Here is a 57,671-nt window from a genome sequence, read left to right on the forward strand (position 1 = left end):
TGGAGCGCAACAGGCGCTTGCAGGACAACAGCAGCTTCTGACTGGATATAAGGGTGTTGGTACTAACCTAGGTACTATTCTTGCAAGCTATGGGGGAATTAGCGATAATCTAAAAAAACTTTCAGAAGACTTAAATGAAGTAAATGATAATACATTTACAGAACTTGAAGACCAATATAAAGATATTACCAAGAATTCTAACTATAGTAAGATTAGAACTGCAGTTAAACAGGCACAGAATACAGTTCCGGGTTTATTAAGTGGAATAACTGAAATAAATGGTCACTTATCAGAACTGCAAAAAGGAGTAAATACTACTAACAGTAAGTTTGAAAAAGCCATCAATGGTCAGGCAGGTATAACAACGGGCCTAGAACAGATAATCGCAGCAATTGAAAAACAACAAGCCGGCTTAAACCAACTGGCTGACGGCCAAGGCCAAATCGTCAACAATATGCCGAAGCTCGTAGGTGGTCTAATAAGCATTAATGACGGACAAAAGCAGCTGCTTGATGGATTTGGGGATATTAATGGGCAGCTTGGTGATTTGACTAAAGGCTTGAATCAAAGTGCTGATGGGCTTGACCAAGTGTCAGATGGCTTGAATTCAGCAACAGATTATCTGTCAGGATTATCAAAAAATGACCAAAATCAATTTTATTTGCCGCAGGAAGTGCTAGAAAGTGATGACTTCAAAGGGGCATTGGATACTTACTTATCTAAAGATAATAAAATTATGACAATGGACGTAGTCTTTTCAGCAAATCCTTATTCCAATGAAGCAATTGACCAAGTTGACGACATCAAGGATACAGTGGAAAAGGCAACAGCAGGAACAAAATTAGAAAACGCGGAAGTAGCAGTTGGCGGCATTACGAGCACAAATGCGGACTTACGTGCAATGTCTAATGAGGATTATTCAAAAACGGTGTTGTGGATGCTTGTCGGTATCGGAATTGTCCTTATCTTCTTATTCCGTTCCATCATCATGCCAGCATATATTATCGGTTCTCTTATTCTTACATTCTATACAGCAATGGGAATCAATGAAGCCATCTATGTAAATCTGTTAGGATATACGGGTATCAGCTGGGCTGTTCCGTTCTTCGGATTTGTTATTCTTGTCGCGCTTGGAGTAGATTACAGCATCTTTTTGATGGATCGTTTTAATGAATACAGAGATTTATCTATCGGGGAAGCGATGCTTGAAGCGATGAAGAAAATGGGAACTGTTATCATTTCAGCAGCAGTCATTTTAGGAGGAACATTTGCGGCGATGATGCCATCAGGTATGCTTTCACTGCTGCAAATAGCAAGCATTGTATTAGTTGGCTTGTTCCTTTATGCATTAATTATTCTCCCGCTATTCATCCCAGTAATGGTTAAGAATTTCGGTGAAGCAAACTGGTGGCCATTTAAAAGGCCTAATAAAGAATAAAAAGAAAACGGGAATCATTTGATTCCCGTTCTTTTTTATTAAGAAGCTGCTTTATTATTTTGATTAAGCTTACTGTTTCTATAACCGTATGTGATGTAAATAACTAAACCGATTGTCAGCCATACAGCAAAACCTTTCCATGTAAATGCGCTTAATTGAAGCATTAAGTATACACAGAAAATAACAGCTAAGCCTGGAATAATCGGAACCAATGGTGTTCTGAAGCCCCTCTTTAAATCAGGCTGTTTAACTCTTAATACGATAACACCTAATGATACTGCAGAAAATGCAAATAATGTCCCGATATTTGTCAGCTCTGCTAGTTGATTAAGCGGGACAAGCCCTGCGAAAATAGCAACTAATGCAGAGGTAACCCATGTACTGACAATTGGTACTTGGCTCTTTGGGCTTACCTTTTGCAAAGGTTTCGGTAAAAGGCCGTCTTTGCTGATTGCATAGAACAGACGAGTTTGACCGAACATCATCACCATTAAAACAGTTGTTATCCCAATGATTGCACCAAGTGAGATAAGACCAGCAGCCCAGTTTTGGTTAATAAAGCTTAAAGCAAATGCTACTGGGTCTTTAACATCAAGTTGTGCGTAAGGCACGATTCCAGTCAAAATTAACGATACGATAATATAAAGAATTGTACAAATACCTAATGCAGTGATAATACCGATTGGCAAGTTACGCTGCGGATTCTTTACCTCTTCAGCAGCTGTGGAAACAGCATCGAAGCCGAAGTATGCGAACACAACGACTGCTGCACCAGTTGCAACACCCTGGAAGCCGTATGGTGTAAATGGTGTCCAGTTTTCCGGTTTTACGTACCAAATACCAACAGCAATAAACAATAGAACAACTGCGAGTTTGATAATAACCATAATGATGTTCATCTTGGATGATTCTTTAATGTCTCTAGTTAAAACAAGTGTAATGATAAAAACAATCACAATGGCAGGAATATCGATATAAGTACCTGCTGAAGGGTTATAAGCGCTTGTCATAAAGGTCGGCAGATGTATGCCAAAACGCCTTGGAAGTAACCTGACCAACCGCTGGCAACGGCGGCAGATGCGAGTCCGTATTCCAGCACTAAGTCCCAGCCGAGTATCCAAGCAATTACTTCTCCAAAAGCTACATAACTGTATGTGTAAGCACTTCCTGATTCAGGTATCATGGATGCGAACTCGGAATAGCATAGTGCTGCAAATGTACAAGCAAGTCCGGCGATGATAAATGAAAGAATAAGTGCAGGTCCAGCATATTTTGCTGCTGCAACACCTGTCAGAACAAATATGCCTGTCCCGACAATTGCTCCGACACCAAGCATTGTTAAATCGAAAGCGCCTAAGACTCGATTTAATGAAGTGACCGAGCTAGTGGCGACAGCTTTTTTACGAAAGATATTCATTGAAACCTCCTGATGTCGAAATATATCGAATTTTGTCTAAAGGTGAAACTTTTGTCCAGTTTACTAAGAATTTAAAAAACTGTAAAGAGGAAATTTTCTAAAAATAAAAAAATACTTCTCGAAAAGGCGATTATGCCGCCATTGCAGAAAAATAAATCCATAATTTACTAGTTAGTAGGAAGAAAGGACAAATGTTGAATAAGGGTAATCCTGTTTTTGGTGATAACAATCCTTCAATCAAAATTAAAATAAACTTGTTATTTTGCTCAACTAAATTGATAATAAAGATAATAGGGTTATTATGAAAAAAAATTCGGGGATGGTATGGAAGAAATTACATTTCTTTGGAAATCATAGCAACCTTCGTTAGATCGTTTAATTTATTGGTGTCAGGAGTCCTTTTTATGGGTGAGTACAAAAATATTTTTGCTAACAAGGATGTAAAAAGATTTTTTATTCTTGTTTTGTTTGCAGCCGTTCTTTATGCAGTAAGCAGCATGATTAATTTAATTTTATTTACATTCATCTTTGCTTTTTTGATGGATCGGATTGTGCAAGTATTCTCCAAAAGACTTCCGATTAAGCGGAGCATCATTGTCATCGCCTTATATATTATTGTTATAGGAGCGCTTGTTTATGGAATTTCTGCTTACTTGCCTGTCTTTATTTATGAGATACAACAATTAGTGCGTAATATTATCCGTTTTTATATGAGGCCGAATGATAATCCGGTTATCAGTTATATAATGGATACAATTAGCCGATATCAGGTATTCAGCTATTTAGAGCAAGGCTTTTCCTTCGTACTTGGTTATTTTAAAAACATAGGAAAGCTTGGTCTGCAGGTCTTTTTGGCAATTATTTTAAGCCTTTTCTACCTATTAGAAAAGGACCGGCTTAAGAATTTCTCTCATAGGTTCAGTGAAAGTAAGATTGCCCCGCTCTATTTAGAATTGCAATACTTTGGACGGAAGTTTGCGGGCACTTTCGGTAAGGTAATTGAGGCACAGTTTATCATTGCTTTAGTAAACTGCGGCTTAACGACAATCTCTTTATACTTTTTAGGTTTTCCACAGCTATTTGGAATTGCGATGATGATTTTTCTTTTAGGCTTGATTCCTGTTGCAGGTGTCATCATTTCGTTGATTCCATTATGTATCATTGCTTTTTCAATTGGTGGTATTGCGAAGGTAGTTACAGTCATCATTATCGTTATGGTAGTGCATGCTATCGAGGCGTATATACTTAATCCGAAGCTTATGTCATCTAAAACAGACTTGCCAGTATTCTTTACATTTATTGTGTTGATTTTCTCAGAGCATTTTTTTGGTGTATGGGGACTGATTGTCGGAATTCCAATTTTTATTTTCCTATTGGATATTTTAGAGGTAGGGGATAAAAAGCAAAAGTAAGAAAAGGACAGGTGTGATTTTTGCACTTGTTTTTTTTTATTTGTTCATACCTGTCATCTTTCGCTGGTACGCGACAAGATATGAATCAAGTATCTGGCTGATCCTAATTGTATTGGGACTTGAGAATCCCTCATTTGATGCTGTTTTTACCAATTCGCTTCTTAAATGGTCTATCATTCGCAGCAATTCCTTGATATCTTCGTTTTCCCTTGAAAGGTTTGGCATTTTGGCAGGCTCCTTGGATTTGAACTTACTTTTTGCATGTTACCAAAATAAGGGGGAAATAAAAAGTATTTTTCTGCCTGTATGTCGTGAAATGAAGGAAATTAGTTCTTTTATACTGATTAGAGGTATTTGTTCAAAAAAAAAGAAAGCTTAATAGCTTTCTTTTTAAAAGAATACAATAATGATAATAACTGCAACTACTATACGATAAATGGCGAATGGCACCAATTTAATTCTGTTTATTAATTGCAGGAAGAACTTGATTGAAATCAGTGCAAATATAAAAGCAGCGATAAAGCCTGCGATAAAAAACGGCAAGGCATCTGTAGTAATGTATTCCCAGTTTTTCAATAATGATAAGAAGCTTGCTCCTGCCATGATTGGCACTGCCATAATGAAGGTAAAGTCAGCTGCAGCACGATGGCTTAATCCCAGCAGCACTCCGCCTGAAATCGTTGAGCCAGAACGGGAAAAACCAGGCCATAATGCGATACATTGGAACAGGCCAATTAAAAAGGCTTGTTTATTAGTAATTTGGTCGACTGTTTCAACAGTCGGCTTTTTTCTTTTTTGGGTGAAATCTGCGATTATCATTAAGATTGCTCCAGCAATAAGTGCATAAACGACTGTCTCAATTCCAAAAAGCTTTGAATCAATATAATCTTCGAAAAGAAAACCAAGAATAGCTGCAGGTAATAAACCAATAATAACCTGTACAAGGCTTAATTTTGGTCCAACAATTTTCTTACCGTTAATATCCTTTTTAAGGCCTAGCAAATTCATAAAACGGTCCCAGAAAAGAATAACAACAGCCAAGATTGAACCTAATTGGATGACAACCTTAAAGGTATTGGCTACCGCAGGGTTAAACAATTCCTCTGATTTAAGCAGCAAATCATCCACGATAATCATATGGCCAGTGGAGGAAACAGGCGCAAATTCTGTAAGCCCTTCTACAATCCCCAAGATGATGGCAACTACTATTTCCCATAAAACGTCCAAACTATCCACTCCTAATGCTATATATGTATTTTAGTTTCTTTGGTTTCGTGTGCATGTCCTAAACTATCATAACAAATTTACCAGAAAAGAAACACTCCCATTTATTTGGGTAGCTATCCCTTTTTTTATAGGATTTAGGAACTATTGTAACGCACCAATATAATGACGAGAAAAAACCTAAAAGGGTTTCACTTTAACTCCTTTTTACAATAAAATAAGAAGATATGAACAGATTAGAGGTAATGATGATGACATTGGAACATCAAGGCGCAATATCTGTCGGAGATGCATTTATAGACTATCTATCGATTGATGAGAATAACGATAAATATGATAAACGGCTTGGAGGAGCATCTGTGAATGCAGCTGTACATTTAAGCAGGTATAAAATGGAAAGCTATTATGTCACAAAGCTAGGATACGGCCAAGACAGTCAGTTTGTGAAAGAAGAATTAAAGAAGGAGTCTGTTAAGCTTGATTATAGTGTACATACGCAAGCAAAAAAGCTTCCTTGTGTTTATATCCATTTAGATCGAAATGGCGACAGGACTTTTCATGCATACGTGAATGAAACACCTGATGATGTGCTTACCATCGAGGATATCCAAAAGGATGCTTTTGTGAACAGGCAGCTGTTTTACTTTGGATCAGGAACCTTGTTTCATGAAAAAGCTAGGGAGGCAACTGTCAAAGCTCTAAAAGCAGCTGAAAAACACGGTTCTTTCATTAGCTTTGATGCGAATATCCGTTTGAAAAGATGGGAAAGTGAAGAGGATTGCAGAAGCACGATTATGTCTTTGTTGCTTAATGCTGATATTATCAAGCTTTCTGAAGAAGAGCTACTTTTCTTAATGGAAGAAACCAGTCTTGAAGCTGCGCTTGAAAAGGCAACCAAAATTCCCGTTCCCCTTATTTATGTGACAGTAGGCAAAGAAGGAGCATATGTTATTTTTCAAGGACAAATAGAATTTATTAGAGGCAAAGTAGTAGACGCAATCGACACAACAGGCGCCGGTGACGCTTATATGGCTGCAGTCCTGTATTGTATCCATACGTATGGCTTTCCTGCAACCGTTAAAGAAGCAGTTGGTTATGGTTATAACGGGAATATAATGGGGGCATTAGTTGCAACAAAAGCAGGTTCACTTCCTGATATCGGCAACTATTGTCATATTGTAGACGAGTTATTTATAAAGCCAGACAAAATGAAAACAGTGAAATCCAGCTTTAAATAAAGCTGGATTTTTCTTATGTGACGTTTTATATCATCGAATGTTAAATATACTGGATTATTAGTCAGAAAATTCAGTATAATAAAGGTGGCATAGATTTAATTGGAGGGGATAAAGTTGACGAACATTTTATTATCTTTAAGTGATGGCTTTATAGAGGAAAAAAGAAAGCTGGAAAAGGAATTAATAAATCTTGGGGCAACAGTCAAAAGTATTACGACAAAGAAGGAGAGCATATCTGGTTATCTTCATGATGCCGAAATAATTGTGACAGGTGTGGAAAATATGGATAGAAAGACGATTGAAGCTGCACCAAATCTTAAATATATTTCTAAATTCGGTACTGGGATTGATAATATTGATATAGATGCAGCAGCAGAAAGCGGCATTATTGTGACGAATACTCCTGGTCAAAATGCATCGTCTGTTGCAGATTTGACCATTGGCTTAATGTTGTCCATTGCCAGAAATTTACCCAATTCCAATGACCTTGTTAAAAACGGAGGATGGAAGCTTCATATAGGTAATGAAATAGAAGGAAAGCGGCTAGGAATTATTGGATTTGGAGAAATTGGGAAAAAAGTAGCGAAGAGGGCGACTGATTTTGATATGGATATTGTCGCATTTGCAAATTATAAGGATGAAGCGGAAGCACAAAGGCTAGGGGTGCAATTTTTCAGTCTTGAAGAGCTGTTAAGCACAGCGGACTATATTGTGATTAGCACAAATCTCAAAAAAGCAACCTACCATTTGATAAACGAAGAACGGCTTGCTTTAATGAAGAATTCTGCGTATTTAATCAATATTTCAAGAGGAGATTTAATAGATGAAAAGGCACTTATCCGCAGTTTAAAAGCGGAGCAGATCAAAGGAGCAGCATTAGATGTGTTTAGCAGTGAGCCTCCAGACCTAGAATTGGCTCAGCTTAACAATGTTGTCTGCACTAGTCATATCGGCGGAGCAACAGAGGAATGCTCGAAAAGAATCGGGAATGCTATTTTGCATAACATTAGAAATTACTTACAAAGTGAGGAATTACAACATATAGTTACAAAAAATGACTAAAATGAATATTTTTTATAGATAATTTATTCAGAAAAATTTATTTTTTTGCTATAATGAAACTAGGTATTTTGATTTATAAGAATATTTTTATAAATAGACCAAAAGGAGTAGTTTTAATGAAAAGCAAAATAAGTAAATTTTTCAAAAGGAAAGAAGGTGGAAGTAAAAAAGCAGATCCTAAGAGAAAATGGACGATGAAGGCTAAAAAAGTACAACCAAATAGAAAGAAAAAGAAGTTTATTTCTATTCGAAAAAAACTTATATTATCCTTCCTTACTATTCTTCTGATTCCAAGCTTAATCATTTCCGTCGTGTCTTATATGATAGCAAAAGAAAAAATTGAGCAAAACTTGATTATCTCCTCACATGAAAGTGTCAAGTTTATCCACAATGAGATTGCTACCATAACAACAAAAAAAGAGCAGGATGCTACTTTCTTGGCAAATGCAATCAGTGGATCGATGCTTAATGGTGATAGGGATGAAATAAGAAGAATATTCACCCAGTACTTAGGGCAAAACCAAGATGTTCTTAATGTTTATTACGTGAGGGAAGACGGCGAAGTATACAGAAACGCAAACCAAGAAGTGCCTGCTGGGATGGATGCCTTAAATCAAAGCTGGTATAAGGAAGCCCTTGATTCATATGGAAATGTCGTAATGCTTCAGCCGCGAGAGGATGAGCAGACTAGAAATTCTATTGTTACATTTTCAAAGGTTACATATGACAAAAAAGGCGTTATTGCCATTGATTTGAAGATTAGTTCATTAACAGATATGGTTAGAGGCTCAAAGATTGGCGAACAGGGTTATATGATTCTTCTTGATGCCCAAGGAAACTATATCTATAAGCCTAACTCAAAAGCTAATTCAAAATCGGATGACAACGCCAAATGGATCCAGGATTTATATAAAGATAATTCAGGAGAAGTAGCTTATACCCAGGATGGAGAGGAAAAGCTTGCTATCTATGAGTCTGATTCGAAAACAGGCTGGAAAATAGCTGGAATCATGAATCAATCTGAAATTAGCAATGCATCTTCTACTATATTTTCCACGACAGGCATTGTGCTGATTGCTGCACTTGTTATTGGCGGAGCACTTATCTTCTATATTATTCGCTCGATAATTATGCCATTAAGACTATTAGCTAAGAGTGCTGAACGGATTTCGGATGGTGATTTGACAGAGGATATTACAATGGAAGCAAGTGATGAGATTGGTTTGCTTGCAAAGAGCTTTGCTAGTATGCAGCATACTTTACGCGAGGTTGTGACAAATCTAACCAATTCTATGGAGCAGATAACAGCTTCATCTGAACAGTTAGTAGCAAGTGCCGGACAAACGACAGCTGCTTCTAATCAGGTAACAACATCTGTTCAGCAAATTGCTAATGATGCTGAAAACATAACAACAAGTATTGGTCAAACGTCTACTTCCATTGAGGATGTGCTTCAGGGAGTGATTAAAATAGCAGATAAGTCGACAGCTGTTGCTGCCCTTTCGAAGGATACACATCATTTGGCAGAAGAAGGCGGAGCTTTTGTAGAGAAGAACTTAAAGCAAATGAAGTTTATCCATCATTCTATTAGTCAATCAAATGAGGTCATTGGAGCATTAAACAACCGTTCTAAGGAAATAGGCAAAATCATTCAAGTAATTGGGTCTATTGCAGATCAAACTAATTTGCTGGCATTGAATGCTGCGATAGAATCAGCAAGAGCTGGAGAGCATGGCAAAGGATTTTCTGTTGTAGCAAATGAGGTGCGTAAGCTTGCCGAACAATCCCAAGAATCTGCAAAGCTTATCTCGTCTCTGATTGCAGACATCCAAAAAGATACAGATCAATCTGTCGTGATAATGGGCGAGGTATCCAAAAATGCGGAAGAAGGGCTATCTATTTCAGAAGCAACCTCAGATAAGTTTGCCCAAATTATTAATAGCACTAGTGACATGGGCCCGCAGATGGAGGATGTATCAGGGGCTGCACAGCAAATGTCTGCAGGCTTACAAGAGGTATCTTCAGCTGCCAGTGATATTGCCACAATTGCTGTCGGCAATGCGGCAGGTGCAGAAGAGGTGGCAGCAGCTTCAGAAGAGCAGCTTGCCAGCATGGAAGAAATTAATGCTTCAGCAAAAGCATTAACCTTAATGGCCGAAGAACTGCTTGTGATTGTGAATAAATTTAAAGTGTAAAACAAGCAACCCGCCTAACCGGCGGGTTATTTTTTTGACAAACGAAAATATTCTTCCATATAATTAGGTAGCCTACCTAATTATTAAAGGAGGGAATAGTTTGGAAGAGCTGCCACATAGATTGCTGCATGCAATCAGACAATTTCAAAAGTTAAGCCATACAGGTCATACAATGCATGGATTAAAACGAAGCGAAATTATGATGCTTATGGCCATAAAAAAAGGGAATCAAGGGAAGGAAAAGCATATTACCGTAACCGATTTAAGTACCGCCTTAAAGATTACTTCACCATCTGTCACACAAGTTATCAATGTATTAGAAAATACCGGCTATGTTGAAAGGGTTAATGATCAACAGGACAGGCGAATTATGAGAATTGTATTAACAGATAAAGGAAACGATATTACTGCGCAGATTTATCAAAAGGTGGAAGAAAAGTATAGTAATTTAGTTGATTTCTTAGGGGAAGAGAAAAGCAACAGTCTAATTGAATTATTAGATGAGGTTTACAGTTTCTTTTCAAAGGAAGCAAACAAAAAAGAGTAAATTTATCTAGCGAAGAATAAACTGGAGGATAATTGATGAAGAAGCTGCTGCTAGGATTAAAACCATATAAGATAGGGGTTGCCATCATATTGTTTTTGACGTTGTTCCGTGTTTTGGCGGAACTGTATTTGCCGACACTCATGGCAGATATAGTCGATTACGGAATCGTCCAGAATGATATTCAATACATGCTTGAGATAGGCGGATGGATGATTGGTGTCGCAGCGTTTGGGACAATATGTGCTTGCATTTCAAGCTTCTATTCCTCAAAGGTAGGATCATCTTTTGCAAAAGACTTAAGACAAAAGATGTTTTACAAAGTAGAAAGCTTTGGCGTAGAGGAGGCAAATCGAGTTGGCATTTCCTCTTTAATTAACAGAACAACGAATGACATCAACCAAGTACAGCAAGTGACGATGATGATATTAAGAATGGTCGTGCTTGCACCGATGATGTGCATTGGTGGAATTGTCATGGCTGTATCAAAAAATGCGAAATTATCCTTAATATTTGTAGTTGCCATTCCAGTGCTTGCACTAATTATTTATCTTGTCATTAAAAAAGGTATTCCTTTGTTTAAGGTAATGCAAGGAAAGCTTGATAACTTGAATGGAGTACTTCGAGAGAATTTAACTGGTGTTCGTGTTATCCGCTCCTTCAATAAGGAAGAATTTGAAAAGGAGCGTTTTCTTCGAGCGAACGAGGATTTGACTTCCACAGCATTAAGGGTAAACAAAATAATGGCAGTTACGATGCCGATTATGATGATTGTTCTTAACCTATCGACTGTCGCTATCATTTGGTTTGGCGGCATTCAAGTGGACCAAGGCAATATGCAAGTTGGCGATATTATGGCATTTGTACAATATGGAATGCAAATAATGTTTTCCCTTATGATGGTCAGCATGATTTTTGTGATGATGCCAAGAGCATCCGCTTCAGCAGACCGTATTAATGAGATACTCGATATTTCACCAACAATGACGGACAAGGTGTCTGACGATGAAATGCTTAAAAAAGGGGAAATTGAGTTCCGCAATGTAAGCTTTTCTTATCCTTTAGCAGAAAAGCCGGTGCTCGAAGGACTCTCGTTTCGCTTGCAGCCTGGAAAAACAACGGCAATCATTGGCGGGACAGGTTCAGGAAAATCTACTGTTCTCCATTTAATAACAAGATTTTATGATGTTAATAATGGTGAAATCCTTGTTGATGGAAAAAACATAACAGAATATGCTCAAAGTGGTCTTCGTCATGCGATTGGCTATGTACCACAAAAAGCAGTTTTGTTTTCAGGTACTATTGCAGATAACATCCGTTATGGGAAGGAAGATGCTACAGAGAGTGAGATTCTTGAGGCATTAGAAACATCCCAATCGAAGGAATTCGTCGATCAGCTTGAATTGGGGATTGAATCGCAAATCTCACAAGGTGGTACAAATTTGTCTGGAGGGCAAAAGCAACGTTTGTCCATCGCAAGAGCTCTTGTAAGAAAGCCGCGAATTTACTTGTTTGATGATAGTTTTTCCGCACTTGATTATCGAACAGATGCAAATTTACGGAAAGCATTAAAAGAAGACATTACGGATGCCAATGTCATTATCGTTGCCCAAAGAGTCAGCACTATTAAAGATGCAGATACAATAATCGTGTTGGATGAAGGGCAAATTGCGGGCATTGGTACACATGAGCAATTGCTCATCAGTTGCAGCGTATACCAAGAAATTGTGAAGTCACAGGGCGTTGTGGAGGAGACAGTATGAGTGGACAACATCAAAGCAAAAATTCACCGATACCTTCGAGGGGCCACGGGGGACCGAGCCATATGCCTGTCCAAAAAGCAAAGGATGCAAAAGGCACACTGAAGCGTCTTGCCAAATACCTTGGTGCATATAAGCTGCAGCTATTATTTGTTATTATAGCAGCGATTCTTAGCACTGTCTTTTCTATATTTAGTCCGAAGATTTTAGCCAAGGCAATTGATAATATCTTTAACGGGCTGATGGCTAAAATGAACGGTGTACCAGGTGCTGTCATTGACTTTGGAGCAATTGGGCAAATCTTATTATGGCTTATTGTTCTTTACATTGTTAGCTCCTTATTTATGTATATACAGCAGATTATTATGGTCAATATTTCGCAAAAGACAATATTTCAGCTGCGCCAAGAGGTACATGAAAAGCTGGAAAGATTGCCGCTCAAATATTTTGACAGAACACCACATGGTGAAACATTAAGTAGAGCTATTAATGATATTGATAATATCAACAATACGATGCAACAAAGTGTCACGCAATTAATTACATCTGTGATTACATTTGTCGGAGTTATCATTATGATGCTTACTATTAGTCCTGTTCTTGCATTAGTATGCTTTTTGACCATTCCTTTGAGCATCTTTGCAACAGTGAAAATTGCCAAACGCTCACAGGTTCAGTTCAGAAGTCAGCAGGCAACATTAGGAGCATTAAATGGCCATATTGAGGAAATGTTCACAGGTCATCAAATCGTAAAAGCATTTGGTCACGAAAAGAAAGCAATTGAAAAATTTGACGGCATTAATGATAAATTATTTGAATCAAGCTGGAAATCTCAGTTCATATCAGGTCTGATCATGCCATTGATGCAATTTATCAATAATATCGGCTATGTTTTTGTAGTAGTGATAGGGGCAATTTATGCTTCAGCAGGAAGAATTACTGTCGGAGACGTCCAAGCCTTCATCCAATATGCAAGACAATTCTCGCAGCCAATTCAACAGCTATCCAATATCTCTAATGTCATCCAATCAACCATTGCCTCTGCTGAGAGGGTGTTTGATCTATTGGATGAAGAGGAGGAAGCGGAAAATTCGGATGAGAAGCATGTCATTGACCATCCCTCTGGTGCCGTTCAATTCGATTCTGTCTATTTCAGCTATAAAGAGGATGAGGAGCTTATTAAAGACTTAAACATTCAAATTAACCCAGGACAGAAAGTAGCAATTGTGGGACCAACTGGCGCCGGAAAAACAACCTTAATCAACTTATTAATGCGGTTCTATGATCTAAATCGAGGCTCTATTAAAATTGACGATGTTGATATTTCCACAATGGAGAGAGGGCGTTTACGCAGTATGTTTGGTATGGTGCTTCAGGATACTTGGTTATTTAAAGGAACAATTCGAGAAAATATAGCTTATGGCAAGCAGGGTGCAACAGATGAGGAAGTGAGCAAAGCAGCTGCGCTTGCAAATGCCGAACACTTTATCCGAACATTGCCTGATGGCTATGAAACAGTTATTAACGAAGATGGTTCCAATATTTCACAAGGCCAAAAGCAATTGCTTACTATTGCCAGAGCGCTATTAGCAGATCCTGCTTTGCTAATTCTTGATGAGGCAACAAGCAGTGTCGACACAAGGACAGAGGCACAAATACAAGAGGCAATGGCAGAGCTTATGAAAAATCGCACCAGCTTTGTTATCGCACATAGACTTTCCACCATTAAAGATGCAGATGTCATCCTAGTTATGAAAAACGGTCAAGTTATCGAACAAGGAAACCATGAAGAGCTGCTGCAACAAAATGGATTTTACGCAGACTTATATAACAGCCAATTTTCAGAAGCAACAGCTTAAAATTTGGCAAGAAAAAACCGAGCTATGATTAGCAATTCTCTGTAAAGGAGAATTGCGACATAACTCGTTTTTTTCTTTTTTACTATTAGTAATTTAGCTATGAGGCTGGGACATAAGTATGTGAACGAGCGTAGAGACCGGACTACTTAATCAACTGTTGATTAAATGGTTCGTTTTTTTGAGGCCACTCGACTACTAAGGGAAATAGAGGAGGCTGAAGCTTTCCCCGCGGAAAGCGAGTGGGGAAAGCGCAATGAAATGAACTAATTTTAACTCCCTATTCTATTTAGACACAACCTTCATTTTTTAAATTTAGTTGTAATTTTACTATTCGTGTTTAGAAAGGTTATCTTTTGTTTTGTCCTAACCTCATGGAAACAACTAACTTTAAAGTCATACTCAAAATGAAAAATCATGTGTCCAATATTTCATAGTAAGTTCTAAGCCTATAGTCTGAGAAAAGATAATCCTAAAGTTTGTTCACGAAAACGGCAAACGTCTATATGATGAAAAGAGGGAAAAGCTTCTTTTACTGAAATTTACCCTTATACAGTAATCACTAATGTGAATGGACTATTTTTTTCATAAATGGAAACCTTTTGCATTATTAAATCGTTATACAATAAAATGTATTTTTGGTGGAGGGTAAGAATGGATGAGCAGACTGTTTATTTAATACTAAGTGATACTGGCACCTGGTTCACAAGATGCATTAAGCTTTTTACAAAAAAACCGCATAACCATGCCTCTATTTCTTTTGACTCCCAGTTAGTGGAAGTTTACAGCTTTGGACGAAAGAAGCCGAAAAATCCGTTTATTGGCGGATTTGTTAAAGAAAATATTAGAGATGAATTCTTCAAAAACGCATGCTGTGCCATCTATAGCATACGTGTTACGAAAGAGCAGCATGACAAGATGAAGGACATTATTAATCAGATTGAAAAAGAAAAGCATTGCTATCGCTATAACTTAATTGGTTTGTTTTTTATCATATTTAATATACCTTTTCCCCGCAAAAATGCTTTTTTCTGTTCACAATTTGTCGCGTCTGTTTTACATGAAAGCGGGGCTTTATATGGGAATAAGCATCCATCTTTAGTGACACCGTATGATTTGCTGGATGATTACAAAATGGAACATATATATGAAGGGAAACTGCAGCATTATTATTTAAAATCAGCATCTTCCTTTTAAATACATTAATAGCACTTATATCTATATTATTCCTAACCATCCATTGATGGTTTTTTTTATTTTTTTAAAAAAGATGGTTATCAGAAAAGCTTTTGGTGAAAATATAAAAAGAAAGTAAATAACTTTTGACAAATAACTTCTCGATATAATATGATAACCTTTGTCTTACAAGACATATCGGAATTAGGAGGATTTTTCGCATGAAGAAATTCAGTTTACTGCTATGCTTATTATTAAGTTTAACAATAGCATTGGCTGCTTGTGGCAGCAATGCAGATAAAGACGATTCAAGTTCAAATGCTGATAAAGGCAGTGAGGATTTGCTCGAAAAAATTAAAAGTGATGGAAAAATTGTTGTTGGTACAGAAGGTACATATGCTCCATTCACTTTTCATGATGAAAAAACAGGTGATTTAACAGGGTTTGACGTTGAAATTGCCCAAGAAGTAGGCAAGCGTCTTGGTGTCGATGTAGAATTTAAAGAAACACAATGGGATGCAATCTTTGCAGGTCTTGATGCAAAACGTTTTGACATGATCGCAAACCAAGTAGGTATCAACGATGAGAGAAAAGAGAAATATCTATTTTCTGATCCATATATTTCCTCTACAGCAGTTTTAGTAACAAAGTCTGATTCAGACATTAAAAGCTTTGAGGACCTTAAAGGCAAGAAATCAGCTCAGTCACTAACAAGCAACTATGCGAAAACAGCAGAGTCTTACGGTGCTGAACTTGTCGGTATTGATGGCTTTAACCAAGCTGTTGAATTGCTGAACTCTGGACGTGTTGATGCAACAGTCAATGATAAATTGTCCTTCTTAGATTATAAAAAGCAAAAGCCTGACGCAGATATCGTTATTTCAGATACAGCAGATGATGTGGCACAAAGTGGTTTAATGTTTAGAAAAGACAGTGAATCATTAGTAACTGAGGTTAATAAAGCACTTACAGATATGATCGATGATGGCACATACAAAAAAATATCTGAGAAATGGTTCGGGGAAGATGTTCTTAAATAATATCTTTACAGATCCTGAGCAGCTTCAACGTTATACGGATATAGCAACAAGTTCCCTTCTGCCTTTGCTGAAGGGGGCCTTTTTGTATTCGTTGCCTTTAGCCATTGTGTCATTCATCATCGGTCTTGTGCTCGCGGTGCTAACCGCCCTTGCGCGTTTATCTAGCGTAAAGATTTTTCAAATCATTGCTCGTGTATATGTTTCCATTATTAGAGGTACACCGTTATTAGTACAACTCTTTATTATCTTTTATGGTCTTCCTAATTTAAGTGAGAATCTCACAATAGACCCAGTTCCGGCAGCAATCATCGGCTTTTCCTTGAATGTCGGCGCATATGCGTCAGAAATAGTCCGTGCATCGATTTCGAGCATATCAAAGGGACAATGGGAGGCAGGCTATTCTATTGGAATGACATACGGACAGAATTTAAAAAGAATTATTCTGCCACAAGCAGCTCGTGTTTCATTGCCACCATTATCAAACACATTCATCAGCTTGATAAAGGATACATCCCTTGCGGCACTTATCCTTGTTACGGAGATGTTCCGAAAAGCACAGGAGATTGCAAGTACTAACTATGAGTTTTTACTGCTGTATTCAGAAGTGGCTCTGCTGTACTGGCTGATTTGTTTCCCTCTATCTATTGTTCAGCAAAGGCTGGAGGACCGCTTCAGCAGGCATTTGCTTAAATAAACACCACAATTAGCAGAAAGGAGGATGCCAAATGATTAAAATTACAGGCTTGTCCAAAAGCTTTGGAGAGCTGGAGGTTTTAAAGGACATTAGTTTAGATGTAGAAAAAGGGAAAGTGATTGTTGTGATTGGACCATCGGGTTCAGGGAAAACAACAATGCTTCGCTGTTTGAACCTCCTTGAAACACCATCTGGAGGATCGATTGCTATTAGCAATAAAAGCATTGATTTCACTCAGAAGGTTTCCAAAAAAGAAGTAACAGAATTTCGTAAGCTGACAGGTATGGTATTCCAAGGCTATAATCTGTTCCCTCATAAGACAGCATTACAAAATGTAATGGAGGGACCAGTCATTGTCAAAAAAGAAGATAAGGAAAAGGCACGGAAAAAGGCAGAACAGCTTCTCGCTAAAGTTGGCTTGGCGGATAAGCTCGACTTTTACCCTTATCAGCTTTCAGGAGGACAGCAACAGCGTGTTGGTATTGCGCGAGCGCTTGCGATGGAACCTGAAGTAATGCTTTTTGATGAGCCAACATCAGCACTAGACCCAGAGCTTGTCGGTGAAGTATTGAAGGTAATGAAGGATCTTGCAAGAGAAGGAATGACGATGATTGTTGTTACACATGAGATGAAGTTTGCCAGAGAAGTAGCAGACGAGATTTTATTTATGGATGGCGGCTATATCGTAGAAAAGGCAACTCCTGAAGAATTTTTCTCTAATCCAAAGGAAGACAGAACAAAAAGATTTCTGCAGTTGCTTCAATAAAAAAAAGAGATATTCGGCTAATAAATCCTTAGGGGGGATGATTGCCTAATATCTCTTTAACAAAAGGGGGAATTACACTTTGTAATAACATTGTGGTCTCCCTTTTTGATTTTTATACATCAATTCTAAAATAAATTTATTCGCCACGTATTTTTTGATGAATAACTTCATCCTCCAGCAAATTAATAAAGGAAAGCACAATACCTGCAATTAGAGCAGCGATCGTATACACGGAAATATCTGTTATGATATAGAACAAAAGTGTGCTGATAAACGTCCAAACCATACAAAACTGGACACTTGACAGCTTTTTGAGTTTTTCCAAGTGGAGCCCCTCCTAACAGCGACCAACAATATTCAAGCTTTTCACCCCATACAGTATATGGCGAGACCATTCTCTTTAGAAGACAGATATGGACATGCATCAATTTTTTTATTAGGGGCTTGCCCTTTTTCAGAAAAAAACAGGATAAGCCCTCACTTTTCCTCTGAAAAAGCATATCTAATAAGTATAAAGAATAGCTTGTATCATCTTTTCCGAAAGAGTTATAGCGCTTTTCTTTATACCGTAACCCCATAACCTCCTCTCACTTTTGAGCATTATGTGCATGCACATAATGCTCCTTTTTTTGTTTAACTAGTAAGAAAGTTCTAATAAATAGCTAAATAAATCAAATGAGATGACCGATAAAATAAATATATGCTATATTGTACCTATTAGTATTAGGTATTATATCCTATAAAATAAATAGTTAGGGCGGTTTAAAATGAAAAAGAAAAATTTGTTTCATAGTTTACGGACAAAAATAGCTTTCATTATTGTGTTAGCTACAATGATAAGCACGCCTATATCCATACAATTGAATGATATGCTTAGGAATGCGGGAATCTTCGCACCAGAATTAGGGATGGTCATTAATACGGTCATCAACTTGGTGTTTACAACTTTAATTGCGTCTTTATTCACCCGCAGAATTATTATCAAGCCAATTAAAAATCTGCTTGCCGCAACGAAGGAGATTCGAAAAGGAAATCTTGACATTGATCTTCAAAAAAAATCAAATGATGAAATTGGTCAATTGACTGATGAGTTTGTTTTAATGAAGGATTCGATTAAATCAATGGTAGACAAAGTAAATGAGACTGCTGGAATAGTTAATTCATCTGCAGAAACACTTACAGCTAATACAGTAGAAACAAGTCATGTATCAGAGCAGATTTCTTCAGCAATACAAAGTGTTGCTGTTGGTTCTGAAGAACAAACAAAGGGTATGGAAAGTGTCGCAGACGCTGTCTCTGTAGTAAATAGTGAAATAATGGATATCGCCAAAAATACAGAAGAGATGGTTCAAGCATCGAATGAAACAGTTATTAAGGCGAAAGAAGGACAAGAGGTTGTTGAAAGCACTGTTAAACAAATGAGCCTTATCCAAAATTCAGTCAAAGAGTCAAACCAAACAATTGAGCTTCTGCAGGAGCGCTCACAAGAGATTGGTCAATTTTTAAATGTAATCACAGAAATTGCTGATCAGACTAACCTGTTGGCTCTTAATGCAGCCATTGAAGCAGCAAGAGCAGGAGAAGCAGGGAAAGGGTTTGCTGTTGTTGCAGAGGAAGTCAGAAAGCTTGCTGAACAATCTAATCAATCAGCTAAACAGATTGCAGTACTCGTTAATGAAATCCAAAAAGATACATTAACCTCTGTTAAAACGATGAGAAGAGTAACAGATGAAGTGAAAGACGGCATAAATATAACAAACAATACGAAGGAAAAATTCAACGTCATTTCTAGCAGCATGGAGAATATGAGTGATCAGATGAAAAACATCCTCGCAGCAGCGAAAAACATCAATGCCAGTATTGTTGAAGTGGCCGGATCCGTTGATCAAGTCACAACCATTGCAAAAGAAAACAGCCAAAATTCCATGAATGTATCAGCTTCTTCACAAGAACAATTAGCAGCAATCGAAGAAATAACAGTATCCACAAAATCCCTTGCACAAATCGCAGACGACCTAGTGGAAGTAGTAAAGATATATCATAAGTAAGAATGAGGCGTAACTATCCAGACCAAAATTAATAGGCTGGGACAAGTTAAAAACTGAGCTATTTAATCGATTGCAGAATTATCGATTAATAGTTCAGTTTTTTTGTATGTTTTAGTCTATGCAACAAACAAAAACCATAGTGGAATGGAGCGGAGTCCACTCGACTACTAAGGGAAATAGAGGACGATTTAGACCCCACAGGCGAAGCCGAGGAGGCTCCATTCCTCCCCGCGGAAAGCGAGTAGGCGCAGCGCAATGAAACGAACTACTATTAAAGCAATACTGTCCACTTGACTACTAAGGGAAATAGAAGCCGATTTAGACCCCTCCGGCGAAGCCGAGGACACTCCATTCCTCCCTGCCATGGATGGAACATGATATTTTAAGGTAGACTTAAGCTAGGAAGGATATATTATACATCTATAAAAGGAATGAAGATTTTTTCTCCATTACAATTTTAAAAATACGAAGTGGAATAATCTGGAGGATTACATTAAATTTTCATTAAATCCTTGTCGAAAGTTGTTATTTGCTGCAATTACAAATATAATGAAGAATTGTATAAACTATTATGTAGGTTACTCTTTTTTTAACCATTTAACTTAAGTTTTCACATATTCGAGGAGCAATGAGAAATGACCCCAAACAGGAATACATCAAAAATAGACTTTACACTTGTACTTATATTAATGCTGTTAAGCTTGGCGAGTCTTGTTGCCATTTATAGTGCCAATTCGAGTTTTGTCATTAAACAAGTTGTCTTTTATGTAATTGGAACTGCAATTATAGCGGGAATTATGCAATTGGATTCAGATCAGCTTAAAAAACTGTCCTGGTATTTATACGGATTTGGACTTGTGCTCCTTTTGCTGTTAATTGTCGCACCTTCTAGTATTGCTCGTGAAATCAATGGTGCGAAAAGCTGGTTTACACTGCCTGGCTTCTCTTTACAGCCTTCTGAGTTCGTTAAAGTCTTTTTAATCTTAACCTTATCTAAGATCATTGTGGACCACCAGGAAAAGCATATCTCAAAGACTACACAGAGCGATTTCTTATTGCTGCTGAAAATCGGCGGGATTACATTTGTACCATTGCTACTTGTTATGCAACAGCCTGATTTAGGTACATCGCTTGTCCTTATTGCCATAATGGTCGGGATGATTTTTATATCAGGTATCTCTTGGAAGATAATAACTCCTATATTTGGCGGCGGAATATCAATAGCCACTGGAGTGTTATATATGGTAATTTGGCATCCAGAGTGGCTGAAGAAATATTTAGGTGTGCAGGAATACCAATTTGGAAGAATTTATTCATGGTTAGACCCATATAACTATCAAAGCTCTACTGGTTATCATTTGACACAGTCATTACTTGCGATAGGATCAGGGCAGACGACAGGAAAAGGGATTGGCACAAGTGAAGTTGTTCTGCCAGAAAATCACACAGACTTTATCTTCAGTGTTGTCGGAGAGGAATTTGGATTTATTGGTGCGAGTGTTATCATAAGTTTATTTTTCCTTCTGATCTATCACATAACCAAAGTTGCACTTGAAACGAAAAATTCCTTTTACACATGCATTTGTGTTGGTGTTATTAGTATGATTACCTTCCATGTATTCCAAAATATTGGTATGACTGTTGGAGTATTACCGATAACAGGTATCCCATTGCCATTTATAAGCTATGGCGGAAGCTCCTTGCTTGGAAATATGTTGGCAATAGGACTTATCTTCTCCATACGTTTCCATTATAAAAAGTATATGTTCTCAAGTGATGAATAAAATTGGCAACAAAAAAGATGTCCTTTTCTTAGGACATCTTTTTTCTAGTACTGGCTCAGGGTCTATTATTTTTTTATGAGGGGGAAAAATAATAGGTGAGACCACTAGTGCGGTTTAATCAATATTGATAATCATTATCAATTGATTTAAATTTATAATAAAATATAATGAACTTAATGTCAAATGAAAAAAGAGGAGGATACAAGTTTGGATAAAGAATTTCTCGAACAGTTTGATTCATTAGTGACAAAATATACAGAGCTATTGCTTGGGGAAGGTCAGGAGCATCTAAAAAAGGAAGTGGAGATTTGGATGCTTTACAATCATATGGCAAAATCAATGCCAAGTTTAGTTAAGCATTGGAATGGCCAATTTCCTGAAGCAAAGCAGCAAATTGTAGGCATGATTAGTGAAATAAAAAAATTAAATGATTTTCAAAAACAAAAAACAAAATAAATCATATGATGCTAGTAGGAGGACAACTATTCCGTTGTCCTTGCTACTAGCTTTTTTAAAATTATTGCAAGCCGCCGTTTCCGTTAGGAAACTGTGACTCATACCCTTTAAACTGTTGAAAGGATTGCTGCAATTTTTGCTGATCTGCTGATTCGAGCTTATACCAGCCTTCACGAAACATAAGATCATACAGCTCTCTCTGCATGTTTTGTGTTTCGGTAAAGATGCTGAGCAAATCCTGATACAGTACTTCATTGCTTGCTTCATTAAGGGCTGTTGAATAAGAAGCAGTCATGTATTTTTCTGTAGCCAGTAAATCATTAATGAAATCTCTATCGTTCATTTGTGGAGTTTTCGCTACTTGTTTTTCTGGATTTTGAACTTTTTGCTGATTCATTCTTTACCTCCGTTCACTGCTGCTGCAGTCCTGACGTTTGAGTTTGATTTGTGTCATTCAAGTGAGCCAGTATTTTTTCATAATGCTTCTGGTGCATTTGAGCACATTTTTCTGCTTGCAGTTTAATATTGGCATCTTGAATATTTTGAGCAAAAAAATGAGCCTTTTTTATGGCGAGAAGATTCCAAGAAAGCATATCTGTCAAATACAAGGAGTCTTTGACTGTAACCATTACAGGCGGTTGCATCATTATTCCTTGGCTTTGGTTCATATTGTTAATTGATTGCTGTTGCATTAATGTACCTCCATTTCTAATAAAAAGTATGAAAAAATGCCTTATTTTTTATACTGGTTGTTTTGGCTATTCCTTTTGCCGCCGCCATCACTTTCCACTGTAGGTCCAGCATCTCCCTTTACACTTGCAGCACTAACTCCACCTTTAGAAGGATTTTTTTTCATCTTGGCCATAATACTCACCCCCTCATACCTTTTAGGATTGCCTATTTAGACGGTTTTAAAGATTAAACTTTTTCTTTTCGGCAAATGGGATTAAAATCCGCATATGTTTATTGAGAAGTTCTTTATTGTTTTTTATTGTAAAAGAGAAGGCATTCAACCTTGCTTTTACTTGTATATTAAAGAAGGAGGAAGACGGAATGTACAGTATAAAGAAAGCAGCTGTTATTGGTTCAGGGGTCATGGGATCAGCTATTGCTGCACATTTGGCAAATGTGGGTATTTCAACATTGCTTCTTGATAAAATACCTGCAAGCCTCTCGGAAGAGGAGCAATCAAAAGGCCTAGCACTCTCGGACAAAGAAGTTCGCAACAGGTTTGCTGCACAGGCGCTTCAAAGGATAAAAATAAGCAAGCCGAGCATGCTCACTGCAGGTAGTCATATGACAAGGTTGGAAATAGGCAATACCGAAGATGATTTGGAAAGGTTGAAGGAAGCAGATTGGATTATTGAGGTTATTACAGAGGAAATAACTGCGAAAAAGGCACTGTTTCAAAAAGTAGATGAAGTAAGACGACAGGGGTCCATTATTAGCAGCAATACATCAGGAATATCCATTACACAGATGAAAGAAGGGCTGTCAGATGATTTTCAAGCCCATTTTTTAGGAACTCATTTCTTTAATCCACCACGATATATATCATTGCTTGAATTCATTCCTACAAACAAAACCTCAAGTGAAGTTGTTTCCTTTATGAAATCATTTGCTGAAACCGTCTTAGGAAGGGTAGTGGTAGAAGCCAAGGATACTCCGAATTTTATTGCTAACCGGATCGGCGCACATGCTTTTCTTACTTCATTGGAAGCCATGGTCCAGATGGATATGACAATCAGTGAAGTAGATCAGCTGACAGGACCACTTATTGGCAGGACAAAGAGTGCTACCTTCCAAACGTTAGATATGGTTGGATTAGATACATTTTTTCATACTGTTAAAAATGTTCATAATCGAACAAAGGATAATTTGGAAAAGGAGCAGTATAAGATTCCAGCATTCCTGCTAGAAATGCTCAATGAAAACCTGTTAGGAAGGAAAACAAAGCAAGGGTTCTATAAGAAGACAAAGGGAAAAGTACTAGTCCTTAATTATCACACGATGCAATATGAAGACGAACTAAAGCCAAAAAGAAGCGAGAAGCGTAAAAAGCTAAAGGAGCTTATTTATAATAACAGTGCAGAAGGAACCTTTTTATGGAAAAGTGTTATGCCATATTTGCTTTATTCTGGTGAACACGCAAGAGAGATTGCAGACAATATTTCTCAAATAGATTTAGCAATCAAGACAGGTTTTAACTGGAAAAGCGGACCGTTTGAAACGTGGGATGAAATAGGGTTGACTGAATCACTCGAAAAGCTGAAGCAGGAGAATCAGAAACTGCCTGAGTGGATTGAGCAAATGATTGAGGATGGCTTTACTAGCTTTTATAAAAGGATAGATGGAAAACAATTCTATTATCATAATGGCCAGTATGTACCAATTCCGCTTACGAGCGATCAATATCGATTAGAGTATAAAAAACAAACGGGCGGCATACTTGCTTCAAATAAAGCGGCAAGTATTGTGGACATGGAAGATGATGTTCTTCTTTTTGAAATGCATAGTCCAAATAATGTCATCGGCATGGATATGATTAAGATGCTGAACAAAGCAGTGGATATTGTGGAACATACGGACAGAATGAAAGGTCTTGTAATAGGAAGCAGCGGCAAAAACTTTAGTGCAGGAGCAAATTTGGCGATGATGCTCCTTGAAGCACAGAATAAGGATTATATCGAGCTACAGGTAGTGGTGAAGGAGTTTCAAGATGTTCTGAAGCGCATCAAGTATTGCAAAAAACCAGTCGTCGCAGCAAGCCATCGTAAAACATTAGGCGGCGGTGCAGAAATCTGTCTTGCCGCTGCGAAGATTCATGCCTCCATCGAAACGTATATTGGCCTAGTCGAGACGAGTGCAGGACTCATCCCAGGCGGTGGTGGAACGAAGGAGCTGTACTTAAACGTGCTGGCAGAGCAGGAAAATCCCAATGTTGTTGCAGCAGCAGCTCAGGCCTTTAAAGCAATATTAACGAGCAATGTGTCCACATCAGCAGAAGAGGGCAAGGCAACAAGCTTTCTAAAGAGCAGCGATACTATAACATTTAACAGCCTGAATGTTATGGAAGAGGCTAAATATGCTGTAATTGACATGTTCGATAATGGTTATGAGCCAAGAACAGAAACGAAAATACCTGTCGCAGGCAAACAAGGCTTTCAATTTCTAATGGGTTTGGTAAAAGAATTTGCAGACAAAGGTGCAATAACAAAACATGGTGAAGTTATTGCAGAGAAGCTTGCATACGTTATAACTGGCGGAGATGTAGAGATCCATACGGAAGTTGAGGAGGATTATTTATTGAAGTTGGAAAGACAGGCGTTTATTGACCTGTTGAGGGAGAAAGAGACGATAAAAAGAATGTTGCATGTATTGACAGCGGGTAAGCCCCTGCCTTTGTAGACAGAAGATGAAGGAGTGGAGAAACAATGAAAAAAGGCGGAAGTTTTTTGCTTGAAGATTCAAGCTGGAAAGATGTATACACACCAGAGGATTTTTCAGAGGAGCATGAGCTTATTGGAGAAATGACAAATGACTTCGTACGTAATTCCGTTATGCCTCATTTGGACAGCATGGAAAAGCACGACTTTAAAAAAGTGCTTGAGCTGATGAAGCAGGCAGGAGAACTTGGTCTGCTTGGTGCTGATGTGCCAGAAATATTTGGAGGGGCTGGACTTGATAAAATAAGCTCTGCCATTATTTCTGAAAAAATGTCCATCGCTGGAGGCTTCTCGATAACACATGGAGCACATGTCGGAATTGGTTCACTGCCAATCATCCTGTTTGGCAATGTGGAGCAAAAACAAAAGTACTTGCCTGCATTAGCTACAGGAGAAAAGATTGCATCCTATTGCCTAACAGAGCCTACAGCAGGATCTGATGCACTAGGGATAAAAACAACAGCAACATTAAATGACGAAGGAACTCATTATATTTTGAAGGGGCAAAAACAGTGGATTACTAATGCCGGCATCGCAGATATTTTCACTGTTTATGCTAAGGTCGATGGCAAGGATTATTCTGCTTTTATTGTTGAACGTAATTTCCCAGGTGTATCAATCGGCAAGGAAGAGAAAAAACTTGGTATTAAAAGCTCGTCCACTTGTTCTGTAATACTGGATAATGTTCTTGTGCCAAAAGAAAACCTTCTTGGAGAAAAAGGGAAAGGACATCTCATTGCCCTAAATGTTTTAAATATGGGCAGGTTTAAATTAGGTATGGGAGCAATTGGCGCAAGCAAGGAAGCGTTGAAGGTGACTGTTCCATATATAAAAAATCGCAAGCAATTTCAAACACCAATTTCTGAATTTCCACTGACAAAAGCAAAAGTAGGCACATTGGCGTCATTGCTGTATGCCTCCGAAAGCTCTGTGTATCGGACAGCAGGTTTATTATCAGACGCCCTTGACCCGTTAGAGGGGACAGAGGATTGGAAAATTCCTGCCAAGCTTGTTAATGAATATAGTATGGAATGCAGCTTGAATAAGATATTTTCATCTGAGGCATTAGACAAGATAGTCGATGAGTGTTTACAGCTTCATGGTGGCAATGGCTTTATGGAGGACTACGCGATTTCAAGAATGTATCGTGATTCAAGGATTAACCGCATCTTCGAAGGAACGAATGAAATTAATCTATTGGCCGTACCAGGAAATTATTTAAGAAAAGCGATGAAGGGTGATGTTCCATTATTTGCTGCAGCAAAGGCTATTGAGCGCGAAATGATTACCTTTATTCCGAGTGAGCCTGACGGGAGCATCCTTTCTCAGGAAAAATTGTTTGTGAGAAACGGCAAAAAGATAGTGCTTATACTACTAGGTTTACTAGCGAAAAAATATACAACGGAAATAGAGCATCAGCAAGAGGCACTCAGCTCTATTGCAACAATCATATCCCATGTTTTTGCAATGGAATCATGTATTTTGCGTACGGAAAAAGCAATCGCAACAAAGAATACAGAAGAAAAACAAAAACTGTTATATACAGAAATTTATTGTCAAGAAGCATTTCAAATCATTAATACCGAAGCCCAAGATACACTAGCATACATGGAATCTGGAGATGACTTGCGCCTTGCTTTATCAGTGCTCAAAAAGTATACAAGATTTTTACCAAAGCCATTGATTGCATTAAAAAGGGAAGCTGCTGAAAAAGTGATTACGGCAAATGAGTATATTGTTTAAATAAAAGGCCACTAAAATAAGAGTTACTCTCAAATAAACCTGAATGATTATACGTAATATTAATAATTCGCATAATCACTCAGGTTCTTTCCTTGTTTTTTTTGTTAAGAGTTACGTATAACCAGATTATCAATTATTCGTCTTTCGAAGGTTTTCAATAATACCTTTATAATCTAACTAATATATTTAGAAAATGAATGTTATGAATTTATCTTGATATATGATAATATTCAATTATAAATTTAAAAAATACATAAGTAAGGTGATCGTATGGAACTTACATTTTATTGGTATCCAAAATGCAGCACTTGCCGAAATGCAAAAAAATGGCTGGATGAAAATGGGGTAGGTTACAAAGAAGTACATATTGTGGAAAATCCTCCTTCACGCTCTACGCTTGAAGACCTATATAAACATAGCGGCTTAGAATTAAAGAAATTCTTTAATACTAGCGGCCAGCGTTATCGCGATCTTGGCTTGAAGGATAAGATGAAAGATATGTCGGATTCAGAGCTTCTCGATATACTTGCTTCTGATGGCATGCTGATTAAACGTCCTTTCACTACAGATGGAAAAAAGGTTACGTTAGGGTTTAAGGAAGAGGATTTTAAACAAAGCTGGACATAATAGTGCCGCTTGAAGGATATTAATCTATTTGGAGGGATTAGCATTGAGTACACCGAAAGATTTGCGCTATTCAGAAGAACATGAATGGGTAAAAGTTGAAGGAGAAAATGTGCGAGTTGGAATTACACATTTTGCTCAATCAGAATTAGGAGACATCGTATTTGTTGAACTTCCAGAGGTTGGAGATGAAGTGAAAGCGGACGAGCCTTTCGGCAGTGTAGAATCTGTCAAAACAGTTTCTGAACTATATGCACCAATTAGCGGCAAAGTAGTAGAAGTAAACGAAGATTTAAGTGATAATCCTGAATATGTAAATGAATCTCCATATGAAAAAGCTTGGATGATTGTTGTTGAACCAACTAATCTTGCAGATGTTGAGCAATTGATGACAGTTGAACAATATGAAGAAATGACAAACGAAAACTGATTTAAGAAGAAGCGCCGGCATTTGCATATCGGCGCTTCTTTGTTTATAAATGCCGATAACTTTAACTACTCATGGCAATATGCTAAAGTATTACATAATAAAACCTCCTTAAACAGGAGAGAATATACTGCAAAAATAATATTCATCAGGTGATATAATGGATAAAATTATTATTGTGGAAGGTACATCAGATAAGTGGAAAGTAAAAGCTATTGTCAGAGAACCAGTGGAAATTATTTGTACAAACGGAACAATCGGTATTGCGAAATTAGATGATCTTATTGAAGATTTATTTGACAAGGATGTATATATACTCGTGGATGCAGATACATCTGGGGAGAAAATAAGAAAGCTGTTCAGGAAGGAATTGCCTGAGGCAGAGCATATTTTTATTGATAAAATGTATCGTGAAGTCGCAGCAGCACCAGATCAGCATATTGCATCTGTTTTGCTGCAGGCTAATATTGATATTCACCCTAAATTTTTGGATATGAGGATGAACTAGGTATGGTTGAATGGACAGAAAAGGGGCTGCAAACTACCTTAAAAGATAAAGGGCAATTTTTCCTTTATTTATACACACCGATGTGTGGTACTTGTATGGTAGCAAGCAAAATGCTCACTGTTGTGGAGACAATGAACAATGACTTTTCTATAGGGAAAATGGATTTGAATTATGCGCCTGACTTAGCAGAAGTGTACAAAATAGAAAGTGTTCCATGTCTATTAATTTTTAATGATGGGGACCTAAAAGAAAAAGTATACCGCTTTGAGTCGGTACCGCATTTGTTGGAAAAGATGTCTATATAGTTATTTATCATTCGACAGAAATATTCATATTTCCTGGGAAATGATGAAACATGTCAAAAAGTATTTTCGTTGAAGGTAAAGGGATACAAGCAAGTAGGCAGAATACCTATCTATATGAAAATATAGAGGGTGTGGATAAATGCAGCAGATGTTCGAACAGCTTGTAAATAACTTAAATACAAATCATGTTATTAAGCCGCTATTAAGAAGAGAAGCTTTTATCCTAGAATTAGTTTGTGAGGGAAAGACATTTTACTTAGAGCTAAGAAATGGTATCTTCTCTGTTTTAACAACAACGGAGGAAAAGAATATTTGCTTGAAGGGTGAACAGGAAGTGCTGCAAGATGTATTGCATGGAAAAGTGCTCCTTCGCCACGCGAAAAAGAAACGTACAGTGGAAGTACATTCTTCTTTAAGAAAGTTATTGCTGTTAGAATCAATCCTTCATCTAGTCAATGTAAATGAACCGGCAGTTTGCAAGCAGTGCTCCTAATAAAAATACCTCTTATAAAAAGGGGTGTTTTTTATATATCAGTATAATTTATTAGAATTGTAAGAATTTTCATTTCGTTAATATGATAACTCTTTATTGCCAGTAATAAAGGGGAATACAGAAAAAAACCTTGTTTATATTATTGTCAGAAAATATGACAGCTATTTTATGCGCAATTCAGAAAAAACACTATATTAGGAGCTTAAAAAAAATGATTGACACTTCCTGTTTGTACATGGTACATTACGACTATCAAATTTAACAACGTACTTATTATAACTATATATTCTATACTCTTATCGAGAGAGGTGGAGGGATGTGCCCTATGAAGCCCGGCAACCGTCGTAATTTGACATGGTGCCAATTCACACAAAGCGTATGCTTTGATAGATGAGAGGAAGGTTAAATGATAATGCCTTTCTGCTCATTTTATATAAGCGGGAAGGCTTTTTTTATGCAAAAAGTATGGAATGGACTAATTCGTAAAACAATACTTACGATAATAAGTAGTAGGATCATTTGATAAGACAGTAAAGTAGGTGATTAGTCATGATTAATATCCAAAAGGTTAAAAAAATATATCCTTCTAAACGAGGTAAAGTTACAGCAGTCGACAGTGTCAACCTTACGATAGATAAAGGCGAAATCTTCGGAGTGATCGGATACAGCGGTGCAGGAAAAAGTACGTTGATTCGCATGCTTAATGGTCTTGAAATTCCTTCAGAGGGAACCGTTTCTGTAGCAGGCTACGAGGTATCGAAAATAAAGGGGCGCAAGCTAAGACAGGCACGTCAGGAAATCAGCATGATTTTCCAGCATTTTAATTTGCTGTGGTCAAGAACGGTTAAACAAAATATTAGCTTTCCACTTGAAATAGCTGGTGTTGGTAAAGCAGAACGTGATAAGAAGGTTCTTGAGCTAATCAAGCTTGTTGGGCTTGAAGGAAGAGAAGATGCCTATCCATCACAGCTAAGCGGTGGTCAAAAACAGCGTGTCGGTATTGCAAGAGCGCTAGCGAGCGACCCTAAAGTGTTACTTTGTGATGAAGCAACATCTGCTCTTGATCCACAAACGACTGATGCTATTTTAGATTTGCTTGTAGACATCAATAAACGATTAGGACTTACTATTGTCCTGATTACACATGAAATGCATGTTATCCGCAAAATTTGTCATCGCGTTGCAGTGATGGAAGGCGGCCGAGTCGTGGAAACAGGTCCTGTAATTGATGTTTTCAAACAGCCGGAGCAAGATATTACAAAAAGGTTTGTACAGCAAGTTATTGAGCCTGATGAGGCGAAAGATACGATTGAGCATCTAGTTGCGAATTATAAAACAGGCAAAATCATCATGCTTGGGTTTGTCGGTGAAAGTGCAGAAAAACCGATTATTACGCAGTTGATTCGCTCATTTGATATAACAGTGAACATCATTCAAGGTAAGATTTCACCAACCCAAAACGGTTCATACGGAACACTGTATGTCCATTTGGATGGTAAAGGGGAAGAAGTTGACAAAGCAATTCAATTTCTTCAATCACAAGAAATCAGCGTGGAGGTGATTGAAGGATGACACAATTATTTCCGAATGTAGATTGGGAAAAAATGTGGGCAGCTACTGGAGAAACGCTTTATATGACAGGCTATTCCATTGTTGTCACATTTGTATTAGGTTTAATATTAGGAATTACGCTGTTTCTAACAGCAAAAGGGAATATGTGGAGTAATGTGGTCATCAATAAGATCATCAGTGCTATCGTTAATATTTTCCGGTCTATTCCTTTCATTATATTAATTGTTCTGCTTATTCCATTCACAAAGCTGCTTGTCGGCAGCATGATTGGTGCAGAAGCTGCATTACCAGCATTGATAATCGGTGCAGCACCGTTTTATGCAAGACTAGTGGAAATTGGTTTGAGAGAAGTGGACAAAGGCGTAATTGAAGCTGCCAAGTCCATGGGAGCAAAACCGATGACAATCATTATGAAGGTATTAATACCTGAATCTTTACCAGCATTAGTATCTGGTATTACTGTTACTGCAATCGCCCTTGTTGGTTCAACAGCAATGGCAGGAGTTATTGGGGCAGGGGGATTAGGAAACCTAGCATATTTGGAAGGCTTCCAGCGCAACAGATCTGATGTCACATTAATGGCAACTATTATTGTTCTTGTTATCGTTTTTATTATCCAATTTATTGGAGACTTTATCACATCGAAGATTGACAAAAGATAATAGCATGATCATGATTTTCTTTCACAAGCTTGTGTGAGACAAATCATTCCATGATAAAAAACAAAAAAAGAGGGGTAATTAGCATGAAGAAATTATTGTCTTTACTATTCGCTTTAACATTATTGTTGGCTTTAGCTGCTTGCGGTGCTTCTAAAGATGAAGATTCATCATCAGACAGCAGTGATACAAAGAAATTGGTTGTTGGAGCATCAAATGTTCCCCATGCTGAAATTTTAGAAAAAGCAAAACCAATCTTAGCTGAAAAAGGCATTGATTTAGAAATTAAAGTATTCCAAGACTATATCCTTCCGAATAAATCGTTAGAATCTAAAGAATTGGATGCGAACTATTTCCAACACATTCCTTACCTTGAGCAACAAATTAAAGAAAATGGTTATGATTTTGTAAATGCTGGTGCAATTCACATTGAACCAATGGCTGTTTACTCTAAAAAATACAAAAGCTTAAGCGATCTTCCAGATGGTGCAACAGTTATTTTCTCTAACTCAGTAGCAGAACAAGGACGTGTGCTTTCTTTATTGGAAAAAGGCGGCTTAATCAAGCTTAAAGATGGCGTTGAAAAAGTAGATGCTACAATTGATGACATTGCTGAAAACCCAAAGAATATCAAGTTCAAACCAGATTATGAGCCATCCCTATTGCCTCAAATCTATAACAATGACGAAGGTGATGCTGTTGTTATCAATGCTAACTATGCGTTAGATGCAGGCTTAAACCCAGTTGATGATTCTATTGAAATTGAAGGCAGTGAGTCTCCATATGCAAACATCATCACAGTTCGCAAAGAGGACGAGAACAAAGAAGAAATCAAAACACTTGTTGAGGTTCTTCAATCTAAAGAAATCCAAGACTTCATTAATGAAGAATATAAAGGTGCAGTTATCCCTGTATCTGAATAATATTAAAAGAAACGCTTTAGGCTTTTGCCTAGAGCGTTTTTTTTTAGGAATAAGAATGCCCGCAAATATCAATACTAAGTTTGCAATTCAATACTGTGATAATGCCGTATAAATGACTTTTATAAAGTTAATTTTTTTGAAAAATGGAGGAATTATTGATGGATATGCAAACACATGGTTCAATTGGGAATGCGATTCACAACTATAAAGAAGGCATGGGAACTTTTACAAAAAAAATGCCTGAGCTTGCTGAATTATTTAACGCTTATACAGAAAAATGCTTTCAAGAGGGTCATTTATCTCAAAAGGAAAAGCAGCTTATCGCCCTTGGAATAAGTCTTTATTCTCAAGATGAGTACTGTATTATCTATCATGTTAAAGGCTGTATTGACCAAGGAGCAACAGAAGCGGAGATTCTTGAGGCAATTGGTGTCACTGCCGCTTTTGGTGGCGGAGCTGTTATGAGTCAGGCCGTTACGTTAGTTCAAGAAGCAATGACAGAATTTACATCTATCCAGCAATAATTTGGATGCAAAAGTAAGGAGCCGGGTTTAGAGTGTATCTCCCGGCTCCTTCTTCGTGATTTTTTAGAGATATATAATAAGGAAGTAAAATGTATTTTGCATAAAATCTGAATGCTTCCGGATGGTATGAAATTCCACCAATATACTACAAGAAAATGAAATAATCGGGATATTTTTAAAAATAAACAATATTTGTTATTATTATGTATAACGTACAAATAAGTTTAAGGCATCAAAGGTTGCCATTAGATTTTATTTGTTATAAGATTAGAATGATAATAAATTGATAATGAAGTTTCGACAATTTTGTGAACAAAACTTCTTTTACTGTGGAGGTATTAAATAATGGGTCAATCTAAATTAGTAATTAATGACTTACATGTAGCAATTGATGAGAAAGAAATTATCAAGGGGTTAAACCTTGAAGTTAAAGGCGGAGAAATCCATGCAATCATGGGACCAAATGGTACTGGTAAATCAACTCTTTCTTCTGCAATCATGGGACATCCTAAGTATGAAGTAACAAGCGGAAGTGTTTCTCTTGATGACGAGGATGTATTGGAAATGGAAGTAGACGAGCGTGCACGTGCTGGCCTTTTCTTGGCAATGCAATACCCAAGTGAAATCAGCGGTGTCACAAATGCTGACTTCTTGCGTTCTGCACTTAACAGCAGACTAGGCGAAGGCAATGAAATTTCATTGATGAAATTTATCCGTAAAATGGACAGCAACATGGAATTCTTGGAAATGGATCCAGATATGGCACAAAGATACTTGAATGAAGGTTTCTCTGGCGGTGAAAAGAAGCGTAATGAGATTCTTCAATTGATGATGCTTGAACCGAAAATTGCTATTTTAGATGAAATCGATTCTGGTTTGGATATCGATGCATTGAAAGTCGTTTCTAAAGGAATCAACCAAATGCGCGGCGAAGACTTCGGTTGCCTAATTATTACACATTACCAAAGACTATTGAACTACATTACACCTGATTTCGTCCATGTCATGATGCAAGGTCGCATTGTTAAGTCTGGCGGACCAGAACTAGCAGCACGCCTTGAAGCAGAAGGTTATGATTGGATTAAGCAAGAGCTTGGAATTGAAGACGAAACAGTTGGACAAGAAGCGTAATAGTTAGGAGGACCCTACCAATGACAACGGAAATTAAATTACCATTTGATCAGGAATATATCACTTCCTTTTCAAAAGATATGGGTGAACCAGCTTGGTTAACAGATTTGCGTGTGAAAGCATTAGAATTGGCTGAAGACCTGCCAATGCCAAAGCCTGACAAAACAAACATCAAGAACTGGAACTTCACTCAAATAGATAAACATATCGTGAGCAGTGAGGATTTCGACAGTGTAAATGATTTGCCTGAAGAGGCAAAAGCATTGATCGACCTGGAAAACAATAAGACTCTTTATATACAACGCAACAACCGCCCTACTTTTATTGCTGTTTCTAATGAGCTAAAGGAAAAAGGTGTGATTTTCACAGACATTTTCACAGCAGCAAGAGAGCACGGCGACCTTTTGCAAAAATATTTCATGAAGGATACTGTAAAGGTTGATGAGCATAAATTAACAGCATTACATGCAGCATTGCTGAATGGTGGAGTATTCCTTTACATTCCGAAAAATGTTGAAGTAGAAGAGCCGATTCAATCAATCTTCCTTCATGATGACGAGGAAACAAACTTGTTTAACCATGTATTGGTTGTGGCAGAAGATAATAGCTCTGTTGTTTATGTGGAAAACTATCTGTCTGTTGCAGAGCCGAAGGAAGCAGTTTTCAACATTGTTACAGAGGTTATAGCGAATGCAAATGCTAGAGTACAATATGGTGCTGTTGACAACTTGGCAGCTGGTGTTACAACATATGTAAATAGACGTGGTGTTGCTAACCGTGATGCTAAAATTGAATGGGCATTAGGCTTCATGAACGATGGCAACACAATCAGTGAAAATACAACAAACCTTATGGGCGACGGTTCATTTGGTGATACGAAATCTGTTGTTGTTGGACGTGGAGAGCAAAAACAAAACTTCACGACACAGGTCGTACACTTTGGTAAAGCTTCTGAAGGTTATATCTTGAAGCATGGTGTTATGAAGGACAGTGCATCATCAATCTTCAATGGTATTGGTAAAATTGAGCATGGAGCTACAAAAGCGAATGCTGAACAAGAATCACGCGTACTTATGTTAAGTGAAAAAGCTCGCGGAGATGCTAACCCAATCCTTCTTATTGACGAAGATGATGTAACAGCAGGTCATGCTGCATCTGTCGGCAGAGTAGATCCACTTCAGCTTTACTATTTGATGAGCCGCGGTATTCCACAGCATGAAGCTGAAAGACTTGTTATCCATGGCTTCTTGGCTCCTGTAGTGGAACAGCTTCCAATTGAAGGGGTTAAAAAGCAATTGGTTGAGGTAATCGAAAGGAAAGTAAAATAATGAATATCAAAGATGTTCGTCCATACTTCCCAATCCTGAATCAAGAAGTCAACGGTCATCCTTTGGTATATTTAGATAGTGCTGCTACGTCACAAAAGCCAGTGCAAGTTATTGAAGCATTGGAAAAGTACTATAGAGAATACAACTCTAATGTCCATCGTGGTGTTCATACACTTGGAACAAGAGCTACTGATGGTTATGAAGGCGCAAGAGAAAAAGTCAAAAACTTTATCAATGCTAATTCTACGGAAGAGATTATTTTTACTAGAGGTACAACAACTGCACTCAATACAGTTGCCCAAAGCTATGCGATGGCTAATCTAAAGGAGGGTGACGAAATTGTCATCTCTCCGATGGAGCACCACAGCAATATTATTCCTTGGCAGCAAGTGGCAAAAAGAACAGGTGCTGTTCTGAAGTACTTGCCTCTTCAAGCAGATGGCACCATTAGTTTGCCGGATGTGGAGGAAACGATCACAGACTCAACGAAGCTTGTATCTGTGACGTATGTTTCCAATGTGCTTGGTGTTATTAACCCTGTAAAGGAAATTGGTGCAATTGCCCACAAAGCTGGTGCAGTGCTCGTAGTAGATGCTGCTCAGGCAGCTCCGCACTTGAAGGTAGACGTACAGGATATTGACTGTGATTTCCTAGGCTTCTCTGGTCATAAGATGTGCGGTCCAACAGGGATCGGTGTTTTATATGGCAAAAAGCAGTTGCTTGAGAACATGGAACCAATCGAATTCGGCGGTGAGATGATTGATTTTGTAGGACTGTATGAGTCAACATGGAAGGAGCTTCCATGGAGGTTTGAAGCAGGTACACCAATCATAGCCGGAGCAATTGGACTAGGAGCAGCAATTGACTTTTTAGAAGAGATTGGCCTAGATACGATTACAGAGCATGAGCATAAGCTTGCTGCATATGCGATGGAAAAAATGTCTACAGTCGATGGGCTGACAATTTATGGTCCGAAAAGTGCTGAGAACAGAGCTGGTGTTATCACATTTAATATCGAGGATGTTCATCCTCATGATGTGGCAACAGTGCTTGACGCTGAAGGTATTGCTGTGAGGGCAGGCCATCACTGTGCACAGCCATTGATGAAATGGCTGAACGTTTCTGCAACTGCGAGGGCAAGCTTCTACCTCTATAATTCCGAAGATGATATAGATAAATTTGTTGACGGAATTGTTAAAACAAAGGAGTATTTCAGCGATGTCTTTTAATAATTTAGATACACTTTACAGAAGTGTCATTATGGATCATTATAAAAATCCCCGCAATAAAGGGGTTTTAGAAGGCAGTCTGACTGTAAACATGAATAATCCGACCTGCGGTGACCGGATTCTACTGACATTGCAGGTGGAGGATGGCATTGTTAAAGACGCAAAATTTGATGGAGAAGGCTGCTCTATCAGTATGTCTTCCGCATCCATGATGACACAGGCGATTAAAGGGAAAAAGGTAGAGGAAGCATTTGGGCTATCAAAAACCTTTTCTGATATGATGCAAGGCAAGGATTATAGTGAAGATATAGATTTAGGGGATATTGAAGCACTTCAAGGTGTTTGCAAATTCCCTGCGAGAATTAAATGTGCAACACTGGCATGGAAGGCAATGGAAAAGGGCTTTAATGAGGGTCTAAACTAATTAAAGATCTCTTTTCTTCTTATCCAAGGTAGCAGGCTGCATATAGAATGGAGGACAACGAAATGGCAAAAAAAGCACCCGATATTGGGGATTATAAATATGGATTCTCAGACAAAGACGTTTCTATCTTTCGTTCTAAGCGTGGTTTAACGAAAGAAATCGTCGAAGAAATTTCAAAAATGAAGGAAGAGCCGCAGTGGATGCTTGATTTCCGCTTAAAGTCTCTTGAGCATTTTTACAAGATGCCAATGCCACAATGGGGCGGAGATTTGGCTTCATTGAACTTTGATGAAATCACTTACTACGTAAAACCATCTGAAAAAACAGAACGTTCTTGGGATGAAGTACCAGAAGAAATCAAGCAAACTTTCGACAAGCTTGGTATTCCAGAAGCTGAACAAAAGTATCTTGCAGGTGTTTCTGCTCAGTACGAATCTGAGGTTGTTTATCATAATATGCAAGAAGACTTGGAGAATATGGGTATTGTCTTCAAGGACACAGACTCAGCATTGAAAGAAAACGAAGATGTTTTCCGTGAGCACTGGGCGACTGTAATCCCGCCAACTGATAACAAGTTTGCTGCATTGAATTCAGCTGTTTGGTCTGGTGGTTCCTTCATCTATGTACCAAAAGGAATCAAAGTGGATACGCCGCTACAAGCATATTTCCGTATTAACTCAGAAAATATGGGTCAGTTCGAAAGAACATTGATCATCGTTGATGAAGGCGCGCATGTTCATTATGTTGAGGGCTGTACAGCTCCTGTTTATACAACAAACTCCCTTCATAGTGCAGTAGTTGAAATTATCATCAAAAAAGATGCTTATTGCCGCTATACTACAATCCAAAACTGGGCTAACAACGTATACAACCTTGTTACAAAAAGAGCTGTATGTGATGCTAATGCTACAATGGAATGGATTGACGGTAATATCGGAAGTAAATTAACGATGAAATATCCTGCTGTTATCTTGAAAGGTGAAGGCGCAAGAGGAATGACATTGTCTATCGCTCTTGCAGGTAAAGGTCAGCACCAAGATGCTGGTGCGAAAATGATTCACTTAGCTCCAAACACTTCTTCTACAATTGTTTCGAAATCTATTTCGAAGCAAGGCGGAAAAGTAACGTACCGCGGTATTGTTCACTTTGGCCGTAAAGCAGACGGTGCACGTGCTAATATTGAGTGTGACACATTAATAATGGATAATAAATCTACATCAGATACTATCCCTTACAATGAAATATTAAACGATAATATTTCACTTGAGCATGAAGCGAAGGTTTCTAAAGTTTCAGAAGAGCAATTATTCTACTTGATGAGCAGAGGTATTTCAGAAGAGGAAGCTACTGAAATGATCGTAATGGGCTTCATTGAGCCATTTACTAAAGAGCTGCCAATGGAATATGCTGTTGAGATGAACCGCCTAATCAAGTTCGAAATGGAAGGTAGTATTGGATAACCTATATATATCAAAGGTTTAAGGGGTTTTATAGCGTACCAACTTGGTGTCGTGCCAACTTTGTGCCAAGTTGAGTTGAAATTACCTTTTAGTGTAGGAGGCGAACTTTTTCAGTTCGTCTTCTTCTATTTTTTCGGTTACATCAATATAAGTATCAGCTGTTGTTTTGATGGTCTTATGCCCCAATCGATTTGATACATATTTCAAGCTTACACCTGATTCAATTAGCAGAACTGCATGGGTATGTCTAAAGCCATGTGTGCCTTTATAATCAACACCGGCTTTTTTGCAGTAATCTTGCATCGTTTCACGAATAGTAGAAGGTGTTAAATAATGCCCGTTGTAATTCTGAAAGATAATGCTATCTTCATTTTTACGGAATCTTGGATTTCCTAAAAGTAACTCATTTTGCTTCATTTTGAACTTCTTCAATTCTCGGACTAAGTCATTATCAATCTTGATCGTACGATATGATGAAGAATTCTTTAATGTTGTCAATTTGACATTGTTATTATCATCACGGCTTGTTTGTTTGTCTATGGTTATTTTATCTCCATTGATATCTTCCCATCTTAAAGCTAATGCTTCACTTATCCTTAAGCCAGTTTGGCTCAAAAAGTACATCAACATGTAATAAAGATGATAATCAGGGAAGCGTTGATGCTTATATGTCTTCATAAAATCCAATAACTGATTTAATTCTTCAAGGTTGAAATATTTCACCTTTTCCTTTTTCAATGCAACAGAGTCTTTAACGGGAACCTTCAATTTATCAGCAGGATTCTTCTCAAGTACCTCAAGTTCATGAACCGCATAATGTAGGATACTTTTCATAACTGAAAGGTATTTTAACCTTGAGCCAAATGAATATTTTTCTTTACCCTTTTCATCAAGTTCACCGAATGTAGCTATCCATCTTTTTATTTCAGTTCGTTTAATAGTCATTATTTTTTTATCCCCAAATGTGGGCAAAATGTGATGTCTAACAATTACTTCAAGTTGAACAAAGGTTGACTCTTTAACATTCGCTTTTTTATGTTCAAGCCAATCGTTCACAGCCTCTTTAAATAACATATTTCTATCATTCAAGGTTTGACCGTAATAGATACGTTCTTCAACTTTTGCTGCTTCGATCTTTGCTTCTTTGGATGTTCTGAATGTACCAATACTTATTAACTTTCCATCTTTGTGGACACGTGCTTGCCATTTCCCACTAGGCAATTGTCTTATGTTTGCCATGCTGTCTTTTCCCCTTTCAATCCTTTAAAACGATATCGATAAGGCTTTTAATTTTTGAGATTTCTTCTTTTGTAAGAAGCCTGTCTTGATAATATAGTGGATGGGATGACAACAGTAGAAAATCAAGATCATAGGGCTTTTGTTTTTGCCTTGCTATCGACTCTTCTATATCGTCTCTTTCGTTTTTCATCTTTACATATTCTTCTGGGTCAATATATCCTGCTTGTACTAGTAAATCAATTGATGGAATATTAAGTCCTGCTGCGATCTTTTCAAGTGTTTCTACTTTTGGAATACCTCTTTTTCCTGTTTCAACTTGTGAAAGGTAGGAATGTGCTACCCCTGATAATTCACCGAGTTTTCTAATAGTGAGTCCTTTTTCTTTTCTTAATTTCCTTAACTTTTCCCCGAAAGTGTTCACTATTTCATCTCTCCCTTTTTCTATTTTTAATTCTATTTCATTTTAAACCAAATGGTTGCAAAAGTAAACTTTATTTGTTATGTATTTGCAAACAATATCCAAAAGTGTTAACATGCGACTATGGTTGCAAAAAGTAAATAAAAAACCCGAAAGGAGTTCGCTAATGTTCAACATTAATTTGAATGAAGACGAATTAAAAAACATTTATCTTGAAGAGGTTCAAAAACGCTTAGAAGAATGGGAGCAACAAACATTGCTTATGGATATGAAAGAACTTTGTAAAATGCTTTCGTTAAGCAGACCAACCGTAGAAAAATTATTTATCTATAATCCTGATTTCCCTGCTTTACGAGTGGGAAAGAAGTGGTTATTTCCTCGCAAAGATGTAGAGGCATATATTAATCGTTGGTCAATTGATGTTAGAAAAAAAGGTGGCACCATAGAATGGGATTAGTAAGCTTAGAAGGGATGGAACAGGAAAAATCTATTGTTACTAAAGTAAATGAAATCTTACCAAAGGCTAAAATTTTGAAATTAAGAGGTTACTCAAGTAAAAATTACAGTCAAAAATATGATGACGCTAAAAAACCAACGGGAAAAACGTGGGAGTACTTAGAGAGTGATTTAGATATCTCAAGATGGTTAGCTTCAAAAGGATGGGTCGGTGTTGTCATTCCTGAAAACCGAATTGTTGTCGATGTTGATGAAAATGCAACAGGGGAGTTATTAAATAAATTGTTGAGGAAGGAGGGGTATCTATATCATTGCATCAAGACTCCAAAGGGATTCCAATTTATTTTTAAAGCAAGTGAGGAATCCACGAAATTAGTTAAACAAATTTCGAAATATTACACCCAAGTAGGTGTTGTCATTGATACAAGGACAACAGAAAAAGGATATATTGTTTTTCCAGCAGAGAAAACGGAAAATCGTTATTTCCTTTCACAAAGTGAAGTACTTGATGAACTACCTTTCTTCTTATGTCCAGTTATGAAAAAGAAAGATGATTATGAATTTCCGCTTCCATTAGAAAAAGGAAGCAGAAATGATACTTTGTATAAATTCGCATGTAGATTAAATGTCAGGGGTATTCCTCGTGAAGAAGCCTTTAAGTCCATGAAATTAATTTATGAATATTTTGTTTTAGATAAAACGGATTTTCCAGAGAAGGAAGTTGACTCTTTAACAAATTCGGCATTTAAATGGGAACCAAATAGTATTAATCCAGCTTTTTTAACCAACGAGCAAAACAAAAACATTGTATGTTTACAGAACACTCAAGTTATTTTAAATATGCTTAATGTTACAGTTTATTATGATGTGATAAAAAAACGCTCTTTTATGGAATCTGAGAATAAGAATTTTAGTGGTTATATTATGGATTACCATGCTATTAGAATAATGGATTTTGCAATTAATCAAGGCTATAAAATCAATAAAAATTTGTTAATTGACCATTTAATGACTTTGGCTAGAAATAATTCTATTAACAAAATAACACATTTTTTAGAACAAGCAAAAAATAAATGGGATGGTATTAGTCGAATGGAGGACGTTTTTAATACTTTGCATTGTAGAACAGACCGAAAATTGGCATTAGCATATTTTAAAAAATGGTGTATTCAAGCTGTTCGACTAGCTGGAAATACTGATGGAAAAATGAATCAAGAATTTGTTTTAGTTTTGCAAGGTGAACAAGGTAATGGAAAAACATCATGGTTTAAATCTCTGTTTCCTATTAATGAATATTTTAAAGAAGGGCTTGAATTAAATCCCGAAAATAAAGATATTGTCTTAGAGTGTATTAGTCATTTTTTAGTTGAATTGGGGGAATTAGATGCTACTATGAAGCATGAACAAGCCCGTATAAAAGCATTTATTACTAAAAGCATGGATGAAGTACGAAAACCATTTGAACGGTTATCAGAAATCGCACCAAGGCAAACTGTTTTATGTGCTACCGTAAATGAAGAAACATTCTTGAAAGATAAGACAGGGAATAGACGGTATGCTGTTATTAAAACAGGTGATAAAATCGACCGATTGGATCATATTGATTTGGAACAATTTTGGGGAGAAGTATCTAGTTTAGCAGCTAACGGTGAAACTCATCATTTAAATGATGAAGAAAAAGAGCAACAAAAAAATGAAAACAATGATTATGAAACATTAAACGAAGCCGAAATAAGGGTAGAACTTAATTTTGACTGGGAAGCAGATAAAAAACTATGGCGAAATTTATCCGCTGCGAAAATATGTGATGTATTAGGATTACCTGCTAAATCTAAAAATGTAGCGCAGGCTTTAAAAAAAAGAGGGTGTGTATACCATGATAAAAAACGCCCAAGAGAATGGACTGTTCCACCATTCATAAATAATTACTCGAAAATTTTACCAAGTGGGATGCATCCAACATATAAAGATTAGTTTTTGTTCGCCCAGAAATTTATCTTGGAAGATATCATGGCGGAACTTGGCATCATGGCTGACATGATATCTATTTCGCCATGATTACGTCATGATAATTAAAGCATCATGGCGAAGGGTTGAACCTATGATATATCTAGCTTTTTCGTTTTTATACGCCATGATGCTAAGATGAATCTTTTTTAGAATGAAAAATTTTTAAAACGTAAAAATTAAATTGTATTTGCTATAAAGATAATAAAAAAATGGGTTCTATATATAGTGCTCACCGATCATGACATGATGACTTTGAGAAAGTTATAGCTTTTTGATTGAACGATTCTAATTTGGAAACATAAAAAGAACCCACTTTATGAGTGAGTTCTATTTGTAGGTGGATTGTGTACATAGAATTTTAGATAACGAAAAATACCCTGTTATTATTATGCCCAGACTCGTTTATTTATAGACCTTTCAATACTTTTTTATAGTCGGTACATATAAAAAACAAAGGAGCATGATACAAATGACAAATGATATAAACATTGCTTATATTGTTGAAACAGAATCTTATATTGAAGAACGGAAAAACGAGATGCCAAAAAACGTTTATGAGTTCATTAAACAAGTATGTCAAGATGAAAGGAAATATCTTGATTTGGTAAAGCAATGGCGCGAAGAAAAGGGGCTTTGAAGATTCCTGCACCAAAGGGAATTTAGTATTCCTGCAAGCCAGTAATAAGGTGGTTTGTGATCACTTTTGTATTCTTCTATTAAATAGGTTCGCATTAAAAGACCAGTTCCATATATCGGCACTGGTCTTTCTGTTTTGGCGGTGATAAAAAATGATCAAGATTTTCTTCAAAGGAGTATTAATAGGATGCCTTAAAGAATAATTGATTAATCCTATTGGAATAATAAAATTAATGATAAACGATAAAAATTAAACGAGGTGTGTTTAATGGATGAACGTGATTTAATTCAAGAAGCGAAACGGGCTTATCATCGAGAATATATGAGAGATTATCGAAAACTGAACCCGGAAAAAGTACAAGGGTATCGTGACAATTGGTTTTTGAAAAGAGCAATGGCAGCAAAGGAGGTAAAGCTGGAGAAGTCAATAGAATCGATGACACCTAAAGAGCAAGCCTTATTTGAATTGGAACAATTGAAGAACCGGCAAATGGAGATAGAGGCGAAAGATGTATTGAACTATCAGCAGCCAACCGTTCCCACATTTTATTGAGGAAAGAGGATAAGTAAATGGCAAAGAAAATAGAGGTTAAAGGAGTTATTGTTAACAATTCTGATTACCCAGTTTATGAGTGGTTGGATATCGAAGCAACTTGTCCGAGATTGATTCATGAACAATTAGCGCAAGCGGATGGTCAGCCTGTGGAAGTGGACATTAACTCGGGTGGCGGAGATGTTTTCGCCGGAAGTGAAATCTATTCGACTTTAAGAGCTTATAGCATGAATGGTGGTTATGTTGGAATAAATATTGTCGGTCTGGCAGCAAGTGCAGCATCGGTTATTGCTATGGCTGGGGACGTGGTACGAATCACTCCTGTGGGACAGATTATGATTCACAACGCCCATATTAATGGTGCAAGCGGTGATTATAGGGAAATGAATCATATGTCAGGTGTATTAAAGAACGTGAATCAAACTCTGGCAAATGCCTACCGATTAAAGACAGGCAAAACAGAAGGGGAGCTACTGAAAATGCTGGATGATGAAACATGGCTTACACCGGAAGTGGCTTTACGACATGGATTTGTTGATGAAATCCTGTTTGACGATCAAGCGCAGCCGAGAACAAGAATAGCCGGTAGAAGTCAGGTAGCTTCTCATCAAACAAAAAAGATGGCAGCACAGTTAAATTTAATGAAACTGAAAGTGGGTATATAACGGTGAAAATTACAAAAGAGCAATTATCAAGTAAAGAACAGAAAAAGCGTGGTTTCCAGTGGTTTCAGAAAGAAGAACCGGCTGAGAAGCCTTATGATGGAAAAGTTAAGGTGCGAGTAACGGAGCAGGAATATAATGCGGTTATCTCTGCGTGCCATATGAAGAATGAGGGATATATGCGATTTGTTCGAAAGGCACTTGAAGGCATTGATAAGGTGGATGAGTTAATTCAACCACAAACAGAAGAAGACCCGAAGGATTGGCTGACGCTTGAGTTTGATAAGGAAGTAAAAGAACCATTGGTTCAAGCTGCTAACAAGGCAAAGATGACGCTGGAGGAATTTGTCCGGGCATTGGTTTGGACAAACGTGAAGCAGACGTTTAAAGCGCAGAAGGAACAAGATGAACGACGTATGGAACAACGGAGGAAAGAAAGCTATCGGACTGTTATGATTAGGCTAGAGCCAAATTTGGTTGAAAGATATGAATCAAAGTTTGGGAGAATAAATAGCATAACAGATATTGAAAACACATTAAAAGATATGTTGCAAAGAGAGCTTGCCTAACTCCCCCCTCCAAAAATAACAAGGGTTCGGTAAGGGTACCGGTGGCGGGAGAAGAATTTTTCTGCGTGGCATAACGTGAGTTTTTTTGGAAAGGTTTTTAAAGAGATGCCGGAATATAAACCGAATTATACGTTTCTTCAATTTTTTAAGCAGCTATGTAAAAAGTGGCTGCTTTTTTAATTTTTCGTACAAGGGAAGGGGGAACTCGGCTAAAAATGGTTAATTAATACAATATTAAAGATAAAAATGAAACTTAAAACATTAATCTTTAGTATAATAAAAAGGTAATGGTATTAAGGAGGTTCCAGTATGGCATACCAACCTGAAGCAGAACTTGAAAAAAACTTACAAAAACAACTCGTAAATCAAGGCTATAAAGCGGTTAAGATTGCTGATTATGATGCACTATTAGCTAATTTTAAGCAGCAGCTTAACTTATTCAATGAACGTAAATTAAATGGACAACCATTATCAGATATAGAATTTAAGAGAATTCTTACTTTAATCGAAGGTAAAAGCATTTACGATTCTGCCAAAATCCTACGTGATAAATTATTAATCGAACGTGAGGATGGCACTCAATTATATGTTGAATTGCTAAATACAAAAGATTGGTGTAAGAACCTTTTTCAGGTTACAACACAAACCACTGTGACTGGTAAGTACACTAATCGTTATGATGTCACTATTCTAATTAACGGCTTACCACTCGTCCAAATAGAATTAAAAAGACGAGGATTAGACTTTAAAGAAGCGTTTAACCAAATACAACGCTATCGTCGTCACACTTTTCCTGGTTTATATCGTTTCCTACAAATCTTTGTAATAAGTAATGGTGTCGATACAAAATATTTTTCAAATTCTGATTATGACATTCAATTTGGTTTTACATTTTTCTGGTCAGATGAAAAAAATGAACTGATTACAAACTTACAAAGTTTCAGTAGTACATTCTTAGAACCATGCCATCTTGCGAAAATGATTAGTCGTTATATGGTCATTAATGATACTGATAAAGCGTTAATGGTTATGCGCCCTTATCAAGTTTATGCAGTTGAAGCACTTGTGAAGCGTGCAACCGAAACTAAAAACAACGGCTACGTCTGGCATACAACTGGTTCTGGTAAGACATTGACTTCCTTTAAAGCTGGTCAAATTCTATCAGATGAAGAAAGTATTAAAAAGGTGTTCTTCCTTGTCGACCGCCAAGACTTGGACAGCCAAACGATAGCAGAGTTCAACAAGTTTCAAAAGGGAGCGGTTGACCGCACTGACAAAACCGAAATCCTTATTGAACAAATACAAAATCCAATGAAACGATTCATTGTGACAACGATTCAGAAAATGAACAATGCTATCAAAAATCCAAAGTACGTTAAGATAATGGAACCATACAAACAAGAGAAAGTAGTTTTCATAATTGATGAATGTCATCGTAGCCAATTTGGTGATATGCGAAAAGAAATCGATCATCACTTCCAGAATGCTCAATATTTTGGGTTTACCGGAACACCACGTTTTATCGAGAATAAAAGTCAAGATGGACGTACAACTGCTGACCTATTTGATAAATGCTTGCATTATTATCTTATTAAAGATGCGATCCGTGATGGGAACGTACTAGGTTTTTCAGTAGAATACGTTCGTACTTTTAACGCTAATATTGATGAAACAGATGCTACAAAAGTACAAGCGATTGATACAGATGAAGTGTGGCATGATGAACGACGTTTAAACTTAGTAGCTGACCATATAATTGATAATCATCAACGACGTTCTAAAAGCAAAGGCTATTGTGCTATGTTTGCAGTTGATTCAATTCCTACGTTAATTAAGTATTACGATATTTTTAAATCTAAGAATCATGATTTAAAGTTTGCTGGGATTTTTTCATATGGGCAAAACGAGGAAAGCGATGGTACAGGTGAACATTCTCGTGAAGCGTTAGACCGCATGATTTCAGATTATAACCAAATGTACGACACAGACTTCTCGACAGAAACATGGGATCGTTATTTTTCAGATGTATCAAAAAAAGTAAAAAATGCTCAAATAGATATTTTACTTGTAGTAAAGATGTTCTTAACTGGATTTGATAGCAAGCCACTCAATACTCTCTATGTAGATAAGAACATGGTATATCATGATTTGTTGCAAGCATATAGCCGTACAAATCGTGTAGAGAAATCGACTAAACCATATGGAAATATCGTTTGCTATCGAAATTTAAAAGAAAAAACAGATGAAGCAATTAAGTTATTCTCTAGAACAGACAACGTTGATACCGTTCTAATGGGTAGCTACGATGAATATTTAAAAGCCTTCAAGGAAGCAGTCAAAAATTTACGAGATATTGCTGTCATTCCTGAAGAAGTAGACGAGCTAGAAAGAGAGGAAGATAAGCGGCAATTTATCATTGCATTCAAAAATGTGACGAAATTTCTTCAACGTTTGCAATCATTTTCTGATTTTGAATTTGATGAAACAGAACTAACAATTTCACAGCAATCATATGAAGACTTCAAGAGCAAATACTTCAAGGTATATGAAGATTTTAAGCGAAACGAAGTGCCCAAAGAATCGATCTTACATGACATCGACTTTGAGTTGGAGCTAATGCATACAGACAAAATTAATGTTAGTTATATCTTGAATCTAATAGCGAGTCTTAACACCGAAAACGAAAAAGAACGTGACAAAGAAATTAGATTTATCAAACAAGAATTAGACCATGCCTCAGATCCAAAGTTACGTCTGAAAATTGAATTGATAAAAGGGTTCTTAGATAAGGTCGCACCAACGTTGGCTCCTAATGAATCTGTAATGGATGCTTACAATCGTTACGAAGAAGAAATGAGTGAGCAAGAACTCTCAACATTTGCGAAACAAGTAAATATTGAAGACAGTGTATTACGTGAACAAGTATCAGCATATGAGTATTCCAGTCTAATTGAAAAAAATGAGATTATGGATAATTTATCAGGATCGTTTTTGAAAAAGAATAAAGCAATCAAAGCGATTACTTCTTTCATTCGTGACTTTACCGAAAAATACGGTGCGTAATTACCACATTACCCATTTAATAAAAGAGAGGGCGCTAAATTAGCGCTCTCTCTTGTTATTTTAAAAAATATCAAAAAATAAATGGGAAAACATTGATATTTTTTAAAATATCATATATATTTAATACAACGGATATGATATTTTAAAAAATATCAAAGGAGGAGTGTTGTGAAACTTAATCAAATTGCACATTTTACTCAGGGCGCATTTACAAATCGTTTAGAAACATTTTCTTCTAATGTGGAAACGTCAAAAGTCAAACCACTTTCATTAAAAGAATTTAATGAAACACTAGGCTTAGCTTACCGAATTTCATATGAAAAAAATGCAGAAATTACTGTACCTAAAGAAAAATTGGTACCACAACTGCTAACTGACACATTCAGCCTTATTCTACACACGCATACGCAAAAAGTTGCTCTGTTACCTGAGAAATATAGCGGTTTATTATTAACAAATAACTTTATAAAAATCCAATTAACAAGTGATGTAGATGCAGCTTTCTTTGAATGGTACTTTAATGAACATCCATACATTCAAAAGCAATTGTCTGTATTAAGTGAAGGAACAGTCATTTCATTGTTGAAACTATCTTATTTAAGGGATTTAGAAATTGATTTACCACCTTTTCAAAAGCAAATCATTATTGGAAAAATCGCACAGCTAAAAAAGAGAAAACAATTATTGATGGCTGAAAAAAGTGAATTACAACAGCTATATATTCAACAGAAACTAATTCAAAGTATTAACGTGAATTAAAATTATCTAAGGAGGAATTTTATTATGACAACAAGTGAAAAGCAACGACAACAACAAGCTGAATTACATAAAAAATTATGGACGATGGCAAATGATTTACGTGGTCAAATGGATGCCAGCGAGTTCAAGGACTATATTTTAGGTTTAATTTTCTATCGTTACTTATCTGAAAAAGTAGAAGCACGTGCAAAAAAATTACTAAAAGACGATAACATATCTTATTTTGAAGCATGGGAAAACGAAGAGTACCGCGAGGACTTAGCAGAGTATCTTATAGAAGAGTTAGGTTATGTAGTAGAACCTCAATTCCTGTTCTCGCGTTTCCTTGAGGAAATAGAAAAAGGGGCAAATGGCAGTTTTGATGTAGAGATGTTACAAAACGGTGTTAAAGCAATTGAATCATCTACTTTAGGTACTGAAAGCCAAGAGGATTTCCAAAATCTTTTCGACGATATGGATTTAACTTCCTCGCGATTAGGACGTACAGTTAAGGATCGTACAAGTCTAATCAGTAAAGTAATTGTAAACATTGCAAATATTCCATTCCTACAAGATGATGTGGAAATTGATGTTTTAGGTGATGCATACGAATACATGATATCGCAATTTGCAGCAAACGCAGGAAAGAAAGCTGGCGAGTTCTATACACCACAACAAGTATCCAAAATCTTAGCGAAAATTGTAACTGCTGGAAAATCAGAAATTCGTGATGTGTATGACGGAGCTTGTGGTTCTGGTTCGTTACTACTTCGTGTAGGTAAAGAAGCGAAAGTTCACAAATATTATGGACAAGAAAAAGTATCAACAACGTACAACTTAGCACGTATGAATATGTTACTACATGATGTTCCATACCAACGGTTTGATATTCAAAACGCAGATACATTAGAAGAACCGTACCATATCGACCAACGCTTTGAAGCTATTGTAGTCAATCCTCCATACTCAGCAAAATGGAGTGCAGATGATAAATTCAAAGAGGATGAACGCTTTAGTGCCTATGCAAAATTAGCGCCAAAATCAAAAGCAGACTTTGCTTTCATTCAACATTTTATTCATCAATTAGATGATAACGGTACAATGGCAATTGTGTTACCACACGGTGTCCTTTTCCGTAGTGCAGCAGAAGCAGCAATCCGTAAGTATATTATAGAAGAAAAAAATTACTTGGATGCTGTTATTGGCTTACCAGCAAACATTTTCTACGGAACTAGCATTCCAACGTGCGTCCTTGTATTCAAAAAATGTCGTAAGCATGATGACAATGTATTATTCATTGATGCGTCCAATGAATATGAGAAAGGGAAGAACCAAAATCATTTATCAGATGAACACGTTGAAAAAATCATCACTACATTCTTCGGTCGTGAAACAATTGATAAGTATTCATACGCAGCAACATTGGAGGAAATTAAAGAGAATGACTACAACCTAAATATTCCTCGTTACGTGGATACTTTTGAAGAAGAAGAGCCGATTGATTTACAAGCTGTAGCTCAACGTCTGAAAAAAATTGACGAAGAAATCGCAGAAGTCGATCAGGAATTAGAAAAGTACTTTGAAGAGTTAGGGGTGTAAGGTAATGAATACACCTAAGTTAAGATTTAAAGGATTTACAGATAGTTGGCAAACAAAAAAAATAAAAGATATTGCTACTGTAAATCAAGGTTTACAGATCCCTATAAGCGAACGATTTTATGAAAATAGTGAAAATAGATTTTTTTATATTACAAATGAATTTCTAAAACCAAACTCAAAAGTTAAATATTTTATTGAAAATCCACCAAAATCCGTATTATGTAATACAGAAGATGTACTTATGACAAGAACAGGGAATACAGGTCATGTTGTTTCGAATGTTTCAGGTGCTTTTCATAATAACTTCTTTAAAATAAATTATAATAAGTCTCTAATTTCTCGAGATTTTTTAACGAATTATCTAAGATTAAAAAAGACTCAACATACTATCATGACGTATGCTGGACAGTCTACTATCCCTGACTTAAACCATAGTGATTTTTATAAAATTAAAATTTCTTACCCTAATCTAAAGGAACAAGAAAAGATAGGATTGTTTGCTAATGAAATAGAACGAAAAATCAAACTTCAGCAAGAAAAAATTGAATTGCTGAAAGATCAGAAAAAAGGATATATGCAGAGAATTTTTAGTCAGGAATTGCGATTTAAAGATGAGAATGGACAATCTTATAGTGAATGGAAAGAATATAAGTTGAAAAGCATTGGCTCTACTTTTACAGGGTTATCTGGAAAAACAAAAGAAGATTTTGGATACGGTAATCACTCATTTATTACTTACAAAAATGTATTTAATAATTTATTCGCTTCAAAAGATGGACTTGAAAAGGTGAATGTATTAGAAAATGAAAATCAAGCATTTGTCCAAAAAGGAGATATACTATTAACCACTTCTTCAGAGACACCTCTCGAAGTTGGTATGGCTTCTATTTGGAATCATTCAATGGAAAAAGTTCATTTAAACAGTTTTTGTTTTGGATATAGGTTAAATAAGAATGAAAATATTCTAGCAGAATTCATTGCCATTTCTTTAAGAAGTGATTATATGAGGAAAAAAATTGTCTTATTAGCACAAGGATCAACAAGATTTAATATGTCAAAAACAGAGTTAATGTTACAAACTATTATGATACCTTGTGTAGAAGAACAACTTAAAATTGTTAATTTTTATAAGTCTATGGATCAAAAATTAAATCTTGCAATACAACAGCTAGAGAGTTTGAACAGTCAGAAACAAGCCTTCATGCAACAGATGTTCATTTAATGAATACAGCACCATCCACATATATAGTGGAGTGGTGCTGTATTTATTTTTGGATAAAATCCTACTCCTTAAACAGTGAGTTCTAATGATTTACCCATCCTGTATGTTAAATAAATTAAATTTCCGTGCCAAGTCCGTGCCAAGTTGAAATTACAATCCATTTTAAACCATTTGAATAAATGGCTTTATATCAAAGGTTTGGGCGACCTTTTTAAAAATCATTTCATGCCTTTTTAGGCAAAATTAATTAAGTTCGAAATGGAAGGCTCTATCGGTTAATGTCAAAAAAATTCGTATCTAATATAGATACGAATTTTTTTTATAAAAGATTAAGTTCCTCCTGACGGTTATGTTAAGATATTGATATTGAATATATTAAAAAGGTATTATCAAAAAAACAAAACGGCTAATAGGCCAATAGGTCTAGGAAGTTTTGCCGTTTTCGTCCATAATGTTATATAGAGGTGGTCATTTGATTCATATAGGCTTAACTGGTTGGGGAGATCATGATAGTTTATATGGTTCCCATGTTTCTTCGCGAAATAAGCTGCAGGAATATGCAAGCTACTTCCCAGCGGTTGAAGTGGACTCCTCTTTTTATGCAATACAACCAGTAAAGAATGCGGAAAGATGGACAGGAACTACGCCAGATTCCTTCCAATTTGTCGTTAAGGCATATCAGGGGATGACAGGCCATCAAAGAGGAGAGCTTCCATTCGCAACACAGGAAGAAATGTTTGATGCATTCCTAGAATCTATCTCACCATATGAAGCAGCAAATAAGTTAAGTATGGTGCTTTTTCAGTTTCCTCCATGGTTTGATTGTACGAGAGCAAATGTGGATTATCTTAGGGAATGTAAGGCTAAGATGAAGGATATTCCTTGTGCCTTGGAATTTCGACATCAATCATGGTTTAACAATCAATTTAAGGAAAAAACACTTTCATTTATGAAAGAAGAAAACTGGATTCACAGTATTTGTGATGAGCCACAGGCAATGCCTGGCTCAATTCCAGCGATTTTGGAGCCTGTTCAAAAGGATAAGGTTCTTATCCGGTTTCATGGCAGAAATTATTATGGATGGACACAAAAAAACAATCCAAACTGGAGAGAGGTTCGTTATCTTTACAGATATAATCAGAAGGAATTGGAGGATTGGGCAGAGAATATTAAACGTTTGCACGAACAGTGTAAAAATGTCTATGTTCTATTCAACAATAATTCTGGAGGAGACGCTGCAGATAATGCGCTGCAGTTAATGAAGATTTTAGGCATCGAATACGAAAATCTTGCTCCAAGACAATTGGGTTTGTTTTAGCAATTTTGTGATCAAGAATCAATATACGACAGGCAGGCGAAATAAATGGAAAACATCCATATATATCATACTAATGATTTGCACAGTCATTTTGAAAACTGGCCTAGAATTACAGAGCTTTTCAGAAATAGAAAACAATGGCATACAGATGCAGGCGATGCGGTCTTCTTGTTTGATATTGGTGACCATTTGGATTTATCACATCCATATACGGAGGCTACACAGGGAAGAGGCAATGCATCTTTATTAGAGACAGAGCAGTTCGATGCGGTCACAATAGGTAATAATGAGGGCATTACACTTCCCTTTGATGCGCTTGACCATTTATATGATCATGCAACCTATGATGTCATTGTCGCAAATCTTTTTTATGCCAATGGAGCAAGGCCAGATTGGTGCATTCCTCATAAAATATATGTTACTGATCAAGGTACACGGATTGGTGTCATCGGTTTAACTGCCTATTTCCATACATTATATGAACTGCTTGGCTGGAAGCTGTCTGTTCCTTTTCAAGCATTAAGAGAACAGCTCGCCCTGCTGCAAGGCAAAACAGACATCATTGTCGTATTGTCACATTTAGGTATCAATGACGACGAGCAGATGGCTGAAAACTTTCCAGAGGTTGATATTATTTTGGGGGCACACACCCACCATATTCTGCATCAAGGCAAGCTAATTAAAAACAGTTTGCTAGCTGCTGCAGGGAAATACGGCCAATACGCCGGACATATTGAAATACAATACGACCCAGCGACAAAAAAGGTGTTGGATAAAAGGGCCGAAGTGTATGATACAAATAAACTTCCTTTAGCAAATAAGGAAGAGGAATACATTGAAAATCTATATTTGGAAGGAAAAAAAGCACTTTCTGAGGAAGTACTCTCTCTAAATAAGCCACTTCCTAAACAAGAAATTGCACAACTATTATGTGATGCTGTTCTTACATGGTGCAATGCAGACGTATCTATTCTTAATGAAGGCTTAATCCTTGATGATTTGAACAAAGGATCGGTAAGCTTTTATGACTTATTAAGTATTTGCCCACATCCGATTAATCCTTGCACGGTTATATTGACAGGGGCAGAGCTAAAGGAAGTCCTTACAGATATGAAGCGTGATTCATGGGAGACACTTCCAGTGAAGGGTCTCGGATTTCGCGGAACATTAATGGGTAAAATGATTTCTAAAGGAGTTCAAACCGAAGTGGAAGGCCAGATTACATCCTATCGGATAAATGGCCAAAAACTTGATCCTAAAACAAGATACACGGTGGCTATCCCTGATATGTTTACATTCGGTGATTTTTTTCCTTCCATATACCGTGCAACAGAAAAACAGTATTTTCTGCCTGAATTTATGAGAAATATATTGGCAGAAGCCTTAAAAAGGACTTGATAGGTTTCAAAAATTATCTATCTGCCAATACACGCCTTTATCCTTACTGAATAGTATATAGGGAAAAGAGAGGGGTGATTGTCATGGTAGAAGTATATCCTATTGTGATTGAGGAGCAGACATTTATCGCTGTAAGCGTTCAGTTGCCCAAAACAAATCTGCTTGTTGTTAAGAATGATAAAGGATATATAATGTGTGGAGCGTTGGATGTAGGATTATTAAATGAAAAGTTGAAAGATCGAAAAGTGATTGCTGGGAGAGCTGTTGGAGTGAAGACAATCGAACAGCTGCTGGAAGCCCCACTAGAATCAGTAACTTATGAAGCTGAAAATCTCGGCATTCATAAAGGGATAATCGGTAAAGACGCTTTATTAAAGATGGTGTAACGTTTTCTGCAGCAAGTCTTGGCCAAGTGTGAGGCTGAAAAAGGATGGGAAGAGCCTTTCCCTCCTTTTTATGATGCTAAGTAATAACGCACATATAAAATATTTGTCACTTTTTTAAATCATGTTGAATTAGGAGCTAGTATGGAATGAAATTAGTTGGAACAAAATACCTTGCAGAAGGAGCAATATTAGCTAAACCGATACATAATGAGCGGGGCAATATTCTCGTTAACAGTGGCGTAAAGCTTGATAAGCAGCTAATACAGCGTTTGCTGCAACTTGGTATTGCCTATTTATACATAGAAGATAAATTGACAGACGACATTTTCCCTGTTTCCGTCATCTCTGATAAGTTGAAGAGAGAAGCAATGAAAACAATCGAAGCAAGCTTCCAGGAGATTAAGAATTCTAAAAGCACAGACAGATCCTTTATTATGGAAAAATCAGCACCTGCCTTTAAAGCGTTGATTGAAAAAGTTCTCGAGGAGCTTAAAGGGCATCAGGAGCTATTTTCTATAATGAGCGATGTATTTCTTTATGATAATTATATTTTCTCGCATAGTTTGAATGTTACCCTTTATTCCTTAGCATTAGGTTTAGAATTGAAGCTGCCTAGAAAACAGCTGGAGGACCTTGGACTTGGAGCAATCCTGCATGATGTTGGTAAGATGGATATTCCCTTGGAGATTCTGCTAAAACCGGGGAAATTAACTTTTGAAGAATTTACTGAGATAAAAAAGCATGCAAATGCAGGCTTTGATATATTGCGCAAGGTCCATAATATGCCTTTAATTGTGGCACATTGTGCTTATCAGCATCATGAAAGAATAAATGGATCTGGTTACCCAAGAGGAATTAACGGGGAGGAAATTCATCTTTTCGGCAGGATAATCGCCGTTGCAGATGTTTTTGATGCCATTACCTCTAATCGTGTATATAGGCAGGCCATGCTCCCGCATGAGGCCCTTGAGATTCTTTATACAGGGATAGATACACTTTTTGATGCGAAAATTGTCGAAGCATTTCGAAATGCAATCATTCTTTATCCTAACGGTGTGAGTGTGGTATTAAGCAGTGGTGAAAAAGGCATTGTTTCAAAACAAAATAAAGGCTTCAATGAACGTCCAGTTGTCCGTATTATGGAAAGGGACGGAGAAAAAATAGAGCCTTATGACCTTGATCTTAAGGAAAGCCTTGCCATCATGATTGTTGAATGTGAAGCAATCGGCTAGTTGAATAGATATAGTCAAATCATAACAAATAGGATTAGCCTTCTACATGTCCCTCTTTCAGCATATACATTAGCTTGGAAGGAGGGATATTTTTTTGCGGAAATTTTATTTTCGGCAAAGGATGCCAAAGAAAAAACCGTTGACTTTTCAGCAGGTTCTTTTGATTACAGCTGTGTTTTTTATCTTATCCACCATATTGAGTTTTTGGATCATCAATAATGGCTTAAAGCCAACACTTTCCTATTACGCACAATCACAAACAAAAAAACTGGCAACATTAGTTATTAATGATGCACTTAAGGATGAGAAGGAAGAGGAAGATAATAATCTAATGATAGATGGCAATAATTTTGTATTTAATACGGCACAGGTTGTAAAAAAACAGCAGGAAATTACCAGCTTAGTACAAGAAAACATCACTAGAATGGAAAAGGGAGAAATACCTGCTGGAGCCGAGTTGTCAGATATTGAATTAGATAAGAACTTGACGGCACAGGGGAAGGGTATTGTGTATAATGTTCCAATTGGCCAAGCAACAAATAATGCTTTGCTTGGAAATCTCGGTCCAGATGTTCCTATAAAATTTAATGTTGTAGGCAGTGTTAAATCAGATTTAAAGACAGAGATGGAAAATGTGGGCATCAATTATGTCGTGGTAAAAGCATTTGTGGAAATAAAAGTGGACATACAAATTATTATTCCCTTTGCTACAAAGCTTACGACTGTCAAACAGGATATACTTATAGCAATGGCAGGGTTTGAGGGAGATGTACCTGAGTTTTATAATGGGAGCGGCAGCAGCAGTGTTCCTGCGCTGCAATTACCGACAGACAATAAATAATGATATTGCTCACCCCAAAGCTGGGATGAGCAATATCATTATTTTTTTGATTTCAACCTAATTCTTTCCTGTCTTTCCCACAGCTTCAAATGAGAGTATGGATCATATGACCATTCTGTAAAGCCATTATCTTTATACATTCCATAATGTAAATGCGGCGGGAATTTACCGGAAGTTCCTGGAGGACCATAGCCTGAGGAGCCAACTCCACCAATTAGCATTCCGGGTTCAACAATCATCCCATTATGCACATCCTTTGCAAAACCGTTTAAATGAGCAAAATAATGATAGTTATTATTTATGTCCCGAATGCCAATTCTCCATCCGCCATATCTATTCCAGCCCTTCATTTCGATAATTCCATAGGAGGTGGCTCTTACTGGAACACTGTAATCGGCAAAGATATCAGTTCCTTCATGAATTCG

Annotated in this window: 55 protein-coding genes, 1 pseudogene and 1 riboswitch (2 of these 57 only partly in view); of the genes and pseudogenes, 46 read left to right on the forward strand and 10 right to left on the reverse strand. The window is 36.9% G+C overall.

The features are described 5' to 3' along the window. Positions 1–1,438, forward strand: the 3' end of a protein-coding gene (locus NQZ71_RS05645) for an MMPL family transporter (protein WP_317011479.1). It extends 1,691 nt beyond the left edge of the window; the window shows 1,438 of its 3,129 coding nt (coding positions 1,692–3,129); its start codon lies beyond the left edge, outside the window; it ends in the stop codon at positions 1,436–1,438. Between the two features lie 38 nt (positions 1,439–1,476). Here the strand turns inward: NQZ71_RS05645 and NQZ71_RS05650 are convergent. Continuing rightward, a pseudogene (locus NQZ71_RS05650) lies at positions 1,477–2,855 on the reverse strand (amino acid permease). A gap of 404 nt (positions 2,856–3,259) precedes the next feature. Here NQZ71_RS05650 and NQZ71_RS05655 point away from each other — a divergent pair. Further along, entirely contained in the window at positions 3,260–4,267 is a 1,008-nt protein-coding gene (locus tag NQZ71_RS05655) for an AI-2E family transporter (RefSeq protein ID WP_144453604.1), read from the forward strand. Positions 4,268–4,303: 36 nt separating this feature from the next. On the opposite strand, the gene NQZ71_RS05660 is transcribed toward NQZ71_RS05655, so the two are convergent. Continuing rightward, entirely contained in the window at positions 4,304–4,492 is a 189-nt protein-coding gene (locus NQZ71_RS05660) for an aspartyl-phosphate phosphatase Spo0E family protein (RefSeq protein WP_260055247.1), read from the reverse strand. 165 nt (positions 4,493–4,657) lie between these two features. Then, positions 4,658–5,494, reverse strand: coding sequence for an undecaprenyl-diphosphate phosphatase (locus NQZ71_RS05665; RefSeq protein ID WP_127738055.1), 837 nt, complete (start codon positions 5,492–5,494; stop codon positions 4,658–4,660). 224 nt (positions 5,495–5,718) lie between these two features. Here NQZ71_RS05665 and NQZ71_RS05670 point away from each other — a divergent pair, with 224 nt between their 5' ends. The 10 genes from NQZ71_RS05670 (at position 5,719) to NQZ71_RS05715 (ending at position 17,822) form a co-directional block, all read left to right on the forward strand. Next, entirely contained in the window at positions 5,719–6,729 is a 1,011-nt protein-coding gene (locus tag NQZ71_RS05670; RefSeq protein ID WP_317011480.1) for a PfkB family carbohydrate kinase, read from the forward strand. A 114-nt stretch (positions 6,730–6,843) separates the two neighbouring features. Continuing rightward, positions 6,844–7,791, forward strand: a complete 948-nt coding sequence (locus NQZ71_RS05675; RefSeq protein ID WP_317011481.1) for a phosphoglycerate dehydrogenase — start codon at positions 6,844–6,846, stop codon at positions 7,789–7,791. Positions 7,792–7,907: 116 nt separating this feature from the next. Next, a complete protein-coding gene (locus tag NQZ71_RS05680) occupies positions 7,908–9,986 on the forward strand; it encodes a methyl-accepting chemotaxis protein (protein WP_317011482.1) in 2,079 nt (692 codons plus the stop codon). 100 nt (positions 9,987–10,086) lie between these two features. Then, on the forward strand, positions 10,087–10,533 hold the full coding sequence (locus tag NQZ71_RS05685) for a MarR family winged helix-turn-helix transcriptional regulator (protein WP_317011483.1): 447 nt from the start codon (positions 10,087–10,089) through the stop codon (positions 10,531–10,533). 35 nt (positions 10,534–10,568) lie between these two features. Then, complete coding sequence (locus tag NQZ71_RS05690; RefSeq protein ID WP_317011484.1) at positions 10,569–12,293, forward strand: ABC transporter ATP-binding protein; 1,725 nt, start codon at positions 10,569–10,571, stop codon at positions 12,291–12,293. Then, positions 12,290–14,149: an ABC transporter ATP-binding protein gene (locus NQZ71_RS05695; RefSeq protein WP_317011485.1), complete on the forward strand. Its 1,860-nt coding sequence runs from the start codon at positions 12,290–12,292 to the stop codon at positions 14,147–14,149. The genes NQZ71_RS05690 and NQZ71_RS05695 overlap by 4 nt, the downstream gene beginning before the upstream one ends. Before the next feature lie 651 nt (positions 14,150–14,800). After that, entirely contained in the window at positions 14,801–15,343 is a 543-nt protein-coding gene (locus NQZ71_RS05700) for a C40 family peptidase (protein WP_144453590.1), read from the forward strand. Positions 15,344–15,543: 200 nt separating this feature from the next. Next, positions 15,544–16,362 carry an amino acid ABC transporter substrate-binding protein gene (locus NQZ71_RS05705; RefSeq protein WP_144453588.1) on the forward strand — a complete coding sequence of 273 codons (819 nt, stop codon included), beginning with the start codon at positions 15,544–15,546 and terminating at the stop codon, positions 16,360–16,362. Beyond that, entirely contained in the window at positions 16,349–17,056 is a 708-nt protein-coding gene (locus tag NQZ71_RS05710; RefSeq protein ID WP_127738046.1) for an amino acid ABC transporter permease, read from the forward strand. Before NQZ71_RS05705 ends, NQZ71_RS05710 begins: the two co-directional genes overlap by 14 nt. 31 nt (positions 17,057–17,087) lie before the next feature. Beyond that, positions 17,088–17,822, forward strand: coding sequence for an amino acid ABC transporter ATP-binding protein (locus tag NQZ71_RS05715; RefSeq protein ID WP_144453586.1), 735 nt, complete (start codon positions 17,088–17,090; stop codon positions 17,820–17,822). Positions 17,823–17,958: 136 nt separating this feature from the next. Here the strand turns inward: NQZ71_RS05715 and NQZ71_RS05720 are convergent, their stop codons facing one another. After that, the gene (locus NQZ71_RS05720) at positions 17,959–18,147 is read right to left on the reverse strand and encodes a hypothetical protein (RefSeq protein ID WP_127738044.1); all 189 of its coding nucleotides are present in this window, start codon (positions 18,145–18,147) and stop codon (positions 17,959–17,961) included. Between the two features lie 442 nt (positions 18,148–18,589). Between NQZ71_RS05720 and NQZ71_RS05725 the strand changes: the two genes are divergently transcribed. The 3 genes from NQZ71_RS05725 (at position 18,590) to NQZ71_RS05735 (ending at position 22,110) form a co-directional block, all read left to right on the forward strand. Further along, positions 18,590–19,870, forward strand: a complete 1,281-nt coding sequence (locus tag NQZ71_RS05725) for a methyl-accepting chemotaxis protein (RefSeq protein WP_144453584.1) — start codon at positions 18,590–18,592, stop codon at positions 19,868–19,870. A 635-nt stretch (positions 19,871–20,505) separates the two neighbouring features. Next, positions 20,506–21,654: a rod shape-determining protein RodA gene (gene rodA, locus NQZ71_RS05730; protein WP_144453582.1), complete on the forward strand. Its 1,149-nt coding sequence runs from the start codon at positions 20,506–20,508 to the stop codon at positions 21,652–21,654. Between the two features lie 207 nt (positions 21,655–21,861). Further along, positions 21,862–22,110 (forward strand): DUF2573 family protein, encoded by a 249-nt coding sequence (locus NQZ71_RS05735; protein WP_144453581.1) that lies wholly within the window; start codon positions 21,862–21,864, stop codon positions 22,108–22,110. A gap of 61 nt (positions 22,111–22,171) precedes the next feature. Here the strand turns inward: NQZ71_RS05735 and NQZ71_RS05740 are convergent, their stop codons facing one another. From NQZ71_RS05740 to NQZ71_RS05750, 3 genes are read right to left on the reverse strand one after another with little or no spacing between them, the layout of a single operon-like run. Further along, entirely contained in the window at positions 22,172–22,507 is a 336-nt protein-coding gene (locus NQZ71_RS05740; protein ID WP_127738040.1) for a spore coat protein, read from the reverse strand. Positions 22,508–22,520: 13 nt separating this feature from the next. Next, entirely contained in the window at positions 22,521–22,802 is a 282-nt protein-coding gene (locus NQZ71_RS05745; RefSeq protein ID WP_144453579.1) for a hypothetical protein, read from the reverse strand. A 41-nt stretch (positions 22,803–22,843) separates the two neighbouring features. After that, entirely contained in the window at positions 22,844–22,975 is a 132-nt protein-coding gene (locus tag NQZ71_RS05750; protein WP_127738038.1) for a YuzL family protein, read from the reverse strand. Between the two features lie 188 nt (positions 22,976–23,163). Between NQZ71_RS05750 and NQZ71_RS05755 the strand changes: the two genes are divergently transcribed. The 16 genes from NQZ71_RS05755 (at position 23,164) to sufB (ending at position 38,906) form a co-directional block, all read left to right on the forward strand. Then, positions 23,164–25,518: a 3-hydroxyacyl-CoA dehydrogenase/enoyl-CoA hydratase family protein gene (locus NQZ71_RS05755; RefSeq protein ID WP_275009245.1), complete on the forward strand. Its 2,355-nt coding sequence runs from the start codon at positions 23,164–23,166 to the stop codon at positions 25,516–25,518. A 26-nt stretch (positions 25,519–25,544) separates the two neighbouring features. After that, positions 25,545–27,299, forward strand: coding sequence for an acyl-CoA dehydrogenase family protein (locus tag NQZ71_RS05760; protein ID WP_260055239.1), 1,755 nt, complete (start codon positions 25,545–25,547; stop codon positions 27,297–27,299). 270 nt (positions 27,300–27,569) lie between these two features. Then, on the forward strand, positions 27,570–27,926 hold the full coding sequence (locus tag NQZ71_RS05765) for an arsenate reductase family protein (RefSeq protein WP_127738036.1): 357 nt from the start codon (positions 27,570–27,572) through the stop codon (positions 27,924–27,926). 43 nt (positions 27,927–27,969) lie between these two features. After that, positions 27,970–28,353, forward strand: coding sequence for a glycine cleavage system protein GcvH (gene gcvH, locus NQZ71_RS05770; protein WP_127738035.1), 384 nt, complete (start codon positions 27,970–27,972; stop codon positions 28,351–28,353). A gap of 157 nt (positions 28,354–28,510) precedes the next feature. After that, positions 28,511–28,858 carry a toprim domain-containing protein gene (locus tag NQZ71_RS05775; RefSeq protein ID WP_317011487.1) on the forward strand — a complete coding sequence of 116 codons (348 nt, stop codon included), beginning with the start codon at positions 28,511–28,513 and terminating at the stop codon, positions 28,856–28,858. 2 nt (positions 28,859–28,860) lie between these two features. Further along, positions 28,861–29,163, forward strand: coding sequence for a thioredoxin family protein (locus tag NQZ71_RS05780; RefSeq protein WP_317011489.1), 303 nt, complete (start codon positions 28,861–28,863; stop codon positions 29,161–29,163). A gap of 139 nt (positions 29,164–29,302) precedes the next feature. Next, a complete protein-coding gene (locus tag NQZ71_RS05785) occupies positions 29,303–29,656 on the forward strand; it encodes a hypothetical protein (protein WP_317011490.1) in 354 nt (117 codons plus the stop codon). 293 nt (positions 29,657–29,949) lie between these two features. After that, a riboswitch (SAM riboswitch) is annotated at positions 29,950–30,053 on the forward strand. A gap of 152 nt (positions 30,054–30,205) precedes the next feature. Then, entirely contained in the window at positions 30,206–31,228 is a 1,023-nt protein-coding gene (locus NQZ71_RS05790) for a methionine ABC transporter ATP-binding protein (protein WP_127738031.1), read from the forward strand. Next, positions 31,225–31,890, forward strand: a complete 666-nt coding sequence (locus NQZ71_RS05795; RefSeq protein ID WP_144453567.1) for a methionine ABC transporter permease — start codon at positions 31,225–31,227, stop codon at positions 31,888–31,890. Before NQZ71_RS05790 ends, NQZ71_RS05795 begins: the two co-directional genes overlap by 4 nt. Positions 31,891–31,973: 83 nt before the next feature. Continuing rightward, on the forward strand, positions 31,974–32,810 hold the full coding sequence (gene metQ / locus NQZ71_RS05800; protein WP_144453565.1) for a methionine ABC transporter substrate-binding lipoprotein MetQ: 837 nt from the start codon (positions 31,974–31,976) through the stop codon (positions 32,808–32,810). Positions 32,811–32,968: 158 nt separating this feature from the next. Next, entirely contained in the window at positions 32,969–33,334 is a 366-nt protein-coding gene (locus NQZ71_RS05805) for a carboxymuconolactone decarboxylase family protein (protein WP_127738028.1), read from the forward strand. Positions 33,335–33,679: 345 nt separating this feature from the next. Next, positions 33,680–34,465, forward strand: a complete 786-nt coding sequence (sufC, locus tag NQZ71_RS05810) for a Fe-S cluster assembly ATPase SufC (RefSeq protein WP_127738027.1) — start codon at positions 33,680–33,682, stop codon at positions 34,463–34,465. Positions 34,466–34,485: 20 nt separating this feature from the next. Further along, positions 34,486–35,793 (forward strand): Fe-S cluster assembly protein SufD, encoded by a 1,308-nt coding sequence (gene sufD, locus NQZ71_RS05815; protein WP_144453563.1) that lies wholly within the window; start codon positions 34,486–34,488, stop codon positions 35,791–35,793. Continuing rightward, positions 35,793–37,022, forward strand: coding sequence for a cysteine desulfurase (locus NQZ71_RS05820; protein ID WP_144453561.1), 1,230 nt, complete (start codon positions 35,793–35,795; stop codon positions 37,020–37,022). The genes sufD and NQZ71_RS05820 overlap by 1 nt, the downstream gene beginning before the upstream one ends. Beyond that, positions 37,012–37,446, forward strand: coding sequence for a Fe-S cluster assembly sulfur transfer protein SufU (gene sufU, locus NQZ71_RS05825; RefSeq protein ID WP_127738024.1), 435 nt, complete (start codon positions 37,012–37,014; stop codon positions 37,444–37,446). Before NQZ71_RS05820 ends, sufU begins: the two co-directional genes overlap by 11 nt. Before the next feature lie 62 nt (positions 37,447–37,508). Continuing rightward, entirely contained in the window at positions 37,509–38,906 is a 1,398-nt protein-coding gene (gene sufB, locus NQZ71_RS05830) for a Fe-S cluster assembly protein SufB (protein WP_144453559.1), read from the forward strand. 81 nt (positions 38,907–38,987) lie between these two features. On the opposite strand, the gene NQZ71_RS05835 is transcribed toward sufB, so the two are convergent. Beyond that, a complete protein-coding gene (locus NQZ71_RS05835) occupies positions 38,988–40,145 on the reverse strand; it encodes a tyrosine-type recombinase/integrase (protein ID WP_317011493.1) in 1,158 nt (385 codons plus the stop codon). A gap of 16 nt (positions 40,146–40,161) precedes the next feature. After that, the gene (locus tag NQZ71_RS05840; protein WP_317011494.1) at positions 40,162–40,566 is read right to left on the reverse strand and encodes a helix-turn-helix domain-containing protein; all 405 of its coding nucleotides are present in this window, start codon (positions 40,564–40,566) and stop codon (positions 40,162–40,164) included. 163 nt (positions 40,567–40,729) lie between these two features. Between NQZ71_RS05840 and NQZ71_RS05845 the strand changes: the two genes are divergently transcribed. The 15 genes from NQZ71_RS05845 to yunB all read left to right on the forward strand — a co-directional run bounded on the left by NQZ71_RS05845 (position 40,730) and on the right by yunB (position 57,246). Further along, positions 40,730–41,020 carry a helix-turn-helix domain-containing protein gene (locus tag NQZ71_RS05845; RefSeq protein WP_317011495.1) on the forward strand — a complete coding sequence of 97 codons (291 nt, stop codon included), beginning with the start codon at positions 40,730–40,732 and terminating at the stop codon, positions 41,018–41,020. Next, a complete protein-coding gene (locus NQZ71_RS05850) occupies positions 41,011–42,993 on the forward strand; it encodes a VapE domain-containing protein (protein WP_317011496.1) in 1,983 nt (660 codons plus the stop codon). The genes NQZ71_RS05845 and NQZ71_RS05850 overlap by 10 nt, the downstream gene beginning before the upstream one ends. A 505-nt stretch (positions 42,994–43,498) precedes the next feature. Beyond that, positions 43,499–43,666: a hypothetical protein gene (locus NQZ71_RS05855; RefSeq protein ID WP_317011497.1), complete on the forward strand. Its 168-nt coding sequence runs from the start codon at positions 43,499–43,501 to the stop codon at positions 43,664–43,666. A 267-nt stretch (positions 43,667–43,933) separates the two neighbouring features. Beyond that, entirely contained in the window at positions 43,934–44,218 is a 285-nt protein-coding gene (locus NQZ71_RS05860; protein WP_317011498.1) for a hypothetical protein, read from the forward strand. Between the two features lie 17 nt (positions 44,219–44,235). Beyond that, the gene (locus tag NQZ71_RS05865; RefSeq protein WP_317011499.1) at positions 44,236–44,883 is read left to right on the forward strand and encodes a head maturation protease, ClpP-related; all 648 of its coding nucleotides are present in this window, start codon (positions 44,236–44,238) and stop codon (positions 44,881–44,883) included. A 2-nt stretch (positions 44,884–44,885) separates the two neighbouring features. Further along, a complete protein-coding gene (locus tag NQZ71_RS05870; RefSeq protein WP_317011500.1) occupies positions 44,886–45,449 on the forward strand; it encodes a hypothetical protein in 564 nt (187 codons plus the stop codon). Between the two features lie 309 nt (positions 45,450–45,758). Further along, positions 45,759–48,512, forward strand: a complete 2,754-nt coding sequence (locus tag NQZ71_RS05875; protein WP_317011501.1) for a type I restriction endonuclease subunit R — start codon at positions 45,759–45,761, stop codon at positions 48,510–48,512. Between the two features lie 168 nt (positions 48,513–48,680). Beyond that, positions 48,681–49,271 carry a restriction endonuclease subunit S domain-containing protein gene (locus NQZ71_RS05880; RefSeq protein ID WP_317011503.1) on the forward strand — a complete coding sequence of 197 codons (591 nt, stop codon included), beginning with the start codon at positions 48,681–48,683 and terminating at the stop codon, positions 49,269–49,271. Between the two features lie 24 nt (positions 49,272–49,295). Next, the gene (locus tag NQZ71_RS05885) at positions 49,296–50,849 is read left to right on the forward strand and encodes a type I restriction-modification system subunit M (protein ID WP_317011504.1); all 1,554 of its coding nucleotides are present in this window, start codon (positions 49,296–49,298) and stop codon (positions 50,847–50,849) included. 4 nt (positions 50,850–50,853) lie between these two features. Beyond that, the gene (locus tag NQZ71_RS05890; protein WP_317011505.1) at positions 50,854–52,071 is read left to right on the forward strand and encodes a restriction endonuclease subunit S; all 1,218 of its coding nucleotides are present in this window, start codon (positions 50,854–50,856) and stop codon (positions 52,069–52,071) included. Positions 52,072–52,543: 472 nt separating this feature from the next. Then, complete coding sequence (locus NQZ71_RS05895; RefSeq protein ID WP_144453557.1) at positions 52,544–53,389, forward strand: DUF72 domain-containing protein; 846 nt, start codon at positions 52,544–52,546, stop codon at positions 53,387–53,389. Positions 53,390–53,434: 45 nt separating this feature from the next. After that, entirely contained in the window at positions 53,435–54,787 is a 1,353-nt protein-coding gene (locus NQZ71_RS05900; RefSeq protein ID WP_275009250.1) for a bifunctional metallophosphatase/5'-nucleotidase, read from the forward strand. A gap of 83 nt (positions 54,788–54,870) precedes the next feature. Continuing rightward, on the forward strand, positions 54,871–55,173 hold the full coding sequence (locus NQZ71_RS05905) for a YunC family protein (protein WP_127738020.1): 303 nt from the start codon (positions 54,871–54,873) through the stop codon (positions 55,171–55,173). 146 nt (positions 55,174–55,319) lie between these two features. Then, on the forward strand, positions 55,320–56,405 hold the full coding sequence (locus tag NQZ71_RS05910) for an HD-GYP domain-containing protein (protein WP_144453553.1): 1,086 nt from the start codon (positions 55,320–55,322) through the stop codon (positions 56,403–56,405). Between the two features lie 94 nt (positions 56,406–56,499). Beyond that, entirely contained in the window at positions 56,500–57,246 is a 747-nt protein-coding gene (gene yunB, locus NQZ71_RS05915; RefSeq protein ID WP_144453552.1) for a sporulation protein YunB, read from the forward strand. A gap of 38 nt (positions 57,247–57,284) precedes the next feature. On the opposite strand, the gene NQZ71_RS05920 is transcribed toward yunB, so the two are convergent. Beyond that, positions 57,285–57,671, reverse strand: partial view of a M23 family metallopeptidase gene (locus tag NQZ71_RS05920; RefSeq protein WP_144453550.1) — the final stretch only. The gene runs 612 nt beyond the window's last position; 387 of the gene's 999 nt are visible here — the last part of the coding sequence; its start codon lies off the right edge, out of view; it ends in the stop codon at positions 57,285–57,287.

The sequence above is a fragment of the Niallia taxi genome (genome assembly GCF_032818155.1).
GTDB classification, from domain to species: domain Bacteria; phylum Bacillota; class Bacilli; order Bacillales; family Cytobacillaceae; genus Niallia; species Niallia taxi_A.

What these genes read in the sequence shown, in the direction of transcription:
- NQZ71_RS05655 (WP_144453604.1), top strand. Translation starts at nt 3,260, where the DNA reads ATGGGTGAGTACAAAAATATTTTTGCTAACAAGGATGTAAAAAGATTT.
- NQZ71_RS05660 (WP_260055247.1), bottom strand. Translation starts at nt 4,492, where the DNA reads ATGCCAAACCTTTCAAGGGAAAACGAAGATATCAAGGAATTGCTGCGA.
- NQZ71_RS05670 (WP_317011480.1), top strand. Translation starts at nt 5,719, where the DNA reads ATGAACAGATTAGAGGTAATGATGATGACATTGGAACATCAAGGCGCA.
- NQZ71_RS05680 (WP_317011482.1), top strand. Translation starts at nt 7,908, where the DNA reads ATGAAAAGCAAAATAAGTAAATTTTTCAAAAGGAAAGAAGGTGGAAGT.
- NQZ71_RS05690 (WP_317011484.1), top strand. Translation starts at nt 10,569, where the DNA reads ATGAAGAAGCTGCTGCTAGGATTAAAACCATATAAGATAGGGGTTGCC.
- NQZ71_RS05695 (WP_317011485.1), top strand. Translation starts at nt 12,290, where the DNA reads ATGAGTGGACAACATCAAAGCAAAAATTCACCGATACCTTCGAGGGGC.
- NQZ71_RS05700 (WP_144453590.1), top strand. Translation starts at nt 14,801, where the DNA reads ATGGATGAGCAGACTGTTTATTTAATACTAAGTGATACTGGCACCTGG.
- NQZ71_RS05705 (WP_144453588.1), top strand. Translation starts at nt 15,544, where the DNA reads ATGAAGAAATTCAGTTTACTGCTATGCTTATTATTAAGTTTAACAATA.
- NQZ71_RS05710 (WP_127738046.1), top strand. Translation starts at nt 16,349, where the DNA reads ATGTTCTTAAATAATATCTTTACAGATCCTGAGCAGCTTCAACGTTAT.
- NQZ71_RS05715 (WP_144453586.1), top strand. Translation starts at nt 17,088, where the DNA reads ATGATTAAAATTACAGGCTTGTCCAAAAGCTTTGGAGAGCTGGAGGTT.
- NQZ71_RS05725 (WP_144453584.1), top strand. Translation starts at nt 18,590, where the DNA reads ATGAAAAAGAAAAATTTGTTTCATAGTTTACGGACAAAAATAGCTTTC.
- rodA (WP_144453582.1), top strand. Translation starts at nt 20,506, where the DNA reads ATGACCCCAAACAGGAATACATCAAAAATAGACTTTACACTTGTACTT.
- NQZ71_RS05740 (WP_127738040.1), bottom strand. Translation starts at nt 22,507, where the DNA reads ATGAATCAGCAAAAAGTTCAAAATCCAGAAAAACAAGTAGCGAAAACT.
- NQZ71_RS05745 (WP_144453579.1), bottom strand. Translation starts at nt 22,802, where the DNA reads ATGCAACAGCAATCAATTAACAATATGAACCAAAGCCAAGGAATAATG.
- NQZ71_RS05750 (WP_127738038.1), bottom strand. Translation starts at nt 22,975, where the DNA reads ATGGCCAAGATGAAAAAAAATCCTTCTAAAGGTGGAGTTAGTGCTGCA.
- NQZ71_RS05755 (WP_275009245.1), top strand. Translation starts at nt 23,164, where the DNA reads ATGTACAGTATAAAGAAAGCAGCTGTTATTGGTTCAGGGGTCATGGGA.
- NQZ71_RS05760 (WP_260055239.1), top strand. Translation starts at nt 25,545, where the DNA reads ATGAAAAAAGGCGGAAGTTTTTTGCTTGAAGATTCAAGCTGGAAAGAT.
- NQZ71_RS05765 (WP_127738036.1), top strand. Translation starts at nt 27,570, where the DNA reads ATGGAACTTACATTTTATTGGTATCCAAAATGCAGCACTTGCCGAAAT.
- NQZ71_RS05775 (WP_317011487.1), top strand. Translation starts at nt 28,511, where the DNA reads ATGGATAAAATTATTATTGTGGAAGGTACATCAGATAAGTGGAAAGTA.
- NQZ71_RS05780 (WP_317011489.1), top strand. Translation starts at nt 28,861, where the DNA reads ATGGTTGAATGGACAGAAAAGGGGCTGCAAACTACCTTAAAAGATAAA.
- NQZ71_RS05785 (WP_317011490.1), top strand. Translation starts at nt 29,303, where the DNA reads ATGCAGCAGATGTTCGAACAGCTTGTAAATAACTTAAATACAAATCAT.
- NQZ71_RS05790 (WP_127738031.1), top strand. Translation starts at nt 30,206, where the DNA reads ATGATTAATATCCAAAAGGTTAAAAAAATATATCCTTCTAAACGAGGT.
- NQZ71_RS05795 (WP_144453567.1), top strand. Translation starts at nt 31,225, where the DNA reads ATGACACAATTATTTCCGAATGTAGATTGGGAAAAAATGTGGGCAGCT.
- metQ (WP_144453565.1), top strand. Translation starts at nt 31,974, where the DNA reads ATGAAGAAATTATTGTCTTTACTATTCGCTTTAACATTATTGTTGGCT.
- NQZ71_RS05805 (WP_127738028.1), top strand. Translation starts at nt 32,969, where the DNA reads ATGGATATGCAAACACATGGTTCAATTGGGAATGCGATTCACAACTAT.
- sufC (WP_127738027.1), top strand. Translation starts at nt 33,680, where the DNA reads ATGGGTCAATCTAAATTAGTAATTAATGACTTACATGTAGCAATTGAT.
- sufD (WP_144453563.1), top strand. Translation starts at nt 34,486, where the DNA reads ATGACAACGGAAATTAAATTACCATTTGATCAGGAATATATCACTTCC.
- NQZ71_RS05820 (WP_144453561.1), top strand. Translation starts at nt 35,793, where the DNA reads ATGAATATCAAAGATGTTCGTCCATACTTCCCAATCCTGAATCAAGAA.
- sufU (WP_127738024.1), top strand. Translation starts at nt 37,012, where the DNA reads ATGTCTTTTAATAATTTAGATACACTTTACAGAAGTGTCATTATGGAT.
- sufB (WP_144453559.1), top strand. Translation starts at nt 37,509, where the DNA reads ATGGCAAAAAAAGCACCCGATATTGGGGATTATAAATATGGATTCTCA.
- NQZ71_RS05835 (WP_317011493.1), bottom strand. Translation starts at nt 40,145, where the DNA reads ATGGCAAACATAAGACAATTGCCTAGTGGGAAATGGCAAGCACGTGTC.
- NQZ71_RS05845 (WP_317011495.1), top strand. Translation starts at nt 40,730, where the DNA reads ATGTTCAACATTAATTTGAATGAAGACGAATTAAAAAACATTTATCTT.
- NQZ71_RS05850 (WP_317011496.1), top strand. Translation starts at nt 41,011, where the DNA reads ATGGGATTAGTAAGCTTAGAAGGGATGGAACAGGAAAAATCTATTGTT.
- NQZ71_RS05855 (WP_317011497.1), top strand. Translation starts at nt 43,499, where the DNA reads ATGACAAATGATATAAACATTGCTTATATTGTTGAAACAGAATCTTAT.
- NQZ71_RS05860 (WP_317011498.1), top strand. Translation starts at nt 43,934, where the DNA reads ATGGATGAACGTGATTTAATTCAAGAAGCGAAACGGGCTTATCATCGA.
- NQZ71_RS05865 (WP_317011499.1), top strand. Translation starts at nt 44,236, where the DNA reads ATGGCAAAGAAAATAGAGGTTAAAGGAGTTATTGTTAACAATTCTGAT.
- NQZ71_RS05875 (WP_317011501.1), top strand. Translation starts at nt 45,759, where the DNA reads ATGGCATACCAACCTGAAGCAGAACTTGAAAAAAACTTACAAAAACAA.
- NQZ71_RS05885 (WP_317011504.1), top strand. Translation starts at nt 49,296, where the DNA reads ATGACAACAAGTGAAAAGCAACGACAACAACAAGCTGAATTACATAAA.
- NQZ71_RS05890 (WP_317011505.1), top strand. Translation starts at nt 50,854, where the DNA reads ATGAATACACCTAAGTTAAGATTTAAAGGATTTACAGATAGTTGGCAA.
- NQZ71_RS05900 (WP_275009250.1), top strand. Translation starts at nt 53,435, where the DNA reads ATGGAAAACATCCATATATATCATACTAATGATTTGCACAGTCATTTT.
- NQZ71_RS05905 (WP_127738020.1), top strand. Translation starts at nt 54,871, where the DNA reads ATGGTAGAAGTATATCCTATTGTGATTGAGGAGCAGACATTTATCGCT.
- NQZ71_RS05910 (WP_144453553.1), top strand. Translation starts at nt 55,320, where the DNA reads ATGAAATTAGTTGGAACAAAATACCTTGCAGAAGGAGCAATATTAGCT.